Annotated in this window: 52 protein-coding genes and 3 pseudogenes (2 of these 55 running past the window's edge); 33 read left to right on the forward strand and 22 right to left on the reverse strand. The window is 60.2% G+C overall.

Features of this window, described 5'->3' with window-relative positions; genetic code table 11:
- From ACA054_RS31085 to ACA054_RS31095, 3 genes are all read right to left on the reverse strand, one after another.
- Positions 1–666: the 5' portion of a uroporphyrinogen-III synthase gene (locus ACA054_RS31085; RefSeq protein ID WP_497687532.1), read on the reverse strand. The gene continues 102 nt to the left of window position 1, outside the view; only the first 666 of its 768 coding nucleotides appear in the window; its start codon is at positions 664–666; the stop codon falls past the left edge of the window.
- Positions 663–1,604, reverse strand: a complete 942-nt coding sequence (gene hemC, locus ACA054_RS31090; RefSeq protein WP_497637116.1) for a hydroxymethylbilane synthase — start codon at positions 1,602–1,604, stop codon at positions 663–665. The genes ACA054_RS31085 and hemC overlap by 4 nt, the downstream gene beginning before the upstream one ends.
- 139 nt (positions 1,605–1,743) lie before the next feature.
- Entirely contained in the window at positions 1,744–2,490 is a 747-nt protein-coding gene (locus ACA054_RS31095) for a LytR/AlgR family response regulator transcription factor (protein ID WP_497637117.1), read from the reverse strand.
- 530 nt (positions 2,491–3,020) lie between these two features.
- Between ACA054_RS31095 and argH the strand changes: the two genes are divergently transcribed.
- Positions 3,021–4,415 (forward strand): argininosuccinate lyase, encoded by a 1,395-nt coding sequence (argH, locus tag ACA054_RS31100; protein WP_497687533.1) that lies wholly within the window; start codon positions 3,021–3,023, stop codon positions 4,413–4,415.
- A gap of 161 nt (positions 4,416–4,576) precedes the next feature.
- Here the strand turns inward: argH and ACA054_RS31105 are convergent, their stop codons facing one another.
- Positions 4,577–5,236 carry a glutathione S-transferase family protein gene (locus ACA054_RS31105; RefSeq protein WP_497687534.1) on the reverse strand — a complete coding sequence of 220 codons (660 nt, stop codon included), beginning with the start codon at positions 5,234–5,236 and terminating at the stop codon, positions 4,577–4,579.
- A 125-nt stretch (positions 5,237–5,361) separates the two neighbouring features.
- On the opposite strand from ACA054_RS31105, the gene ACA054_RS31110 reads away from it, so the two are divergent.
- The 3 genes from ACA054_RS31110 to ACA054_RS31120 all read left to right on the forward strand — a co-directional run bounded on the left by ACA054_RS31110 (position 5,362) and on the right by ACA054_RS31120 (position 9,018).
- Positions 5,362–5,646: a hypothetical protein gene (locus ACA054_RS31110; protein WP_497687535.1), complete on the forward strand. Its 285-nt coding sequence runs from the start codon at positions 5,362–5,364 to the stop codon at positions 5,644–5,646.
- Positions 5,647–5,731: 85 nt separating this feature from the next.
- Positions 5,732–5,977 carry a TIGR02647 family protein gene (locus ACA054_RS31115; RefSeq protein WP_046818484.1) on the forward strand — a complete coding sequence of 82 codons (246 nt, stop codon included), beginning with the start codon at positions 5,732–5,734 and terminating at the stop codon, positions 5,975–5,977.
- A 194-nt stretch (positions 5,978–6,171) separates the two neighbouring features.
- Positions 6,172–9,018 (forward strand): class I adenylate cyclase, encoded by a 2,847-nt coding sequence (locus ACA054_RS31120; RefSeq protein ID WP_497687536.1) that lies wholly within the window; start codon positions 6,172–6,174, stop codon positions 9,016–9,018.
- A gap of 7 nt (positions 9,019–9,025) precedes the next feature.
- Here the strand turns inward: ACA054_RS31120 and rnk are convergent, their stop codons facing one another.
- The 3 genes from rnk to cyaY form a co-directional block, all read right to left on the reverse strand.
- Complete coding sequence (gene rnk / locus ACA054_RS31125; RefSeq protein WP_497687537.1) at positions 9,026–9,436, reverse strand: nucleoside diphosphate kinase regulator; 411 nt, start codon at positions 9,434–9,436, stop codon at positions 9,026–9,028.
- Positions 9,437–9,589: 153 nt separating this feature from the next.
- Positions 9,590–9,817, reverse strand: a complete 228-nt coding sequence (locus ACA054_RS31130) for a DUF1289 domain-containing protein (RefSeq protein WP_497687538.1) — start codon at positions 9,815–9,817, stop codon at positions 9,590–9,592.
- Positions 9,818–9,821: 4 nt separating this feature from the next.
- Complete coding sequence (cyaY, locus tag ACA054_RS31135) at positions 9,822–10,154, reverse strand: iron donor protein CyaY (protein WP_008066387.1); 333 nt, start codon at positions 10,152–10,154, stop codon at positions 9,822–9,824.
- 296 nt (positions 10,155–10,450) lie between these two features.
- On the opposite strand from cyaY, the gene lptM reads away from it, so the two are divergent.
- From lptM to ACA054_RS31170, 7 genes and pseudogenes are all read left to right on the forward strand, one after another.
- Positions 10,451–10,624 (forward strand): LPS translocon maturation chaperone LptM, encoded by a 174-nt coding sequence (lptM, locus tag ACA054_RS31140; RefSeq protein ID WP_137807209.1) that lies wholly within the window; start codon positions 10,451–10,453, stop codon positions 10,622–10,624.
- A gap of 12 nt (positions 10,625–10,636) precedes the next feature.
- A complete protein-coding gene (lysA, locus tag ACA054_RS31145) occupies positions 10,637–11,884 on the forward strand; it encodes a diaminopimelate decarboxylase (RefSeq protein WP_497687539.1) in 1,248 nt (415 codons plus the stop codon).
- A 4-nt stretch (positions 11,885–11,888) separates the two neighbouring features.
- On the forward strand, positions 11,889–12,719 hold the full coding sequence (dapF, locus tag ACA054_RS31150; protein ID WP_020799342.1) for a diaminopimelate epimerase: 831 nt from the start codon (positions 11,889–11,891) through the stop codon (positions 12,717–12,719).
- A gap of 13 nt (positions 12,720–12,732) precedes the next feature.
- The gene (locus tag ACA054_RS31155; protein WP_497687540.1) at positions 12,733–13,458 is read left to right on the forward strand and encodes a DUF484 family protein; all 726 of its coding nucleotides are present in this window, start codon (positions 12,733–12,735) and stop codon (positions 13,456–13,458) included.
- A gap of 1 nt (position 13,459) precedes the next feature.
- Positions 13,460–14,359 (forward strand): tyrosine recombinase XerC, encoded by a 900-nt coding sequence (gene xerC / locus ACA054_RS31160; protein WP_497687541.1) that lies wholly within the window; start codon positions 13,460–13,462, stop codon positions 14,357–14,359.
- Positions 14,356–15,066, forward strand: a complete 711-nt coding sequence (locus ACA054_RS31165; RefSeq protein ID WP_497687542.1) for an HAD family hydrolase — start codon at positions 14,356–14,358, stop codon at positions 15,064–15,066. Before xerC ends, ACA054_RS31165 begins: the two co-directional genes overlap by 4 nt.
- A gap of 37 nt (positions 15,067–15,103) precedes the next feature.
- Positions 15,104–15,190, forward strand: a pseudogene (locus ACA054_RS31170) (outer membrane lipoprotein carrier protein LolA); the annotation flags it as partial.
- 77 nt (positions 15,191–15,267) lie between these two features.
- Here ACA054_RS31170 and sutA read toward each other — a convergent pair.
- The 4 genes from sutA to glnK all read right to left on the reverse strand — a co-directional run bounded on the left by sutA (position 15,268) and on the right by glnK (position 18,045).
- Complete coding sequence (gene sutA / locus ACA054_RS31175; RefSeq protein ID WP_497637131.1) at positions 15,268–15,591, reverse strand: dormancy-specific transcriptional regulator SutA; 324 nt, start codon at positions 15,589–15,591, stop codon at positions 15,268–15,270.
- 101 nt (positions 15,592–15,692) lie between these two features.
- Positions 15,693–16,118, reverse strand: coding sequence for a secondary thiamine-phosphate synthase enzyme YjbQ (locus ACA054_RS31180; protein ID WP_497687543.1), 426 nt, complete (start codon positions 16,116–16,118; stop codon positions 15,693–15,695).
- 215 nt (positions 16,119–16,333) lie between these two features.
- Positions 16,334–17,671, reverse strand: coding sequence for an ammonium transporter (locus ACA054_RS31185; RefSeq protein WP_497687544.1), 1,338 nt, complete (start codon positions 17,669–17,671; stop codon positions 16,334–16,336).
- Between the two features lie 35 nt (positions 17,672–17,706).
- Positions 17,707–18,045: a P-II family nitrogen regulator gene (gene glnK / locus ACA054_RS31190; RefSeq protein ID WP_002555808.1), complete on the reverse strand. Its 339-nt coding sequence runs from the start codon at positions 18,043–18,045 to the stop codon at positions 17,707–17,709.
- A gap of 422 nt (positions 18,046–18,467) precedes the next feature.
- Between glnK and ACA054_RS31195 the strand changes: the two genes are divergently transcribed.
- Both ACA054_RS31195 and ACA054_RS31200 read left to right on the forward strand, forming a co-directional pair.
- A complete protein-coding gene (locus tag ACA054_RS31195) occupies positions 18,468–18,728 on the forward strand; it encodes an accessory factor UbiK family protein (protein WP_122841011.1) in 261 nt (86 codons plus the stop codon).
- 382 nt (positions 18,729–19,110) lie between these two features.
- Positions 19,111–19,554 (forward strand): annotated as a pseudogene (locus tag ACA054_RS31200) (BRO-N domain-containing protein); the annotation flags it as partial.
- A gap of 11 nt (positions 19,555–19,565) precedes the next feature.
- Here the strand turns inward: ACA054_RS31200 and ACA054_RS31205 are convergent.
- A pseudogene (locus ACA054_RS31205) lies at positions 19,566–19,828 on the reverse strand (HigA family addiction module antitoxin).
- Between the two features lie 192 nt (positions 19,829–20,020).
- Between ACA054_RS31205 and ACA054_RS31210 the strand changes: the two are divergent.
- The 3 genes from ACA054_RS31210 (at position 20,021) to ACA054_RS31220 (ending at position 22,432) form a co-directional block, all read left to right on the forward strand.
- Entirely contained in the window at positions 20,021–20,554 is a 534-nt protein-coding gene (locus ACA054_RS31210; protein ID WP_497687545.1) for a GNAT family N-acetyltransferase, read from the forward strand.
- Positions 20,555–20,590: 36 nt separating this feature from the next.
- Positions 20,591–20,761, forward strand: coding sequence for a hypothetical protein (locus tag ACA054_RS31215; protein ID WP_497687546.1), 171 nt, complete (start codon positions 20,591–20,593; stop codon positions 20,759–20,761).
- A gap of 177 nt (positions 20,762–20,938) precedes the next feature.
- Complete coding sequence (locus ACA054_RS31220) at positions 20,939–22,432, forward strand: YifB family Mg chelatase-like AAA ATPase (RefSeq protein ID WP_497687547.1); 1,494 nt, start codon at positions 20,939–20,941, stop codon at positions 22,430–22,432.
- Positions 22,433–22,438: 6 nt separating this feature from the next.
- Here the strand turns inward: ACA054_RS31220 and ACA054_RS31225 are convergent, their stop codons facing one another.
- The gene (locus tag ACA054_RS31225; RefSeq protein WP_497687548.1) at positions 22,439–23,650 is read right to left on the reverse strand and encodes an aldose 1-epimerase family protein; all 1,212 of its coding nucleotides are present in this window, start codon (positions 23,648–23,650) and stop codon (positions 22,439–22,441) included.
- Positions 23,651–23,915: 265 nt separating this feature from the next.
- Here ACA054_RS31225 and ACA054_RS31230 point away from each other — a divergent pair, with 265 nt between their 5' ends.
- The 11 genes from ACA054_RS31230 to ACA054_RS31280 are packed head-to-tail and all read left to right on the forward strand — an operon-like array spanning position 23,916 to position 40,362.
- Positions 23,916–25,283 carry an SrfA family protein gene (locus ACA054_RS31230; RefSeq protein ID WP_497687549.1) on the forward strand — a complete coding sequence of 456 codons (1,368 nt, stop codon included), beginning with the start codon at positions 23,916–23,918 and terminating at the stop codon, positions 25,281–25,283.
- Between the two features lie 17 nt (positions 25,284–25,300).
- On the forward strand, positions 25,301–28,366 hold the full coding sequence (locus ACA054_RS31235; protein ID WP_497687550.1) for a virulence factor SrfB: 3,066 nt from the start codon (positions 25,301–25,303) through the stop codon (positions 28,364–28,366).
- On the forward strand, positions 28,363–31,074 hold the full coding sequence (locus tag ACA054_RS31240; RefSeq protein ID WP_497687551.1) for a putative virulence factor: 2,712 nt from the start codon (positions 28,363–28,365) through the stop codon (positions 31,072–31,074). The genes ACA054_RS31235 and ACA054_RS31240 overlap by 4 nt, the downstream gene beginning before the upstream one ends.
- 3 nt (positions 31,075–31,077) lie before the next feature.
- Positions 31,078–32,100, forward strand: a complete 1,023-nt coding sequence (locus tag ACA054_RS31245) for a hypothetical protein (RefSeq protein WP_497687552.1) — start codon at positions 31,078–31,080, stop codon at positions 32,098–32,100.
- An 11-nt stretch (positions 32,101–32,111) separates the two neighbouring features.
- Positions 32,112–34,091, forward strand: coding sequence for a vWA domain-containing protein (locus tag ACA054_RS31250; RefSeq protein WP_497687553.1), 1,980 nt, complete (start codon positions 32,112–32,114; stop codon positions 34,089–34,091).
- A gap of 10 nt (positions 34,092–34,101) precedes the next feature.
- Complete coding sequence (locus ACA054_RS31255) at positions 34,102–34,803, forward strand: ABC transporter ATP-binding protein (RefSeq protein WP_497687554.1); 702 nt, start codon at positions 34,102–34,104, stop codon at positions 34,801–34,803.
- Positions 34,787–36,010, forward strand: a complete 1,224-nt coding sequence (locus ACA054_RS31260) for an ABC transporter permease (RefSeq protein ID WP_497687555.1) — start codon at positions 34,787–34,789, stop codon at positions 36,008–36,010. Before ACA054_RS31255 ends, ACA054_RS31260 begins: the two co-directional genes overlap by 17 nt.
- Complete coding sequence (locus tag ACA054_RS31265; protein ID WP_497687556.1) at positions 36,000–37,544, forward strand: SUMF1/EgtB/PvdO family nonheme iron enzyme; 1,545 nt, start codon at positions 36,000–36,002, stop codon at positions 37,542–37,544. The genes ACA054_RS31260 and ACA054_RS31265 overlap by 11 nt, the downstream gene beginning before the upstream one ends.
- A gap of 34 nt (positions 37,545–37,578) precedes the next feature.
- A complete protein-coding gene (locus ACA054_RS31270; protein ID WP_497687557.1) occupies positions 37,579–38,310 on the forward strand; it encodes a hypothetical protein in 732 nt (243 codons plus the stop codon).
- 3 nt (positions 38,311–38,313) lie between these two features.
- Positions 38,314–38,820, forward strand: a complete 507-nt coding sequence (locus ACA054_RS31275; RefSeq protein ID WP_497687558.1) for a hypothetical protein — start codon at positions 38,314–38,316, stop codon at positions 38,818–38,820.
- Positions 38,821–38,877: 57 nt separating this feature from the next.
- Positions 38,878–40,362, forward strand: a complete 1,485-nt coding sequence (locus tag ACA054_RS31280) for a vWA domain-containing protein (protein ID WP_497687559.1) — start codon at positions 38,878–38,880, stop codon at positions 40,360–40,362.
- 37 nt (positions 40,363–40,399) lie between these two features.
- Here the strand turns inward: ACA054_RS31280 and ACA054_RS31285 are convergent, their stop codons facing one another.
- The gene (locus tag ACA054_RS31285; protein ID WP_497687560.1) at positions 40,400–41,320 is read right to left on the reverse strand and encodes a LysR substrate-binding domain-containing protein; all 921 of its coding nucleotides are present in this window, start codon (positions 41,318–41,320) and stop codon (positions 40,400–40,402) included.
- 157 nt (positions 41,321–41,477) lie between these two features.
- Between ACA054_RS31285 and ACA054_RS31290 the strand changes: the two genes are divergently transcribed.
- Positions 41,478–42,872 carry a NorM family multidrug efflux MATE transporter gene (locus ACA054_RS31290; RefSeq protein WP_497687561.1) on the forward strand — a complete coding sequence of 465 codons (1,395 nt, stop codon included), beginning with the start codon at positions 41,478–41,480 and terminating at the stop codon, positions 42,870–42,872.
- Positions 42,873–42,983: 111 nt separating this feature from the next.
- Here ACA054_RS31290 and ACA054_RS31295 read toward each other — a convergent pair whose 3' ends face one another.
- Positions 42,984–44,657, reverse strand: coding sequence for a putative bifunctional diguanylate cyclase/phosphodiesterase (locus tag ACA054_RS31295; RefSeq protein WP_497687562.1), 1,674 nt, complete (start codon positions 44,655–44,657; stop codon positions 42,984–42,986).
- A gap of 264 nt (positions 44,658–44,921) precedes the next feature.
- Between ACA054_RS31295 and rep the strand changes: the two genes are divergently transcribed.
- Positions 44,922–46,931, forward strand: coding sequence for a DNA helicase Rep (rep, locus tag ACA054_RS31300; protein WP_497637163.1), 2,010 nt, complete (start codon positions 44,922–44,924; stop codon positions 46,929–46,931).
- 57 nt (positions 46,932–46,988) lie between these two features.
- A complete protein-coding gene (locus ACA054_RS31305; protein ID WP_007934646.1) occupies positions 46,989–47,561 on the forward strand; it encodes a xanthine phosphoribosyltransferase in 573 nt (190 codons plus the stop codon).
- A 121-nt stretch (positions 47,562–47,682) separates the two neighbouring features.
- On the opposite strand, the gene ACA054_RS31310 is transcribed toward ACA054_RS31305, so the two are convergent.
- The 5 genes from ACA054_RS31310 to dadA form a co-directional block, all read right to left on the reverse strand.
- Positions 47,683–49,608: an acetyl-CoA hydrolase/transferase C-terminal domain-containing protein gene (locus tag ACA054_RS31310; RefSeq protein WP_497687563.1), complete on the reverse strand. Its 1,926-nt coding sequence runs from the start codon at positions 49,606–49,608 to the stop codon at positions 47,683–47,685.
- Between the two features lie 295 nt (positions 49,609–49,903).
- Entirely contained in the window at positions 49,904–50,317 is a 414-nt protein-coding gene (locus ACA054_RS31315; RefSeq protein ID WP_497690399.1) for a c-type cytochrome, read from the reverse strand.
- Between the two features lie 182 nt (positions 50,318–50,499).
- On the reverse strand, positions 50,500–51,048 hold the full coding sequence (locus ACA054_RS31320; RefSeq protein ID WP_007947433.1) for a cupin domain-containing protein: 549 nt from the start codon (positions 51,046–51,048) through the stop codon (positions 50,500–50,502).
- A 128-nt stretch (positions 51,049–51,176) separates the two neighbouring features.
- A complete protein-coding gene (gene alr, locus ACA054_RS31325; protein ID WP_497687564.1) occupies positions 51,177–52,250 on the reverse strand; it encodes an alanine racemase in 1,074 nt (357 codons plus the stop codon).
- Positions 52,251–52,369: 119 nt separating this feature from the next.
- Positions 52,370–53,674 carry a D-amino acid dehydrogenase gene (gene dadA / locus ACA054_RS31330; RefSeq protein ID WP_497687565.1) on the reverse strand — a complete coding sequence of 435 codons (1,305 nt, stop codon included), beginning with the start codon at positions 53,672–53,674 and terminating at the stop codon, positions 52,370–52,372.
- A gap of 157 nt (positions 53,675–53,831) precedes the next feature.
- Here dadA and ACA054_RS31335 point away from each other — a divergent pair, with 157 nt between their 5' ends.
- Positions 53,832–54,320 (forward strand): Lrp/AsnC ligand binding domain-containing protein, encoded by a 489-nt coding sequence (locus tag ACA054_RS31335; protein ID WP_003177284.1) that lies wholly within the window; start codon positions 53,832–53,834, stop codon positions 54,318–54,320.
- A 115-nt stretch (positions 54,321–54,435) separates the two neighbouring features.
- Here ACA054_RS31335 and ACA054_RS31340 read toward each other — a convergent pair whose 3' ends face one another.
- The gene (locus ACA054_RS31340) at positions 54,436–54,789 is read right to left on the reverse strand and encodes a YkgJ family cysteine cluster protein (RefSeq protein WP_497687566.1); all 354 of its coding nucleotides are present in this window, start codon (positions 54,787–54,789) and stop codon (positions 54,436–54,438) included.
- A 148-nt stretch (positions 54,790–54,937) separates the two neighbouring features.
- Between ACA054_RS31340 and ACA054_RS31345 the strand changes: the two genes are divergently transcribed.
- On the forward strand, positions 54,938–56,251 hold the full coding sequence (locus ACA054_RS31345; RefSeq protein WP_497687567.1) for an NAD(P)/FAD-dependent oxidoreductase: 1,314 nt from the start codon (positions 54,938–54,940) through the stop codon (positions 56,249–56,251).
- A 154-nt stretch (positions 56,252–56,405) separates the two neighbouring features.
- Here the strand turns inward: ACA054_RS31345 and ACA054_RS31350 are convergent, their stop codons facing one another.
- The gene (locus ACA054_RS31350) at positions 56,406–56,651 is read right to left on the reverse strand and encodes a DUF1127 domain-containing protein (protein WP_497687568.1); all 246 of its coding nucleotides are present in this window, start codon (positions 56,649–56,651) and stop codon (positions 56,406–56,408) included.
- 178 nt (positions 56,652–56,829) lie between these two features.
- Here ACA054_RS31350 and ACA054_RS31355 point away from each other — a divergent pair, with 178 nt between their 5' ends.
- Positions 56,830–57,671, forward strand: partial view of an aminotransferase-like domain-containing protein gene (locus ACA054_RS31355; RefSeq protein WP_497687569.1) — the 5' portion only. Its footprint extends 592 nt past the window's final position; only the first 842 of its 1,434 coding nucleotides appear in the window; the start codon lies at positions 56,830–56,832; its stop codon lies off the right edge, out of view.

Consider the following 57,671-nt stretch of genomic DNA (forward strand, 5'->3'; position numbering starts at 1 on the left):
CTCGGCGACCCTGGGACTTGGTACAAACAACGGCAACCGCGCCAACTGCGGCCAGGCATCGCCAGCCAATTGATGCAGGTGCTCAAAACCCTGTCCACTGCTGACCACCAGCGCGTTCAGGCGTTCCGCCTCGATCCGCTGCCCCAGGGCTGCCGACGGGTATTGCGGCAGCTCGCGGCGGTACAACTCCAGATACTCGACACTAGCACCTCGCTCGCGCAAGCGCTCAGCCAGCAGTTCACGCCCCCCCTCCCCGCGCAGGATCAGCACCCGCGGATCAGGCCGGGCGACAGCCTCGCTCAACGCTGCAAGTTCAAGCAAGGCCTCGCTGTCATCGCCTTGCGCAGGGAAGCTGACGTCCAACCCGCGTCCCTCAAGGATCTGCGCCGTCGCCGCGCCGACACTGAACCACTTCATACGCGGTGCTTGCGGGCCAAACCGGTCGAGCAGTTCGACAGTGATCCGCGCCGCCGGCTTGCTGACCACGATCACTGCGCAGAAGCGATCCAGATCATGGAACGTTTCACGCATTGTCTCAGAGACCGGGTTCGGCACTATGTCCAAAAGCGGCAAGCTGCTGCTGAAAATCCCCTGCTCGGCCAATAGACTTCCCAGCGCCGCCGACTCATCCGCCGGACGCGTCAGCAGCAGGCGCCAGCCTGTCACTCGTGACCTGCCTCGCCATACACCGCTTTGAGGATATCCGCGGCGCCCTGGCTCAAGAGGTCTTCGGCCACCCGCACACCCAGGGCTTCGGCATCGCCACGCGGCGCACGCGCCTGGGCACTGAGCAGCAGGCCACCACTCGGATCACCCACCAGACCACGCAACCAGACCTGCTCGCCCTCAAGCACGGCGTAACAGGCGATCGGCACCTGGCAGCCGCCATTGAGGTGTTTATTGAGGGCGCGTTCGGCGCTCACGCGGGTCGCGGTGTCCTGGTGATGCAGCGGCGCGAGCAGTGCGTGAATTTCGCTGTCCGCGGTGCGGCATTCGATTCCCACCGCGCCCTGGCCGCCGGCCGGCAGACTGTCGTCGACGCTGATGGCCGAGGTGATGCGATCTTCAAAGCCGAGCCGGATCAAGCCTGCGGACGCAAGGATGATGGCGTCGTATTCGCCGGCGTCGAGCTTGGCCAGACGGGTGTTGACGTTGCCGCGCAGGAAGCGGATTTCCAGGTCCGGACGACGGCTCAGCAACTGGGCCTGGCGGCGCAGGCTCGACGTGCCGACGATGCTGCCCGCAGGCAATGCATCGAGACTGGCGTAGGCGTTGGACACGAATGCATCGCGGGGGTCTTCGCGCTCGCAGATACAGAACAGACCGAGGCCTTCAGGGAAGTCCATCGGCACGTCTTTCATCGAGTGCACGGCGATGTCGGCTTCGTTTTCCAGCAGCGCGGTTTCCAGCTCCTTGACGAACAGGCCCTTGCCGCCGATTTTCGACAGCGGCGAGTCGAGCAGCTTGTCGCCGCGACTGACCATGGGTACCAAGGTCACGAGCAGACCCGGATGGGCCTGTTCCAGACGGGCTTTGACGTATTCGGCCTGCCACAGGGCAAGAGCGCTTTTGCGGGTGGCGATGCGGATCTGGCGAGAGGACATGGATCAATCCGTACTGAATAGATACGGCGGATAATAACAGCTCAGCCAAATCCACTTTGACTTGTATCAGAAACTACTCGGCCTCCCTGGCCCCGGATATCCGGCAATCGGGTGTGAAGTCCGCCTTGCAACCCGCGAATCAAAGCTGTTGCATCATTTTCCGCACGCCGGCCACGTGGCGCCGACTGACGATCAATGCATCGCCGTTCAGACCCTTGAGGAACAGCTGAAAATGACCCAGCGGTGTTCGTTGCAAGCGTTCGATGCGCTCGCGAGCGACCAGTGCGTTGCGGTGGATTCGCACGAAACGGTCACCGAATTCATCTTCAAGGGCTTTGAGCGGCTCATCCAGCAGCACCTCCCCGCTTTCGTGACGCAAGGTCACGTACTTGTGGTCGGCGATAAAATAGACCACCTGATCCAGGGGGATCAGCTCGATCCCCTTGCGGGTACGGGCACTGATATGGCTGCGCGGGCCACTGCCACTTTCGGCGGCAGGGCGAGTCAGGGCGGCGAGCTGGCCACGATTGGGCCGTTCGGCTTTTTTCAACGAGTCATGTAATTGTTCAGTTCGCACAGGTTTCACCAGATAGCCTACGGCGCTGGCCTGTAAGGCTTCCACGGCAAATTCATCGGGCCCTGTGCAGAACACTACGGCAGGCGGGGTTTCACGTTCGCACAATCGCGCGGCCACTTGCAGGCCATCGAGGCCTGGCATGCGGATATCAAGCAGCACGATATCCGGTTTGTGGCTGTCGATCAGTGCCAACGCTTCATCGCCGTTCGTGGCGCTAGGCTCCAGGACACTGTATCCCTCGAGCTCGCCAACCATTCGGCTCAGGCGCTCGCGGGCTAAGGGGTCGTCATCAACGATCAGGACATTCATATTGCGCTGGATTCCTGCGTGAGTCTCGCACAAGGATAGCGTAGACAGGTGAAGTGACGTCCGTCACCGCGATCCACGCTAAGACTAGCGCGAGCGTCAAAAAGTGCCGCTGGTCGGGCAGCTAAATTTTCATCTGCCGGGCGATTAGCGGCCCAGGCCCGCTTTGGCGACACATCGCCACAGGGTTTGCTGATACGCAATATGAACCCCCCTCTTCTTATAGTCCTCTTGCGCACCGAGAAGTGCGCTGATCCTACTGTCCAACTGTAGACGGTTGCCGGAACGATATTGCTCAATTGAAAAATATCGTTGTACTAATAGGGAAAACTGTAGGAGCGAGCCTGCTCGCGATGAACCTGAGAGCGACGGGTTTATTCAGAAAGCACGCTTTATCGTTAACATCCATCGCGAGCAGGCTCGCTCCCACACAAGAAAACCAGTCGACCAGTGCCAGCGACAGGATTGGCAACCCTGTTATTATCCGCGGCAGCTTTCAACGCCATCTTTCTTCAGCCGATACGAGCGAATTCATGAGCACTGACAAGACCAATCAGTCCTGGGGCGGCCGCTTCAGTGAACCCGTCGACGCCTTCGTCGCCCGCTTCACCGCCTCCGTCACCTTCGACCAGCGCCTGTATCGCCACGACATCATGGGCTCGATCGCCCACGCCACCATGCTGGCCAAGGTCGGCGTGCTGACCGATGCCGAGCGCGACAGCATCACTGATGGCCTGAAGACCATCCAGGGTGAAATCGAGGCCGGCCAGTTCGACTGGCGCATCGATCTCGAAGACGTGCACATGAACATCGAGGCACGCCTGACCGACCGCATTGGCGTGACCGGTAAAAAGCTGCACACCGGCCGTAGCCGTAACGACCAGGTCGCCACCGACATCCGCCTGTGGCTGCGTGACGAAATCGACCTGATCCTGGGCGAAATCACCCGCCTGCAAAAAGGCTTGCTGGAGCAGGCCGAGCGCGAAGCGGGCGCTATCATGCCCGGCTTCACTCACCTGCAGACCGCACAGCCGGTGACCTTCGGGCACCACATGCTAGCCTGGTTCGAAATGCTCAGCCGCGACTACGAGCGCCTGGTCGACTGCCGCAAGCGCACCAACCGCATGCCATTGGGCAGCGCCGCACTGGCGGGCACCACCTACCCGATCGACCGCGAATACACCGCCCAGTTGCTGGGCTTCGATGCCGTGGGCGGTAACTCGCTGGACAACGTGTCCGATCGCGACTTCGCCATCGAGTTCTGCTCGGCCGCCAGCATCGCGATGATGCACTTGTCGCGCTTCTCCGAAGAGCTGGTGCTGTGGACCAGCGCGCAGTTCCAGTTCATCGATCTGCCGGACCGTTTCTGCACCGGTAGCTCGATCATGCCGCAAAAGAAAAACCCGGACGTGCCGGAGCTGGTGCGCGGCAAGACCGGACGTGTGTTCGGCGCGCTGATGGGTCTGCTGACCTTGATGAAAGGCCAGCCCCTGGCCTACAACAAGGACAACCAGGAAGACAAGGAACCGCTGTTCGACGCCGCCGACACCCTGCGCGACTCGCTGCGCGCCTTTGCCGACATGATCCCGGCGATCAAGCCCAAGCACGCGATGATGCGCGAAGCAGCCCTGCGCGGCTTCTCCACCGCCACCGACCTGGCCGACTACCTGGTGCGCCGCGGCCTGCCCTTCCGCGACTGCCATGAAATCGTCGGCCATGCCGTGAAATATGGTGTGGAAAGCGGCAAGGACCTGGCGGAAATGAGCCTGGAAGAACTGCGCAAGTTCAGCGACCAGATCGATCAGGACGTGTTTGCCGTGCTGACCCTGGAAGGTTCGGTCAATGCCCGTAACCACATCGGCGGTACCGCGCCAGCGCAGGTGAAAGCGGCCGTGGTTCGCGGTCAGGCATTGCTCGCCAGCCGCTAAAAGCTAAAAGCTAAAAGCTAAAAGCTAAAAGCTAAAAGCTAAAAGCTAAAAGCTAAAAGCTAAAAGCTAAAAGCTTCGCGAGCAGGCTCGCTCCCACAGGTTGCATGATTCCTGTGGGAGCGAGCCTGCTCGCGAAGACTTACTTCAAAACGCTACAAAACTCATTTCTTGGACGCGACCATCGCCATGAACGCTGGCATCGCCGCTTCCTTGTCCGCCGCAATCCGCTGCACGTTCGGATTGTCTCCCAGACGTTCCAGCAGCGCCTTGGCAGCTGGCAGCTCGGCCAACAGATCAACGTCAAACAGCTTTTTCGCCACTGCGCAGGCCAGCGGCACGCTGTACAGGAAATACAGATCCGCCACGCTCAGGTTTTCGCCCGCCACGTAGGGGCTGAATTTTCCGTGACGACCTAGCGCCGCAATACCCTGCAGTAGTTCGGTTTTGGTTTTTTCCTTGATCGCGTCCGGCACGGTCATGCCGAAAAATGCTTCGGCGTAGCAGGCCCGTCCCGGCAGTTCGATGTACAACTCGATCTCTTTGGCCAGCGCCAGCACCTGCGCCCGCTCGAACGGATCGCTCGACAGCAGCGACGTGCCTTTCTGGCTGTGTTCGATGTACTCGAGAATCACACTGGTTTCATTGATGAAACCCTGCTCTGTCTGCAGCACCGGGACTTTTCCGCGCGGGCTGATGGCCAGCGCTTCAGGGCTGGTGCCCGCGTAAAACGGCACTTCTTCGAACGGCAGTCCTTTCTCCAGCAGCGCCAGCTTGACCATGTTGTAGTAGTTGCTGACGGAAAAACCATAAAGCTTGAGCATCACATAGCCTCCAGGCCGTGCGGGGGTGGGCAGTGCCTGTTTATAGAACGCTCCAGGCTTTCTTGCCAGCAGCATCACGCTGCTGAATGCGGGTAAACTGGCGACCTTTCCTTGAGGAGCCTGCCATGAGCGAGCCAACCGATATCGATAACGACGAAGAAGAATTCACCGAAACCACGCTGATCGAAGCCATCGAGAACCAGATCGAAAGCGACAATCCGCCTGCCGCCAAGGCAACGTTCAACAAGCTGACCCTGGTGGGTTACGAACGTGACGAAATCCTCAACCTGATGGCCCACGTGCTGGCGGTGGAAATCGACGCGATCCTCGAAGAAGACCGCGCGTTCAATACCGAATGGTACGAAGCCGCCCTGCGGGCTCTGCCCGAGTTGCCGCCGGAAAAGAAATAACCCTGCCACGAACACTGGACATGCCGCGCGAGTGGGATCACCTTAGGGGCGCTGTCGCCCAATTCCTAGAAAGTCTGGAGTCCTTATGTCGCTTACCCCTGAGTTGGTTGCCGAACTGGAAGTCCTCGCACTCTTCAACCTGGACAGTTCCCAGGAAGGTTTGAAAATTCATCAGACCGCTGCCCCGAAACACATTGCCGCCGCCAAACGCCTGTTTGAGAAAGAACTGATCGACCAGCCTGACGGCGGTTATCTGACCAGCCTGGGTCGTGACGCCGCGCAAAATGTGCAAACCGTTCTGACTATTCTGAGCGTTCAGGAAACAGCCTGAATTCCATCGCATTGCCCACGGAAGCCCCGCCACGGGATTTCCGCGGGCACATCCAACTGCCTGACGTCGCCCTGCGATAGTAATCTGACGCCAGAAATACAAAATCAGCTTAAAAGTCCCGGGGCCGAGGCGCTAAACTGCCCCTCATCCCGAGAGCCTCCACGTCCGAGCCCTGCGAGCCGGTTTGAGCTGACATGACCCGCACCCATGAAATCCGCCCTGATCTGGACGAGGGAATTGACCGCAAGGTGCTCAGCCAACTGCGCGCACGCTTCCTCAAGCTTAACGAGGGGCGCATGGCGCGTGCCTTGGATGGGTTGTCGACGCGCCAGCAAGGGGTATTGAACCTCCTGCCGCTGTTCTTCCACGTCAATCATCCGCTGCTGCCGGGTTACGTTTCGGGCAAAACGCCGGCCGGGCTGTCGAATTTCGAACCGGATGCCAGCGTCCTCGCTGAAGCCCAGCGCCTGACCCGGTCCTTTTCCTATAAACCGCGCCACGGCAGCAATCCACCACGGCCGATTCACGGCCTGTTCCTGATGGGCAGCCTCGGCACCCTGGCCCAGGCTGACCAGAGCGATATGGACGTGTGGGTCTGTCACAGCCCGGATCTGAGCGAAACCGAACTCACCGAGTTGCGCAGGAAATGCCAATTGCTGGAAGCCTGGGCTGCCACCCAGGGCGCCGAGGCGCACTTCTTCCTGATCGATCCGGTCCGCTTCGTACGGGGCGAGCGCGACAGCCAGCTGAGTTCGGAAGACTGTGGCACCACCCAGCATTATCTGCTTCTGGACGAGTTTTATCGCACCGCGATCTGGCTGGCGGGGCGCACGCCGATCTGGTGGCTGGTACCGGTGTATGAGGAAGCCAACTATGACCAGTACACCCATACGTTGACATCCAAGCGCTTCATCCGCGCCGATGAAACCCTGGACCTGGGCCATCTGGCCCGTATTCCGCCCGGAGAATTCATCGGTGCCGGGCTCTGGCAGCTGTTCAAGGGCATAGAGTCGCCATACAAATCGGTGCTCAAACTCCTGCTGACCGAGGTGTACGCCAGCGAACACCCCAGAGTCCAATGCCTGAGCCTGCGCTTTAAACAGGCAGTGTTCGCCAACCGGCTCGACCTCGATGAGCTGGACCCGTATGTCGTGGTCTATCGGCGCATCGCCGAGTACCTCATCGCCCGCAACGAACCGGAGCGGCTGGAGCTGGTGCGCCGAGCGCTGTACCTGAAGGTCAATCGCAAACTCACCGGCAGCGGCGGGCGCACTCAGGGTTGGCAACGCTCGCTGCTTGAGCGCCTGGCCCACGAATGGAAATGGGACCATCGACAATTGGCCCTGCTCGACAGCCGCAGCCAGTGGAAAGTCCGCCAGGTCAGCTCGGAACGCCGGGCCCTGGTCAACGAACTGAATTTCAGCTATCGCTTCCTCACCCAGTTCGCCCGCCATGAACAAACCATCAGCCTGATCAACAAGCGCGACCTCAGCGTGCTGGGCCGACGCCTGTATGCGGCCTTCGAGCGCAAGGCGGACAAGGTCGAGTTCATCAACCCCGGCATCGCCCCGGACCTGGCCGAAGACACCCTGACGCTGGTGTACGCGCCGAACAGGAAAGAACCGGACCAAAGCCAGTGGGGCTTGTACAACGGCAGCCTGACAGTCCTCGAGTGGGAACATTTCGCCCCGATCAAACGCAGTCGCCATTTACTCGAACTGCTCGCCTGGTGCCACCGCAACAGCGTGATCGACAGCAGCACCCGCCTGGCTTTGCACCCGGGCAGCAGCGACCTGAGCGAATTCGAGCTGTTCAATCTGCTTGGCAGCCTGCAACAGAGCATTCCCCTGCCTCTGCCAACCGTCGCCGAAGAACCCCTGCTGCGCGCCAGTGTGCCCAGTGAGGTGCTGATCCTGGTAAACGTTGGCATCGATCCGCTCAAGCACCACCGCGAACTGAACATCCTGATGACCACCGAGCGCACCGACTCCTTGAGCTACGCAGGCGTGAGGGAAAACCTGGTGCTGACCCTGGATCAGGTCACGCGTAACAGCTGGAACGAAGTGCTGGTCAACCGCTACGACGGCCCCCACGCCCTGCTCGATTGCCTGCGCGACTATCTCAACGCCCTGCCCGACGGGCCGCAGCAGCCCAGATTGAGAGTGCGTTGCTTCTGTCACAACCGCGCGCAATTCATCGCGCAGCGCGTCGAAGACATCCTCGACACCGCGCAGAACCTGTTGCTGAGCAGACTCAATCATCGCTACCTGATCCAGGTCCAGCAGCATTACCACGTGCTGGAGCTGATACCCGGCCAGGTCAATCACATCGCGCTGGCCACCCTGCCGGCACTGCTCGACTACCTCGGTGAAGAACTGGCGAGCTACAGCCCGCTGCACCTGGACCCGATGGCATTGCAAGATCACGACCTGGCGCTGCTGCTGCCCATGGGTCGACCGGACTGCATCCAGGTGTTCTACCGAGTCAACGAAGCGCAGGCCGATCTGTACGTGCTCGATGAATTCAATGCCCTGTGGCAGCAGCGCCTGCCGTGGCATGACGAGCAAAGCCTGCTGGTGCCGCTGCAGCGTTTCCTGCAATCGATCCAGTACCGGCGCGACGCCGCGCTGCCGATGGACACGGCTCAGCCTGCGAACCTGGATACCCTGTACTACCAACTGCTGCCTTCAGGCACAGGCCGGGCGCGACGGATGGATGCCCGATCGGCACCGCAAACCAGGGCCAACAAATCCTTCTATGACGTACAGGCGATCGTCGGCAAAGCCGCACCGGGCAAGGTACAGGTCACGTTGTATTGCAATCAGCGGGAGTTTTCCGAGCTGGAACATGGCGCCCATCTGTTCAGCATGGTCGCTCGGGAAATCGTCGAACAACGCCGCGAGACTGAACGCTACCGCTGCTACATCACCGATCTGGACCTTTCAGGCCTGCTCGGTGATGGTCAGGGGTCAAGCAATCTGTATCTGCGCTACAAGGCCGACCTGGAGCGCGCATTGAACGAGGCGCTCGATCAGGTCTGAGAGGGCGTCACTCGGGGAAGTCGCCGCCATGGGCTGGCTGCGATTCGACTTCCAGCAGGGCCAGTTTCAGCGTCTTGCCACCCGGAGCCGGCCAGTCGATGTGCTGGCCGACTTTCAGGCCCAGCAACGCGCTGCCGACTGGCGCCAGAATCGAAATCTTGCCTTCATCGGCGTTGGCATCCTTCGGATACACCAGCGTCAAGTGATAGTCCTTGCCACTGCTCTCTTCACGGCAGTGCACACGGGAATTCATGGTCACGACATCGGCGGGCACTTCATCGTGGCCGACCACTGTATCGGCGCGATCCAGTTCGGTTTGCAGCGCGATAACGCCCGGCAGCGTGTCGTCCAGGCTGTCGATCAGACGCTCCAGACGCTGTACGTCCAGACGGGTAAGGGTGATGGAAGGTGCGGTCATGATCAGGGCAGACTCCTTTCTTCTGCACGAAAAAAGCAAAACCCCGCCAGAAAAAGGCGGGGTTTTCACAAGCCTCGATGGGTTGAGGCGTACCCGGACACTATCACAGCTCAAAAAATATACAAGCCGCCACCGGCGTACGGCTGCGTGCCACTACCGGTGATTGGCGGAGGTTTTGCGATGCGAGGCTTGGGTACAGATAATCCGGCGGCGTTCGTCATCCGCCGAGCGCCATTCGCGGATGTCTTCGACGTGGCGGAAACACCCGAGACAGACCTTCTGCTCATCCAGCCGACACACGCCGCTGCACGGTGAAGGGACTGCCGGGCTGACGTTACTGTAAAGCGGCTTTGGAGGGCGGGCGCTCGCTGGCTGGGTCACGACGTTACAGGCCTTCGAAATCGAGTTCGATGCCGGCCTGTTGCTTGACGATGCGCTCGAGCATTTCGCCCAGCTGCTCTTCGCTCTTGTCGCACATCCAGCGCTCGCTTTCTTCGTCGTAGTCGAAGTGAAAGCCGCCGGATACTGCCGCCAACCACAGCTGGCGCAAAGGTTCCTGGCGACTGAAGATCAACTGGCTGCCGCTTTCAAATTTGACGGTTAGCACACCGGCCGAGCTCTCCAGATCGATATCCAGGTCACTCTCGTCAAAAATATCCTCCAGCGTTTGCTGGGTGGCATCGACCAGATCGTGGAAACGGGCTTCGGACAAACTCATTACGGCAACCTCAAAAAGTGTCTGATCAGGCTCAAGCGCCGCAAGATACGGACGCTGCTTGCCGAATGCAAAGGATTACGAATTGTGGGAACGAGCCTGCTCGCGAAGAGGCCCGCACATACAACATCATAGCTGGCTGACCCACCGCTTTCGCGAGCAGGCTCGCTCCCACAGGAATTGCATGATACCGACCAACATCCTGCGAAGGCCCGCCGGACGGGAGCCCCGTCGCATAGGCAAGCTGCCGGGTGGCCGGTATACTCCGGCGCAATTACTGCATTTTCAAGGATTTCGCCATGAAGCGCCTGATCTCTTCCCTTGCTGCGCTCCTCGCGGTTGCCTGCCTTGTGTCGGCCTGCGGTCAAAAAGGCCCGCTGTACCTGCCCGATGAGGACCAGGACCCGGCAGAGCAGGCTCAGTCCTCGCAAAAGCAGCCGTCCAAATCGCACAAGCACGACGTCTACCAATAATAAGGGAACATCATGGACGCTTTTAACTACCGTGACGGTGAACTGTTCGCGGAAGGTGTTGCCCTGTCTGCTATCGCCGATCGCTTTGGTACACCGACCTACGTTTACTCGCGCGCGCACATCGAAGCCCAATACCTGGCTTATGCCGATGCCCTGGCCGGCATGCCGCACCTGGTTTGCTTTGCGGTCAAGGCCAACTCCAACCTGGGCGTACTGAATGTCCTGGCGCGTCTGGGCGCCGGTTTCGACATCGTTTCCCGTGGAGAACTGGAACGTGTACTGGCCGCTGGCGGCAGCGCCGACAAGATCGTTTTCTCCGGCGTCGGCAAGACCCGCGACGACATGCGTCGTGCGCTGGAAGTCGGCGTGCACTGCTTCAACGTCGAATCCACCGACGAGCTTGAACGCCTGCAAGTGGTGGCAGCCGAGCTCGGTGTTCGGGCGCCGATCTCGTTGCGCGTCAACCCGGACGTCGATGCCGGTACTCACCCGTACATCTCCACCGGTCTCAAAGAGAACAAGTTCGGCATCGCCATCGCCGACGCCGAAGACGTGTACGTGCGGGCCGCGCAATTGCCTAACCTGGAAGTGGTCGGCGTCGATTGCCATATTGGCTCGCAACTGACCACCCTGCCGCCGTTCATCGATGCCCTCGATCGCCTTCTGGGCCTGGTCGACCGCCTCGGCGATTGCGGCATCTACCTGCGCCACATCGACCTCGGTGGTGGCTTGGGTGTGCGTTATCGCGATGAAGAGCCGCCATTGGCCGCCGACTACATCAAGGCCGTGCGTGAGCGCCTCGACGGTCGTGACCTGGCACTGGTGTTCGAACCGGGCCGCTTCATCGTGGCCAACGCCGGCGTGCTGCTGACCCAGGTCGAGTACCTCAAGCACACCGAACACAAAGACTTCGCCATCGTCGACGCGGCCATGAACGACCTGATCCGCCCAGCGCTGTACCAGGCCTGGATGGATGTCACTGCTGTGCGCCCGCGCAATACCGCTGCTCGCCCCTACGACATCGTCGGCCCGATCTGCGAGACCGGCGACTTCCTGGCCAAGGAGCGTGAGCTTGCGCTGGAGGAGGGTGACCTGCTGGCCGTGCATTCGGCCGGTGCCTATGGGTTTGTCATGAGCTCCAACTACAACACCCGCGGCCGCGCCGCTGAAGTGTTGGTGGACGGTGATCAGGCATTTGAAGTGCGTCGCCGTGAGACGGTAGCCGAGTTGTTTGCTGGCGAAAGCCTGCTGCCGGAGTAAAACCATGCTGCTGCGTTTTACCAAGATGCACGGCCTGGGCAATGACTTCATGGTCCTCGACCTGGTCAGCCAACACGCGCATATTCTGCCCAAGCATGCCAAGCAATGGGGCGATCGACACACCGGCATCGGTTTCGACCAGTTGCTGATCGTCGAAGCGCCGAGCAACCCGGACGTGGACTTCCGCTATCGGATCTTCAACTCCGACGGCTCCGAAGTGGAACAGTGCGGCAACGGTGCACGCTGTTTCGCTCGCTTTGTGCTCGACAAGCGCCTGACCGCGAAACGGCAGATCCGTGTCGAAACCAAAAGCGGCATCATCGAACTCGATGTTCGCAGCGACGGCCAGATCAGTGTCAACATGGGTGCTCCGCGCCTGGTGCCGGCCGACATTCCGTTCCAGGCGCAAGAGCAGGCCTTGAACTATCAGGTCGACGTCGATGGCACGCCCGTCGAACTCGCCGCCGTGTCCATGGGCAACCCCCATGCCGTGGTGCGGGTCAGCGATATCAACAACGCACCGGTGCATGAACTGGGGCCGAAAATCGAGCATCACCCGCGCTTCCCGGCACGGGTCAATGTCGGTTTTCTCCAGGTCATCGACCGGAGCCGCGCGCAGTTGCGCGTCTGGGAACGCGGCGCCGGGGAAACCCAGGCCTGCGGTACCGGCGCCTGTGCCGCCGCAGTCGCCGCGATCAGCCAGGGGTGGATGGATTCGCCACTACTGATCGACCTGCCTGGCGGGCGTCTGTCCATTGAATGGGCAGGCCCTGGCCAACCGGTCATGATGACCGGCCCGGCAGTACGCGTTTATGAAGGACAAGTGCGTCTTTGAGTGAGCCACAGCCATGACCGATAAGCCTCAGGTGCCAGCCCTACAGCCCGACGAATCACCGTCCGAAAGCCTGGAGGCGGCGGCAATTGCCGCGTACCTGGAGGCTCATCCGGACTTCTTCGTCGAGCACGAAGACCTGCTTGCGTCCTTGCGCATCCCCCACCGGCGCGGTGATACCGTGTCGCTGGTGGAGCGGCAGATGACCATCCTGCGCGACCGCAACATAGAACTGCGTCATCGCCTCTCGCACCTGATGGATGTGGCCCGCGACAATGACCGCCTGTTCGACAAGACCCGCCGACTGATTCTCGCCCTGCTCGACGCTACCAGCCTCGAAGACGTGGTGATCTGCGTCGAAGACAGCCTGCGCCAGGACTTCCAGGTACCCTTCGTCAGCCTCATCCTGCTGGGCGACAACGCCATGCCGGTGGGCCGCTGGGTGACTCACGCCGAGGCACAAGTGGCCATTGGCGGCTTGCTGCTGGAAGACAAAAGCGTCAGCGGCAGCCTGCGCGAGCACGAACTGGATTTTCTGTTCGGTGAAGAACAGCGCAAGCAGATCGGTTCCACCGCCGTCGTTGCCATCAGCCATCAAGGCATCCACGGCATACTGGCCATCGCCAGCCGCGACCCGCAGCAGTACAAGAGCTCGGTGGGCACGCTGTTCCTGAGCTACATCGCCGAAGTCATGGGCCGCGTGCTGCCACGGTTCAACAGCTCCCTGCGCTCGGTACGCTGAAATGGAACGGCAACTGGACGCTTACTGCGAACACCTGCGCAGTGAGCGGCAGGTGTCGCCGCACACGCTATCGGCCTATCGCCGCGACCTCGACAAAGTGCTGGGCTGGTGCGTCAAACAGAACATCGGCAGCTGGGCCGCGCTGGACATCCAGCGCCTGCGCAGCCTGGTCGCCCGCCTGCATTCACAAGGCCAATCGTCCCGCAGCCTGGCACGGCTGCTGTCGGCAGTACGCGGCCTTTATCAGTACCTGAACCGCGAAGGCCTCTGCGACCACGACCCTGCTAATGGCCTGGCACCGCCCAAGGGCGAACGCCGTTTGCCGAAAACCCTCGACACCGACCGTGCGCTGCAACTGCTGGAAGGTGGCGTGGAAGACGACTTTCTAGCGCGCCGGGATCAGGCGATCCTCGAGCTGTTCTACTCCTCCGGGCTGCGCCTGTCGGAACTGACCGGGCTCAATCTCGATCAGCTGGATTTGGCGGACGGCATGGTCCAGGTGCACGGCAAGGGCAGCAAAACCCGCCTGTTGCCAGTCGGCAAAAAAGCTCGCGAGGCGCTGGAACAGTGGCTGCCACTGCGGGCCATGGCCAATCCGGCGGACGATGCGGTGTTTGTCAGCCAGCAAGGCCGGCGCCTGGGCCCGCGGGCGATCCAGTTGCGGGTCAAGGCTGCGGGCGAACGCGAGCTGGGGCAAAACCTGCACCCGCACATGTTGCGACATTCCTTCGCCAGCCACCTGCTGGAGTCCTCCCAGGACCTGCGGGCGGTGCAGGAACTGCTCGGCCACTCGGACATCAAGACCACCCAGATCTACACCCACCTGGATTTCCAGCACCTGGCAACCGTCTACGACAGCGCCCACCCACGGGCCAAACGCATTAAAGGCGACGATTCATGACTCTCCAACTGATCACTTTCGACCTCGATGACACCCTGTGGGACACCGCCCCGGTGATCGTCAGCGCCGAAGCCGTATTGCGTGAATGGCTGACTGAACATGCACCTGATTTGGGCGCGGTGCCGGTGGAGCATTTGTGGGCCATTCGCGAACGCATCCTGAGCATCGAGCCAAACCTCAAGCACCGCATCAGCGCCTTGCGTCGCCGCGTGTTGTTTCAGGCGCTGGAAGAAGCCGGGTACGCCCACGCCGAAGCGTCGGACCTGGCCGATCAGAGTTTCGAAGTGTTTCTGCATGCCCGGCATCAGCTGGAAATCTTCCCGGAGGTGCAACCGACCCTCCAGGCACTGGCCAACCATTACACCCTCGGCGTGGTCACCAACGGCAACGCCGATGTGCGCCGGTTGGGGCTGGCGGACTACTTCAAGTTTGCGTTGTGCGCCGAAGACATCGGCATCGCCAAACCCGATGCGCGCCTGTTTCATGAAGCGCTGCAGCGTGGTGGTGCAACCCCGGAGACGGCGGTGCATATCGGCGATCATCCGGGTGATGACATTGCCGGCGCACAACAGGCAGGACTGCGAGCGATCTGGTTCAACCCGGCGGGCAAAGCGTGGGAAGCCGAAAAGGCCCCGGATGCCGAAATCCGCAGTCTTACCGAGTTGCCGGCGTTGTTGGCGCGGTGGAATGACCTTCAACCATCTTGATCACACACAACCCCTGTAGGAGCCGAGCTTGCTCGCGATGGTCGTCAACGATAACGCTGGAAACCTGACGCCCCGCGGCGCTCTCAAGTTTTTCGCGAGCAGGCTCGCTCCTACAGTGAATTGTGCCAAGCCTGAATTTTTATTTCAGGCATGAAAAAGCCCGCAGCGACGGCGGGCTCTTTCAACAAGCGCGTAGCAGGCTCAGATAGGCCGGCTACCGTACTTGTTGTCAGGCTTCTTGGGAGGATCGGCGACCACATTGGCCTCCACTTCCTGCACCCTGCCACCACGAGCCAGGAACTCTTCCATGGCCTTGGCCAGGGCGTCACGCTCCTTGTTCTTGGCTTCGACACTCGGCAGTTCATCTACCGATACCGCTGCCTTGGCCTTGCCTTTGGCGGTCGGAACGGGGGCATCACCGCCGTCGTCTTCAGCGACGTCTTCCGCCGCTGCTTCCAGACCTTCTTCGGTTTCGTCGTCGTCGCCTACTTCGAGGTCGTCGTTTTCCAGATCATCGTCGCTCATGTTCTACCTCATGACTTGCGAAAAGCAGATTAGTTATAGCCCAGCTTTGCCTTCTGTCGAAGGCTGCCGGAAAAAAATCAACAGCCGCTGCTGACCAGCGGTTATGCCCCTTCACCGTGCACGGTGGCGAGGACTTTACGGGCACCGCCATGATCACGGTGCTCGCCCAGATAAACGCCTTGCCAGGTCCCTAACGCCAGTCGGCCCGCCGAAATCGGCAAACTGAGCTGACAGCCAAGCACGCTGGCCTTGAAGTGCGCCGGGAGGTCGTCCAGACCTTCGTCGTTATGCTCAAAGCCGTCTGTTCCTTGTGGGATCAGACGATTGAAAAATCGTTCGAAGTCGCGACGTACCGCCGGATCGGCGTTCTCGTTGATGGTCAACGACGCCGAGGTATGCTGTATCCACAAATGCAACAGACCGACCCGACACGCCTTGAGTTCAGGCAGGCCGGCGAGTAACTCGTCCGTTACCAGATGAAAGCCCCGGGGCCTCGCCCGAAGGGTTATCAGAGTCTGTTGCCACATACAGTTCTCCGCACGTCCGGGGCGCATTCTAGCGCGCTCTGGGAAAAAACAAAGGCCCTGATCATCCTTCATTCCTGTAAGCCTTCGACCGTACAAATACACTCGACGCAAACATCGTAAAACCTGTAGGAAAAAACCTTTCAGCTCGACCTTCAATGTCAAATTTCGGACAAAAAAATGCCCGGCAAGCCGGGCAAGTTTTTTCATGCGCGTGCTTACAAGTTGTAGCCGCGTTCGTTGTGAAGCGCCAGATCGATACCGACCGCTTCTTCTTCTTCGGTGATACGCAGGCCCATGACGGCGTCCAGGACCTTGAGGATGATGTAGGTGACGATCGCGGTGTAGATCACCGTGAAACCCACGCCCTTGAGCTGAATCCAGACCTGTGCACCGATATCGGTGACAGTGCCGAAACCACCCAGGGCCGGTGCAGCGAACACACCGGTAAGGATCGCGCCGAGAATACCGCCGATACCGTGCACGCCGAAGGCGTCCAGGGAGTCGTCATAGCCGAGTTTGCGTTTCAGGGTGGTAGCGCAGAAGAAGCACACCACGCCCGCTGCCAGACCGATCACCAGGGCACCCATCGGGCCCACGGTGCCAGCGGCAGGAGTGATCGCAACCAGACCAGCCACGACACCCGAAGCAATACCCAGTGCGCTTGGCTTGCCGTGGGTGACCCACTCGGCAAACATCCAGCCCAGGGCAGCGGCAGCGGTAGCGATTTGCGTAACCAGCATCGCCATACCGGCAGTGCCATTGGCCGCCGCAGCGGAACCGGCGTTGAAACCGAACCAGCCGACCCACAGCATGGCCGCGCCCATCAGCGTGTAACCGAGGTTGTGCGGCGCCATCGGGGTGGTCGGGAAGCCTTTACGCTTGCCCAACACCAGGCAGGCAATCAGACCGGCCACACCGGCATTGATGTGCACCACGGTGCCACCGGCGAAGTCCAGAACACCCCAGTCCCACATCAGGCCGCCGTTGCCGGACCAGACCATATGCGCAATCGGTGCATACACCAGGGTGAACCAGATGCCCATGAAGATCAGCATCGCGGAGAACTTCATGCGCTCGGCGAAGGCACCGACGATCAGCGCCGGGGTGATGATCGCGAACGTCATCTGGAAGGTGATGAACACCGCCTCAGGGAACAGAGCTGCCGGGCCGGTCAGGCTGGATGGCGTGACACCGGCGAGGAAGGCCTTGCCCATGCCACCGAAGAACGAGTTGAAGTTGACGACGCCCTGCTCCATGCCCGTGGTGTCGAACGCGATGCTGTAGCCATAAATGACCCACAGGACGCTGATCAGACCGGTAATGGCGAAGCACTGCATCATCACGGAAAGAATGTTTTTGGAGCGAACCATGCCGCCGTAGAACAGCGCGAGGCCGGGAATGGTCATGAACAGCACGAGGGCTGTCGAGGTCAACATCCAGGCGGTGTCGCCGGAGTTGAGGACTGGGGCCGCCACTTCGTCTGCCGCCATGGCCAGGCAGGGCATTACGAAGGACAACAGGGCTCCTAGCCCTGCGAATTTACGCAGAGTCATTTTGTTTTCTCCTGGGGCGTTGGGTTTGTGGCGGCTTAGATTGCGTCGGTATCGGTTTCGCCGGTACGGATGCGAATCGCCTGTTCCAGATTGACCACGAAGATCTTGCCGTCCCCGATCTTGCCGGTGTTGGCCGCCTTGGTTATCGCCTCGATAACCCGGTCGAGATCCTTGTCGTCAATGGCGACATCAATCTTCACCTTTGGCAGGAAATCGACCACGTACTCCGCGCCGCGATACAGCTCGGTGTGACCCTTCTGCCGACCGAAGCCTTTGACTTCAGTAACGGTAATGCCCTGCACGCCGATCTCGGACAACGACTCGCGCACGTCGTCCAACTTGAACGGCTTGATGATGGCAGTGACTAGCTTCATGAAAACTCTCTCCCGAATTTGGTGGACTTGCCCCAGGAAAACAAACCCGTCTCAAGTCTAAGCGCAGTGCCTGGCTTTGTAACGCATCGTCGGCCTTACCTGCCCATCCGACGCCAGCTAACCGCTCCTTGCGAAACACTCCCCCGCGTTTCGCCTGGCGCACTGCATTCGTCACAGCGACTGCATCAGTGCATGGGTCATCAGCATCTAAGCAGAAAGCTTGCCATCTCCACAAAACACTTTGATTTCAAGCCTTTGCCAACAGATCGCGACCACTTCACAACAACACCCAACGCGTTACGCACAATAACGGTGCGATGCCGTCCGTCCGCATGCGCGAAAAGCGTGCATCCCTTGCCCGCGGAATTGACTATAGACACTGCGTGATACACTGCCTGCCATTGCTACCAGGACATTCCCCCATGCTCGCGCCCAAAGACTTCCTAGACGCCCTGACAGGCACCGCCTCCCGCCTCTTCAGCGGCGACACTCCGCTGCCGAAAAGCGAAATCGAAAGCCAGTTCAAGGCGCTGTTGCAAAGCGGGTTCAGCAAGCTGGATCTGGTTAGCCGGGAAGAGTTCGATAGCCAGATGGTTGTGTTGGCGCGTACCCGCGCCCGCCTCGAAAGCCTCGAAGCGAAAGTGGCGGAGATGGAAGCGAAGCTGAACCCACCAACCGAATAACACCGCGGTCCCTGTGGGAGGGGGCTTGCCCGCGATTGAAGGTCGGCACGACCTTCAGCTTCACCTGTAGGAGCTGCCGCAGGTTGCGATCTTTTGATCTTCAGCCCCGCAAAAATCCCGGCAACGTCCTACAAAGTTCTCATCCGCCGTCTGATTGCGCCGCGATGCTCCGGTTCCTAAGCTCACCCCCAGCTGAATGTTCAGCACTGGGTTTGGCGACCTGGATAGCATCCGACGCACCGCGACCACATTCGAACCGGAGGAGCTCTCTCCATCTCGAATTATGGCGGCTCTGTGTGGGAGACCTTCGGGTCTGCCGGTTTTTTCCGGATGCACCGGTTCGCCAACCCGCGCATAGCTGCCACCCTTTTTCGTTTGGTGACGTCCTTGGTTCAGCGCCCGCGACCTGGGCCGATTACTACGCATCTACCTCAATGACCGCCAACTCCGAAAACTCGATCCCGACCAACACCAAGCCGTAAAAATGCTTGTCTACGGCAACATCGAAAACACCCTGCTGGTCAGCGAATCCGGTGTCTACGCCCTCCTTGTCTACCACTACTGCCACGAATACCGAGCGTTACGTGAATGGCTCACCCACGAAGTCGTCCCCGCCCTGCGAGATGCCCAACACCCCGCCACAACCGTACGCCCGCAACTGAGCCTGCTCAACTGGCCAGAAATTTCATTGAGCTTGCTGCATTGGAACAACCAGCCGTGGATTCGGTTGCAGGATGTGCCGTAGATGGTGACGGAGCGGGAGCGGACAAGACGTCCGGCGACCCCGTGGTGGAAGCGGGCTTCACGAGTCTTGCAGTTGCTTTGAATACTTAACGTTCAACCACGCTCGATCTGGGCTAAACGCAAATCATAGGTCGATTGCAGATTCAGCCAGAGCTCGGGTGTGGTGTCAGGTGGATGGATAGCTTCTTCGCCAGACCAGCACCAACACCGCTCTGCTGACTAACAACCTCGCTTACTTCAGCCTCAGGCTCGTTCAGCCAGCTGGCCAACGCTGAGGTTGAAATGCCCAGCGGCTTCAAAAACTCCTCGCTAAGAATTTCACCAGGATGAATCGGGCGCATTCCATTCCTGTTCATTCACGTTACCTACGTCTGAATTCAACGAGATCATAACCAGCAACCTTCAGCCAGCAAGACCTGCCACACTCTTTCACCGACGTCCTTCAACTATCTCGGCACGGTCCTACAAAACGCAGCTCTCCCGCCTGATTTATCAGTCCCCACCCTTTTCTTTACGCTTTTCGCCTTGTTATTCGATAGACGCTAGCAATGAGAAGAAAAGGAAAAGGCACCGAACTTCGAAACCAGACTTACAAATCAAATGCACGAATGCTCGCATGTAAAATTTTCATCGAAGACTGTAAATCTCGGACTAGGAAACTCAACACCGAGGCCGTTAGGTTCGACCCAATAACTCCCGCTGCGATAGCTGCCTGTCACCCGTGGATAGAAGCCGCACTCTACCCGTGGGAAAACGTGCCGGATTGGAAGTGCAAAGATGCCAAGGGACTGGATTTGGCCATCTGGTACGAAGAGAAACTATGCGGCCTGTGTTATGCCACTCCGCGTAAAAGCACTATTTGCATAAAGATCGTTCTTTTGCAGGGCCACCCAGACAGGTCTCATCCTCTTCGTGGCTTGATCGCCCCGATGGCGCTGCTGGCTACAGATACCTATGCACGAATGCTGGGGTGCAATGAAATAGAGATTCAGGATCCTGACCCAAATGTCGTCCCCTATTACCAGAAACTCGGATTCAGCTTCGACCCGACCAATCGACTTGTCATTTACCTGGACGATTAATAGTATCGATCTCACTCCCAGGCACAGGAGGTGTCCATGATTCACAAAAAGCGAAAAGCCAAGCTGTTACTCATCGTTCAATATCATGCTGAAGCGCTTCGGCTGGCTGGCAATATCTCAGCCAATCAACAACGATTCCTCGATGTCGCTGCCATTCACGGCAAAGACCTTGAACCTCCGGGCCTGCTTGCCGGCAAAAGAGCCTGAACCTGCCTACCAAAGAACCGCCTCTGAAAGGCGGTCTTTTTGTCTGCCAGCACGCTCCATGATGACTCGCAACATCCTGCGAAAATTCGTCCTATCTGTCACCACGCGAAATCCTCATCTCCTGACTACCCTTGAAAAACCCGCAGGAAGCGGCCTCCGTCACCTCAAGGAACGACCATGTCCCTCTCCATCGTCCACAGCCGCGCCCAGGTTGGCGTGGATGCCCCCGCCGTCACTGTTGAAGTCCATCTGGCCAATGGTTTGCCATCGCTGACCATGGTCGGCCTGCCCGAGGCGGCGGTGAAGGAAAGCAAGGACCGGGTGCGTAGCGCGATCATCAATTCGGGGCTGCAGTTTCCGCCACGGCGCATCACGCTGAACCTGGCGCCGGCGGATTTGCCCAAGGATGGCGGGCGCTTCGATCTGGCGATTGCGCTGGGGATTCTCTCGGCCAGCGTGCAGGTGCCGACGTTGACGCTCGATGATGTGGAGTGCCTGGGGGAGTTGGCGCTGTCAGGCGCGGTCCGGGCCGTACGCGGCGTACTGCCGGCGGCATTGGCGGCGCGCAAGGCCGGGCGCTCGTTGGTGGTGCCGCGCGCCAATGCCGAGGAAGCGTGCCTGGCGTCTGGCTTGAAAGTGATTGCGGTGGATCATTTGCTGGAGGCTGTCGCGCATTTCAATGGGCATACGCCTATTGAACCTTATGTTTCCAATGGTTTGCTCTACGCCAGCAAACCCTATCCCGATTTGAATGAAGTGCAGGGACAGCTTGCGGCGAAACGAGCACTGTTGATTGCCGCGGCGGGCGCGCACAACTTGCTGTTCAGCGGGCCGCCAGGGACCGGAAAAACCTTGTTGGCGAGCCGCCTGCCGGGGCTGCTGCCGCCGCTGTCCGAAAGTGAAGCACTGGAGGTGGCGGCGATTCAATCGGTCACCAGTTGCGTACCGCTGAGCCATTGGCCGCATCGGCCATTTCGCCAGCCCCACCACTCTGCCTCAGGCCCTGCACTGGTGGGCGGCGGTTCGAAACCACAGCCGGGCGAAATCACCCTCGCCCATCATGGCGTCTTGTTTCTGGACGAGCTTCCGGAGTTTGAACGCAGGGTGCTTGAGGTGTTAAGAGAGCCGCTGGAATCCGGACATATCGTGATCTCCCGGGCGAAGGATCGCGTGCGGTTTCCAGCGCGTTTCCAGTTGGTGGCGGCGATGAATCCGTGCCCCTGTGGATATCTTGGCGAACCCACTGGGCGCTGCTCCTGCACGCCTGACATGGTGCAGCGCTATCGCAACAAGCTGTCGGGCCCGCTGCTGGATCGGATCGACTTGCACCTGACCGTGGCACGGGAGGCCACGGCGCTGAATCCACCGGTGAAACCGGGAGAGGACAGTGCCAGCGCTGCGTTGATAGTGGCCGAGGCACGCGAACGCCAACAGAAGCGTCAGGCCTGTGCCAACGCCTTTCTCGATTTACCGGGGCTGCGTAAGCACTGCAAGTTATCCACAGTCGATGAACACTGGCTGGAAACCGCTTGTGAACGGCTCAATCTCTCCCTGCGTTCAGCCCATCGACTGCTCAAGGTCGCGCGCACGCTGGCGGACCTTGAACAAGCCGACGGAATCAGACGCGAACATTTGGCCGAGGCGCTGCAATATCGGCCGACAACGCTCTAGCCGGCGTCACCCCTTGGTCAGATCAACCAACGGCGCCTGCCGCACCTCAGTCTCCCGCCCACCCTGAATCTCGCTCACCTGCTTCAAGGCCTTATCCACAGCCACCTTATCCGCCAATAAGCTGTAGCTGATGTGGAACTGCTTGTGTTCCTTCGGCTCAATGGTCGGTACCAGGTTCAGTGGCCGCTGATAACGGCGGTTGTAGGAAAAACTTGTGCCCGGCTCCAGCCCCGTGACATAGCCCTGGCCTTGGGTATCGGTGTTTTTCCACAGGGAAAACACGGGCAGTGTCTGAGTGTTGAAGCCGACCGAAACCCCCAGGCTGCCGGCCTTGTTATGCAACACGGTCAACGTTTCACCCTTGGCATCGGCATACGGCACCACGTTGTAAACCGTTTCGTCGTAGTCCTTGGTCGGTGCGCGGTAGGTTTGCCAGTCCGACAGATCGCCTTTGGCTTTGTCGTTGAACGGTGAGACCTGTTTCACCGGCGCGGCGAAGCGGGCACCCTGTTCCAGGAAGGGCGTGCTGAAGTTGCTGTGATACAGCGCCTGGTATTCCTTCGGATAGTCACCGTTGTTGGTCAGGGTGTCGTTGAGAGCGAACGTTACGCTGCCGGGTTCGGTGACCAGTTCGGTCGCCACGGAGAAGTCGACTTTCTTGAACGCCTGCTCTTTCAGTTCGCCGCGCAAGGTGATGGCGTACGGTGGTTTTTCATCGATGTGCAGGGTGACTTTGTTCGCAGGAATGTTGGCTGCCCGACCGTGCAGGGTCAGCAGTTCGCCGTTGTCGACGCCGGGGTGGCCGACCCATTCGTAGCCGCAGCGGGTGACCAGCTCATTGAAACCTTCCAGCCAGCCCAGACCACCGCGGCCATTGAGTTCGATGAAGGACGGATTGACCACGTCCTTGACTGGCGAATCCCAGCCCATGCGCACATTACCGACCGACGCCTGCAGCACGTTCATCCCGCGAGTCGGCACCACCGAGAGTTTCATCGTGCCGTTATCGATGTCGACGATGCTGACGCCCTCTTGCCGACCGCCGTGCAAGGTACGAAGTGTCACGGAGAAGGGTTGGTCGGTTTTCACACCGAGTTGCTGGCTGGTGATCTGCCAGTTTTGCGCGGCTTTGTCGCTGTCGAGCAGGACGTAATCCCAGGCCATGGCGTGGGAGGCGGACAGCGCGCCAAGGGCAACGAGGAGTTTGAGCGGGGACATGGGAAAGCCTTTCTTGGAGTTGTGCACTTTTTATAGCGCTGATGAAACGATTCAGCAAGCATAAAAAGCCCACGCCCGAGCCTTCCAAAGCCAATTAAAATTGACCTTATGCAACCTCCGCACGCTTACGTTAGTCTCATGAGGTTTGAACCTCCGGCAGATTGACGGCGACATCATTATGGCATCATTGTCATCCGCCAAATGCAGGAGCAAGTGCAGACACATTTGTCTGTTATTTTTGCGCAACGGATCGTATGGAGTTTGAATGCGCGGGGCACTATTACGCAGCGGTAAGAGCGGGTCATTCACTGCCCTCGGCGAAACAGGTCAACCGGTCTACCGGGCAGCCCTGCAATTGCGCGAAGCCATTCGCCGCAAGAACCCCGATTTGGTCGATCATCTGGCCATCCCTCAAAGCGATGAGCTCGGCAACCAGATCGATTGGTACAGCGCCCTCGACGGCGATGTGATTCCGTGGAGCAGCGCGACCGAAGAAGAACGCGCCCCTGCCCGCCGCCAGCTTGAAGCCCTGAAGACCGCGCTCGAAGAATTGAGCCAGCGTTTCCTGGGTACTGACTCCGCCGACCAGCAGCAAGGCGACAAAGCCGTGTTCGGCAAGCTACTCAAGCGCGTGATTCATTTCCCGGACGAAAACTTCGTCTACCTGGTGCAAGGCAAACCGGTGCTGACCTTCTGGGGTTTCGAGCATGCCGGTACCGGCAATGGCGATCCCTTGCACTGCCTCTATCAGGTCCCGCCCGCATTCACTCTGCCACCCGTGGTCGAAGCGCCTGCTGTTGCGCCCGTTATGCCGGTGGTAGCGCGTCCATGGTGGCGTCGCTGGTGGTGGCTGTTGCTGCTGCCGCTCCTGCTGCTGCTTTTGTGGCTATTGCTCGGCCTGCGCGGTTGCGTCCCGATTCCGTTGGTGGCGGTAGATTTGCTGCCTGAGGGCATCGTGCCGGTGGAAAAACAGCTGGAAGAGCCGCCACTGACCGGCAATGTCACGACACTCAACAGCGTTCCGGTGACAGGCACCGTTATAGGCTCCACCACTGGAACCGGCACCGCCGTGACCGGAACACAGGGTGTGGAAGCGCCGGCCGTCGAGGGTAATGAGGCTGACACAGCACCCGCCGACTTGACCAAGGACCCAGCCAAAGACCCGGCAGCCGAATCCCCAACCGCGCCACCCGAAAACAAAACCGCGCCGCCGGATATCACTTCGCCCGAGGCAGAAAAATCCGCCGCCGCAAAACCCGGCCCTCCCCTGAGCATTCCGCCAGACGCCGCCGACGGTGCCGCCAAGTTCCTCGACGGTCAGTACAACGCAGGCGCCGGGATACAGGACCGCCGGACCGGCAAGCCGCTGCGTCTGGAATACCAGCTCAAGGACGGTAAAGGCCAAGTCACCGTGCACCAGGCCGACGGCTCCAAATGCAGCGGGCCGGTGAGCGCTACTATGAAGGGTGGCAGCCTGGCCATCGACAGCCAGGGCCAGGCCGTTTGCGGCGATGGCAGCACTTACGACATGCCCAAGGTCAGCTGCCGCAAAGGGGCGACCACGGTCGCGGACTGCACCGGCGGTTACGGAAAAGATCAATTCCCCATGTCCATGCGGCAAGTGGCCGAATAAAAACGGAATAACCCGACATGTTGCCTGAAGTCACTCAATTCGAAGACACCGTCACGCTGGTCAGCGACACCGGCATCCAGTTCATGGATTTCGCCCTGCGCCTGGATCCCCGCAAGGAACCGGCGGGCGAGTTCGCACCGATGATCAGCGGGCTGATATGCCGCTTGGCGTACAACGAAGAGAAAGACTTCTTTTTCTACGAGCCCGAACCGGAAAAGGTCGAAAAAGCCAAACCTGCGTTCAGCGTCGACATGAAAAGCAGCCTCGATTTGCTCGACGGTATCTGGCTGCCGACCCCGTTTTTCCGCTTCATGCCGCCGCATCGCTTCGACGAAGGTCCAACCAACTGGTCGCGCATGCGCCTGGTGAAACTGGCGACTCCCGACATCGACGGTAATACCCACCGCCTGACGATGGCGTTCGACAGCCGTGTGATGCCCAAGCGTGACGGCACTGCATATCTGGCGCCGAACGAAGAAGACATCAGCTCCGGCGTGTCTTTCAAACTGGCGACCAAGGCTAGCGAAACCCGCTGGTTTCTGGCGCAGCCGTGGGTCAACGAGTGGTTGCTGGAAGTGTTCAACGAAGGCAATGCCCACCGTTCGCGCGCAGAACTGGATATCGATATCCGCGCCAACCATCACCTGGCGCACTACCTCAACTTGCTCAGCCTGTTGAGCAAACCGTCAGCCGCCCAGCAGTCGAAGGCCCGGGCAAAAGTTGAAATCCCCGAGCTGAAAGTGGTCGCCAACGACAGCAATGGCCTGGTCAAACCGATTCCCGTGGACCTGGTGCTGGACGTCGGCAACTCGCGCACCTGCGGCATCCTGATCGAAAACCACGGTCAGGCCGGCTCCGGGCTGAAGCAGAACTACGTGCTGGAACTGCGCGACCTGATCACCCCCGAACACACCTACAATCTGCCATTCGAAAGCCGCGTGGAATTCGCTCAAGCGTACTTCGGCAAGGACCACTGTTCGGTCAAGAGCGGGCGCCACGACGCGTTCCAATGGGCGACGATTGCCCGCGTCGGCAATGAGGCCAGTCGTCTGGCCAGTCGTCGTCGCGGCACCGAAGGCTCCACTGGCCTGTCCAGCCCGAAACGCTATCTGTGGGACGAAAACGCCTATGGCCACGGCTGGCGTTTCAATTGCTCGTACATAAAGACCGATAACGAGCCGTACGCCACCGCCGCGCCGTTCTCGCACCTGATCAACGAAACCGGCGAGGCGCTATACAGCCTCGAAGAAGACGATCGTCTGCCCGTGTTCATGCCGCGTTATTCACGCAGCTCGCTAATGACCTTCATGCTCGCCGAAGTGCTGGCCCAGGCGCTGTCGCAAATCAACAGCCCGGCCCAGCGCTCGCGTCAGGGGCACACCCGCGTACCGCGCCAGCTCAACAGCATCACCCTAACCGTGCCGCCGGGCATGCCGCAGGCCGAGCGCAGCATCCTCAACGAACGCATGCTGCAAGCCATCGGCCTGGTGTGGAAAAGCCTCGGCTGGCATGCCGGCGAAGAAGATCCACATCAGGATCAGGCCGTCAGCCCGCGCACGCCGATCCCGAGCATCCGTGTGGAATGGGATGAAGCCTCCTGCGGCCAGTTGGTGTACCTGTACACCGAGGTCAACGAGAACTTCGCCGGTCATCCGGAAGAGTTTTTTGACACCATCGCCCGGCCAGACAAAACCGACCGTGAACGCATCACTCTGGCAACCATCGACATCGGCGGTGGCACCACCGACCTGGTGATCACTGACTATCGCCTCGACCGCGCGGGCAATACCGGCAGCGGCAGCAACGTGCACATCGTGCCCGAGCAGCGCTTTCGCGATGGCTTCAAAGTGGCCGGCGACGACATCCTGCTGGATGTGATTCAGGACTTCATCCTGCCGAGTTTCGAAAAAGCCTTGCAGAACGCCGGCGTGAAAGCTCCGGATTCGCTGATGTCACGGCTGTGTGGCGATGAATCGGTCAGTGCCCAGGACATGATCCTGCGTCAGCAATTGAACCTTCAGGTGTTCGCCCCGCTGGGCCTGGCGCTGCTCAAGGCGTACGAACATTACGATCCGCAGGTCCCGGAAGAAGTCATCCCGCAAAGCTACCGCCATTTGCTCGGTGACAACGCAATCAGCCAGACCGTACTCGACTACGTCAATGCCGCCGTGCGCCGCGATGTCGGCGCTCAGAGCGGTTTCGACCTGTATGCCGCGCCGATCAGCTTCGGCCTGCAAAAGCTCCACGCCGCGTTCCTCAACGACCAGATCAACATCACCAAGATCCTCGGTGCGCTGTGTGAAGTGGTCGCGCATTACCCGTGTGATGTCTTGCTGCTGACCGGCCGCCCTTCGCGCCTGCCCGGCATCCAGGCGTTCATTCGCAAGGTGCTGCCGCTGCCACCGGGGCGCATTCTGGCGCTGCAAAATTACCGCACCGGCGGCTGGTATCCGTTTCACAAGAACGGCCGGATCGACGACCCGAAAAGCACCGCCTCGGTCGGCGCCATGCTCTGCCTGTTGTGCGCCAACCACAGCGTACCGAACTTCTACTTCCGTGCTTCGGCACTCAAGCCGTATTCGACGGTCAAGCACATCGGTGTCATCGACCTGAACAACGTGATCAAGGATGCCGACGTGCTGTACCGCGACATCCAGTCCGAAGACTACAAAATCAAGCTGCCGGAAATCGGCACAGGCGACGCCGCCGACACGCCACAGCTGGAAATGCGCGGCGATCTGCGCCTCGGTTTCCGTCAGTTGGCCACTGAACGCTGGGCCGCTTCGCCGTTGTATACCTTGCGGTTCACCAAGGCGGGTCGGGAGAAGTTTTCCCGCGCAATCGGTGAAAACGGCAGCGCGCCGCTGCTCAAGGTGCGGTTCGAGGTCAAACCGGCGGACAAATACACACGCAAGCAGGATCTGGTCAGCGACCGCCTCTCGGTTCGCGACATCGAATCCAACAGTAACAACGTCAACTTCAACCCGCGCAGCGACCTCGAGCTGGAACTCAACACCATGCTCGACGCCGGCCTGAGCGAGACCAAGTACTGGCTCGACAGTGGAAGTGTGAAACGCAAATGAATGACCTGACCCCCGATCAAACTCAGCTCTCTGCCAGTTGGGCCGCTGTTTATGAAGGCGCCGGTCAGGCGCTGGACTGGATAGACCAGACACGCGGCAATGCACCGCGCCTGGACAGCGAAGCCGACAACTTGAACATCCGCCTGCACCGCGCCCGCAATCTGGCTCAAAGCCTGGGTCGCGTGGCCTGCACGCCGATGACCATTGGCTTTTTCGGATTGTCCCAGGCCGGCAAGTCCTACCTGATTTCGGCCCTCGCCGCCGGTCAGAACGGCAAGCTGGAAACCGAATTCGGCGACCAGCGCCTGGACTTCATCAAGCACATCAACCCAGTGGGTGGCGGTAAGGAAGCCACCGGTCTGGTGACGCGTTTCAGCCGTCGGGCGACGGAAAGTCAGGACAATGACTTCCCGGTAGAACTCACGCTGTTCAAGGAAATCGAGCTGGCGAAGATTCTTGCCAACGCCTGGTTCAAGGATTTCGACCTTGAGCGGATTTCCTACGAGATCGATGAAGAACGCATCCAGCGCGTGCTCAAACCGTTCGAAGGCCGCGAAACCGGGCCGCTGCAAACGGGCGTCAACGCCGACGATCTGGTGTCGCTGTGGGATTACCTGCGCGATAACTTCCGCAACTCGGTGAAGAAGCTTGAGCACCTGTACTGGCCCAAAGCGTTGGAATTGGCGCCACGCCTGAATTTCCAGGAACGGGCGGAGCTGTTTTCGATCCTCTGGGGTGAACAACGCGAGTTGACGCGCGTGTACCAGCAACTGGCCGGCGCGCTGCACAAGCTGGGGCTGCCCGAGACCGTGTTCGCACCGTTGAAGGCCTTGGTGAGTTTCGAAAACGACACCTATAGCCAGCGCGACAGCATCATGAACGTCGACATCCTCGAACGCTTCGGCAGCCCGCTGGACTTGCCGATCGATGTTCGACCGCTGGCAGGCGATCGCCTGCAAAACAGTCAGGCGATTCCTGTCGCGCAATTGGCAGCACTGACCGCTGAAATGACCTTCCGCCTGATCGAAGCGCCGGTGGATGACATCGTCAATCAGGTCGACCTGCTGGACTTTCCCGGTTATCGCGGACGCCAGAAACTGCACGAGATCGCCGATTCCAACGACCCGCAATCCACCGCCAAGGACAACTCCGTTTCCCAGCTGATCCTGCGCGGCAAGGTCGCCTACTTGTTTGAACGCTACACCGACAACCAGGAAATGAACGCACTGGTGGTCTGCACCAGTTCGACCAAGCAGAGCGACGTCAACGACGTGGGCCCGGTGCTGACCCGATGGATCGAAAAAACCCAGGGCGCCGACTCGGCCGCTCGCAGCAAGCGCGATACCGGTCTGATCTGGGCGCTGACCATGCTCGACCTGCGCATTACCAACTCCCTGAGCCTGACACCGGATCAGTACGACGAGAGCTGGAACGGCATGGTCAAGCTGACCATGCTGGAACGTTTCGGCAGCCTGAGCTGGATGAGCGACTGGGCCGGCACACCGTTCCAGAACACCTATTTGGTGCGCAAACCGCGTATGGACGCGGCGTTCATCGGGCAAGATCCGACCGGTGCAGAAACTGGTCTCAATGCCATCTATCAGGAGCGTGTCAGCGCGCTGGGCACTAGCTTCGCCAGCAACGCCCTGGTGTGCAAACACATCAAGAACCCGGCCAACGCCTGGGCAGAAATGCTGCGCAACGATGACGGTGGCATCAGCCACTTCAGCGGCAGTTTCAAAGGCGTGGCCAATATCGAATTCAAATTGCAGCGTATCCGCGAGCAATTGAGCGAATGCCTCGAAGGCCTGACCACTCACGGCCTGAGCCCCTGGTACCACGCCGACGGCGACGGTGCCGCCGCCGCCAAGAAAGCCAAGTCACAAATGATTTTGACGGGACTGGGCCGTCGTCCGGCAGTGCTCGGTGAGTTGATCGATCAACTCAACATACCGAGCGAAGAGGTGCGCGACCTGTATCTCAGCGGTGTGTACGAAACTGATGACGAGCCCGCCGTGAACGACGAACCGGCTGCCCCGACACCGAGCCAGAGCCTGTACGGCAACGACGCCGGTTTCGATTTCGATTTCGCTGACGACCTGAGCCACGACGCGCCGGTCAGCAGCAAAACCGGCACCCCGGCGCCCGAGTTGCAAAGCAACGAGCACCGATTTGCCAAAGCGGCGTTCAAGGCCTGGATCGCGCACCTGCGTGAACTGACCACGCGGCAAAGCCTGCTTAATTTGCTGGGGCTGGAAAAGGCCTTGCTGGAAGCGGTGGTCGATGAACTGATCACCGCTGGCTATCGCCAGGACTTGCCGGGGCAACTGAGCCGCGCCGTCCTCAAGCGCGCACAAAGTGGCGCGCGGCGCGATCAACTGGTCGAGCGCCAAGTACTGGAAGTGCAGCGCGTGCTGCGCGATTTCGTGTCCTGGTTCGGCTACCTCCAAAAACCGGTGAACGAGCGTCCGAACAGCCGCGCCGGTGCCAAGGAGCCTTTGTTTTCGTTCTACACCGACATTGGCCCGGGACAAGTGCCCGTACTGCCGGCGCAACCGGCGAATCAGGCGCAACGGTACCTGGGCGACTGGCTCTCGGGCCTGGCCTACATCACGCAGGACAATGCCGGCCATGGTGCCGGACGTGAAATCACCCCTGAACAGAACGAACGGCTGGGCCAAGTGCTCACAGCCTTCGCAGCGAGATAAGCAATGCCCATTCGTGTCGACCTGCTCGCGTTAGAGCCCAATGTGCCTGGCCAGGCCCGCCTCACTGTGAAGAAATGGCAGGGTGGTGAGGAACAGCTGGAGTTTTCCATTCAGCGTAACCAGGACGGTTTTTACCTCCAGGACCACAAGGCCTGGAGCAACAATCCATTCTGGTTCAAGGTCTCGTGTTTCAACGTCACGGCCAGCGGCGAAGGCCTGGAAGCTCAGGTCGGCCCGGACGTGGTCGACCCGCTATTGGAAGGCGGCACCAACTCGCAGTTCCAGATCGAACTGCGCGAACAGAGCCAAGGCCACGCCGATAAAGGCGTGGTTCGCCCAGGCGTTGGCGTGCTGCCGTCCACGGCCGGTGGCCAGACCCGTTCGACTTACGGCAGTGCCGAACTGACGGCGCCGAGCGCACCGGTACCGGAGATCCCGGAGATCCCGGATCTACCTGAATTGACCCTGTCCACCGTCGAGCCAGAAGTGGAGTTGGAGTCGGTGCTCACCGAGCCTGCCTATTCGCCGCCTCCCGCACCGGTGAAGAAAAGCAACAAAGGCCTGATCGGTCTGTTGATTGTGGTGTTGTTGCTGGCAGCGGGCGCCGGACTCTGGTTCTACAAACGCACCCCGGCCCCTGCGGTTGCAGCCACCGCCGCCGCACCCGTCGGCGCCGACGCTCAAGCCTGCACCCTCGACAGCATGAACAGCCTGCCCGAATTGACCTTCGTCCAGACCTGCATCAAGGCCGCACCCGACAGTGCCAAATTGCTGGAGATCATCAACCAGGCCAAGGCCAGCAAGCACTGCGGCGTCGCCCAGCGACTGTACGCCAACCGTGCCCAGGCCGGTGACGCGCTGATCGCCAATGCCTATGCCCGCGAATACGACCCTAAATACCTGAAGGCTAGCGAGTGCTTCCCGGCCGCAGACAACGCCACCGCCGCCTACTGGTATGAAACCATCCTCACCCAGGATCCGAACAACGCCGAAGCCAAGCAGCGTTTCGAGGAGTTGCAGAAGTGATGCGTTCGCCCATGAGTCGATTCCTGCTGAGCGGTGCCGCCTTGCTCGCGCTGTGCATCAGCCCGCTGTCCCAGGCCGATGACAAACCGCTGATCCAGGCCGGTAAAAAGACCCTGTTCCAACGCGTGCTGACCACGCCGGGCTGCAAAGTCAGCTCGACGGCGGGCGGTGCGGCAGGCGACGCACAACCAGTCTTCAGCCGCTTTTATGTGTACGAGCGCGCCCAGGCGAACAACGCTGAGTGGCTAAAAGTCGGCCCCGACAGCTACGGCAAAACCATTGGCTGGCTGCCTGCCAGCTGCACCACCGATTGGAAGATGCAACTGACGCTGGCCTTCACCAACCCGGCCAACCGCGACCGGCTGCTGTTCTTCAAGGACCGCGCCACCGTCGAAGGCATTCTTGATGCACCGGACCCGGTTAGCAAAGTTGCGCCGCTGCGAGCCACGCTGAAAAAGGGCCAGCAAGCACCGGGCGTACTGGCTGAAGAACCTGAATACTTCGTCGACCTGCAAAAGCAGTTCTACCTGCTGCCGGTGCTCAGTGGCGAAGAAGTCATGACCGAAAGCGGTTTCCGCACGCGCCTGCTCAACGTCGCCTCCGTCAGCAAGCCGGATGACAAGAACGCCAAGGGCGGTGCTGCAAGCAGCGCTGCCGGTGGCAAGGAAGCTGAAGACAAAAAGGCCAACCAGCTGAAGGAATTCAGTGCGGCCGTGGTGTTTGTCATCGACTCGACGATCTCGATGGACCCTTACATCGACCGCACCCGCGAGGCGATCCGCAAGGTTTACCAGAAGATCGAAGCGCAGAATCTCGGCAAACAGGTCAAGTTCGGCCTGGTGGCTTTCCGCTCCAACACCCAGGCGGTGCCAGGGCTGGAATACACCACCAAGATGTACGCCGACCCTACCAAGGTGAAAGACAGCGCCGACTTTTTCGCCAAAATCGCCGACCTCAAACAGGCCACCGTGTCGAGCAGCAGCTTCGATGAAGACTCGTTTGCAGGCGTCATGGAGAGCATCGACAAGGTCGACTGGAGCCAGTTCGGCGCGCGCTACGTGGTGCTGATCACCGACGCGGGCGCCATCGAAGGCGACGACAAGCTGTCGAAGACCGGTTTGAGCGCTGCACAGGTGCGAATCGAAGCCGCCAACCCGGGCGTGGCGATTTACACCCTGCATCTGAAAACCCCGGCCGGAGCCAAGGACCACGCCAAGGCTGAAGCGCAATACAAGAACCTGTCGACTTACCCGGGCACCAACACCTCGCTGTACTACCCAGTGAATGCTGGCGATGTGCAGGAATTCGGGCGCAAGGTTGACGCCCTGGCCGGGGCGATCACCACACAAGTGAAAGCCGCCTACATGGGCGAAGACGCCATCGGCAGCGCGGCGAACGCCAAGCAGGATCCGGCCGAGAAGAAAATGCTCGAAGACGCGGCACTGATCGGCCACGCCATGCAACTCGCCTATCTCGGCGAGAAGACCAACAGCAAGGCCCCGCCAGTGTTCAAGGCGTGGATCACCGACCGTGACCTGATCAAGCAGAACATCCCGACCACCGACGTGCGGGTGCTGCTGACCAAGTCACAGCTCAGCGACTTGAGCGACGTGATGAAGCAGATTCTCGATGCCGCCAACGAAGGCCTGATTTCGCCGACGGAAATGTTCGATCGCCTGCGCTCGGTGGCGGCGACCATGGGCGCCGATCCCAATCAGCTCAAACAGAACAGCAACGCCAAACTGGCGGACATGGGCGTCCTTGGTGAATACCTCGAAGACCTGCCCTATCAGAGTGAAGTGCTGAACCTGGATGAAGAGACCTGGAAGAGCTGGGATGGTCTGGCGCAAGAAAAATTCATCCGCACGCTGAACACCAAACTGCGGCATTACCAGCGTTACAACGCCGATGTCGACCGTTGGGTAGCTTTAGCCAAAGACAGTGATGCTCGGGACAACGTCTACCCCGTGCCACTGGAAATGATGCCTTAACGAGACGCCGATGCTCGATATCAAGAACCTGCTGGTGCGCCGTGGTGAAGGCGCACAAGCCCATCACGTGCGACTGCCGCACTTGCAGGTCGGCGTCGGAGAAATCCTCGCCATCACCGGTGAGAGCGGCAGCGGCAAAAGCACGTTGCTCGAAGCCATCGGCCTGTTGCTCGCGCCGGTGGAACTCGAGCGCTTTCGGCTGGGCCCGACGCACGCTCAGGATATTGCCCAACTGCTGGCCACTGACGACCAGCCGGCGCTCGCAGCGGTGCGTTCACGGCACTTGGGATTCATTTTGCAAAGTGGTGGCTTGCTGCCGTTTCTGAGCGTGCGTGACAACATCAGCCTGCCGCGCCGTTTGCTCGGGATGCCGGTGAAGAGCGATCACATCGACCACGCCGTTGACGTGTTGCGCCTGCAAGGGTTGCTGGATAAACAACCTCAGGCCTTGTCGATTGGCGAACGCCAGCGCGTGGCCTGCGTTCGGGCAATTGCCCATGAACCGCTGCTGCTGTTGGCCGACGAGCCGACCGCCGCGCTCGACCCTCACAGTGCCCGGCGTTTGTTCGAGTTGCTGCTGAGCCTTGTGTCGAGCATGGGCCTGAGTGCGCTCGTTGTGTCCCATGACTGGGCCTTGCTGAAGGATTTCGGCTTGCCTCGACTCGGTGCTGTCAGCCATCAGGGAGAGACTCTGTTTGAACCGATGGATTGATCGCTTGCGCCTGCTGGGCTCACTGGCGCTGCAAGACCTCTGGCACGACCGCAAGGTCTCGCTGTGCATCGCCGCCTCCCTGGTGGCGGTGATCGCGCCGTTGTTGCTGTTGTTCGGGCTCAAACACGGAGTGGTCAGCCAGTTGCAGGACGAACTGCTGCGCGACCCGCGCAACCTTGAAGTAAAGATGCTCAGCAACGGCAACTACGACACGGCCTGGATCGAGCGTTTGCGCCTGCGCCCCGAGACCGGCTTTGCGCTCGGCCAGACCCGTTCGCTCAATACCCAGGCTGACCTGCTGATCGGCATGCAACGGTTTGTCGAAGGTGCGGAAATCATCGCCACCGAGCCGGGCGACCCACAACTGAACCTGGCGTCACTCAACCCCGTCGGCAATCAAGTGATCCTTAGCGCCAGTGCAGCGCAACGCTTGCAGGCCAAGGCCGGCGACAGCGTGCAGATGCGCGCCTTGCGCCGCCTGGAAGGTGTCAATGAACGCGGCGAGATGACGCTGACGGTGCTGGCCGTGCTCGACGGTGCCCGCTTCGGTCGCGCGGCCGCGTTTGTCGCCCCGCCGTTGCTGCTGGATCTGGAGCGCTTTCGCGACGGTTATCAGGTCAGTGCGTTCGGTATCGCCACCGGCAAGCCTCAGGACAATCTGCAACCGCTGTATGCCCGCGCCCGCGTGTATGCGCGCGACATCGATCAGGTCGCGCCACTGGAGCACTGGCTCAACGAACAACACATCGAAACCTCGAGCCGGCTGGCCGACATCGACAACGTCAAAGCCATCAACCATGTGCTGGGGCTGATCTTCAGTGTGATCGCCGTGGCGGCGCTGATCGGCTGCGTGGCGTCGATGGTCGGCGCATTCCTGGCCAACATTGACCGCAAACGCAAAAGCCTCGCGGTCCTGCGTCTGCTGGGTTTCAAGCGCAGGGCCGTCGGCGGTTTCGTGGTCCTGCAAGCACTCTTGCTAAGCCTGGCCGGCTACGTGGGCGGGCTGGGATTTTATGCAGCGGGCAGTCATTTGTTCGACTATCTGCTCGGCAGCAGCCAGGCCACCGGCACCTTCGTTTGCCACATCACTGTTTGGCATGGCCTGGCCGCCCTGCTCCTGACCTTTTTGGTCGCTGCATTGGTAGCCATGATCGGTGCCCTGCGCGCCATCAACATCCAACCTGCGGAGAGTCTGCGTGAGCTATAAACGTTTTGGCTTGCTGTTGCCCCTGAGCCTCGGCTACATGCTCGACGCCTCGGCGGCGGGCTGGGAAGAGAAGTATTACAACCCGATGCCAGACGCCGCCGACGTGGTACTGCCGATGCCCTGCGAAGGCTCGATGGTGTTTCGCAAGGTGTTCATCCCGGTCGCCGGTCCGCTCGACGACTACCCGATCAACATCGGTCAGGACGGTGCGGAATACGGCTACGTCGAACAGACCCGTCCGACCTTTATCGCCGGCAGTTTTACCGGGGCCAAGAACGACAAATCCCGCTACTACCTGATGGCCAAGTACGAGATGAGTCAGTTGCAATACGCCGCGCTGACCGAAGCAACCTGCCCCACCGCCGCCACCAAAATGCGCTTGCCGCAAACGGCGGTGAGCTGGGTGCAAGCCATCGAGGCCGCCGACAAGTACAACCTGTGGCTTCGCAAAAACGCCGCCGGCAAGCTGCCCAAGGAAGACGGCGCCCAGGGTTTCCTGCGCCTGCCGACCGAAGTCGAATGGGAGTTCGCCGCGCGCGGCGGGCTGGAAGTCGGTGCTGCTGAATTCCGCGACACGCACTACCCGATGCCGGAAGGCATCAACGCCTACGAGTGGTTCGCCGGGGCGCAATCGTCCAACGGCAAAGTGCAATTGACCGGTCTGCAAAAGCCCAACCCGCTGGGCCTGCATGACATGCTCGGTAACGTCGACGAAATGATGTTCGAGCCGTTTCGCCTGAACAAACTCGACCGCCAGCACGGTCAGGCCGGTGGCTACGTCGTCCGTGGCGCAAACTTCCTGACCGCGCAGGCCGACCTGCATACTGCATTACGTAAGGAAGAACCGTATTACAATGCCGAAGGCCAGGTGAAAAACAAGACCACCGGCCTGCGACTGGTGCTGGTTTCCCCGACCCTCACCTCTCGCGAACGGGTCGCCAGCATCGAAAGCAGCTGGAAGAAACTCGGCACCGGCAGCAAGGAAACCGAATCCGCCGACAAAGGCACCGTGCAATCGCTGAACAGCCTCGCCTCGGGCGTCGAAGACAAAGCGCTCAAGGAAAAGCTCCAGGCCCTGGAGAACCAGCTGCGCGCCAGCAACCAGCAGCAGGAAGAAACCCGCGACCAGGCGATTCGCGCCAGCCTCAACCTGGGTGCGTTCCTGTGCACCAAGATGCTCGACGACGGCCAGTACGTGGACTTCCTGCAAAAGAACTACAAGCTCAATTGCGAAGGCACGGATAAAGACGCCAGTTGCGACATGCGTAAAGGCAAGCTCGAGGAGCAAAAGGATCGCCTGCACAAACTCAGCCGTTACTACGCCAGCAGCCTGGTGGAATCGGCTACCTTGTACGGCCAGCCATTGCTTGAAACGCAAGTCCCGGTGATGGAAGAAATCATCACCCGCAATAAACAGCTGCAAGACCTGAAACCTTACTTGCGCACCCACTGGGCCAATCAGAAGGCGTTCCTGCAAAAGCAGAAAATCGACACTGTAGCCTGGCTGACAAGCTGCAAAACCGTCACTCAATAACAACGCGTCAACACCGTTACGTAGGAGTTTCACCATGTCGCGCAGCCTTTGGACTCGCTTCAAGCTACAGATCGCTTTCGTAGTCGCCGGCAGCCTGCTAATGACCGGTTGCGCCAACACCGGCAGCTCCATGCTCGGCGAAGGCGACGGTGCCGACCCGCGCCTGACCCAGGGCAATGACGCAGAGTTCTTCAGCAAGTCCGGATACCAGGCCTGCGCCGTCGGCGCTGGTGTCGGCATCCTCGCTTGCGCGCTGTCCAACAGCAGCAACAAAACCGTGTGCGTCATCGCCGCCGGTATTACCGCGTGTGGCGTGGCCATGGGCGCGAACTATTACCTGGATCAACGTCGCGCCGAATACGCCGACACCACCACCCGTTTGGCGAAGATGAACAGCGACGTCGAACAAGACACGCAGAACGTGATCGCCCGGACTGCGACCGCTCAGCAAGTGATCAATGATGATCGTGCGCAAATTGCCCAGATCAAAAAGGACATCGCCAACAAGAAAGTCGACAAGAGCAGGGCCCAGGCGCAAATCGCCGGGATCGATTCGGACATCGCGCGCCTGCGTAAAGACTTGGCCAACATGCGTACCAAAGTCACCGAGTACCGCAAAGTGGCAGACGCCGAGCGCTCACAAGGCACCAGCGCCGAGATCAGGCAGGTGGACATGAACATTCAGAGAATGAACCAGAAAGTCGTCAGCCTGCAGAAGGAAGTCGACGCTCTGTACAGCCAACGCTCCGCAATCACACTGGGCTAACACATGACGCTACGACAACTGATGGTCATCACTGCCGTCCTGGCCCTGAGCGGTTGCACGACCACGCCGGGCGAATGCGATGCGACCAATCGCGACAGCAGCATGCTGACCAAGATGAACTGCGACTACTCCGGTGGTTACAGCGATCAGGTCAAGCAGAAGGAACTGGCCCTGAGCGAGTCCCGACAGCAAAACGCAATGTTCCGTCAGGTGTACGAGAACATTCAGGCCCAGCAACTCAGCACCAAGACCGATCTGGCCAGCCAGCAGAAATCCCAGGCGGCGCTGAATCAGTCGCTGGCGCAACTGCTGACCTCGCTCAAGGCTCGGCGTGGCAATGAAGCCCATGTGCAGAAGCAGATTGCGGACCTCGAGAAGCAGCTCAAGGCTTCGCAAGCGGCGCCAGCGACCAAATCAACGCCAGCGTCGCTGGCGGCCAAGCAGCAAGAGCTGAAGACGTTGCAAAAGAAGGTCAATCAGCTGCAATTCAGCCTCGGCTACGAAGAGTAACTTTTCACCCCGCAGGGCATCCCGACGGATGCCTGCACTTTTTCAGGAATCGTCGTCATGCAGCGGGTCATCAGGGATGCGCAAGCCACATCGGAGGGGATGAGTGCGCTGCAAGCCAAAGTCGCCCTCATCCAGAAGTATTTTCCGCCGACCGTTGCCAGTCTGTTTGCCATCCCGCGGATGGGCAGCGGCGACGTGCTGGAATGGTGGACGGAACTGGGTGGCCAACCCACGCCTTATGCCGATCTCAACGAGGACGCGCAACGACGTTTGCTGGAAACCTATGAGGTGCGTCAGACGTCCCTCGGACAGCTGGCGGATGAACTGCAAAAGCGCGGTCAACCGACGGAAGCGGATGACCTGCGCAGCCTGCTCGGCACGCCTGAGCTGGACAAACTCTACAGCCTCAACGGTGAGCCTTTGGTGGTGCGCTGGAACCAGCGTCCGCCCAAACCGATCGTGCCGCCGGTGGTGCCGGTCGTACCGGTCGTGCCGCCATCGCGTCGTGGCTGGTGGCTCGCGGCGGCCTTGCTCGCGCTGCTATTGCTGCTTCTGGCGCTCTGGCTCTGGTGGTTCCTGCACCGTGAGCCGGTTGTCGTGGTTCCGCCTGTAGCGCCGGTGCCGCCGGTGGTGGCGCCGGTTGAGAAACCGGTTGAGCCTGTCCCCGAGCCTGTCGTGGAGCCGGAACCGAAACCTGCTCCGGTACCTGAGCCCGCACCAGAACCGGTACCGGAGCCCAAGCCGGTCCCGCCACCAAAACCGGCACCGGAACCCAAGCCGGTCCCGCCACCAAAACCGGTACCCGAGCCCAAACCGGTTCCGCCACCCAAACCGGTTGTGGCTGCCCCGCCACCGGCCCCAACGCTGGACAACTTCGCATGCCGTAAAAATGCGCCGGCCGCGGAGATCCCGCAATTCGTGGTGGTGCTCGACACCTCGGGTTCGATGAACTTGAACATCAAGTCAGTGAAAGCCGACGAGGACTGGTTCTTCGGTAGTGACCTCAACAAGCTCCTGGACCCGAACCGCACCATGCGGCTCACCGCCAAACCCAGCCGCATGGACGTCGCCAAGGACTCACTGGCCGGCATGATCAAAGGGCTGGACCCGAAGATCGACACACGCCTGATCACCTTCGCCGGCTGCGAAAGAACACCGGACCGGGGTGTGTTCAAGTTCGGCGACCGCCCGCGGCTGATCAACGGGATTCGAGGTCTGGTTCCCGACGACGGCACACCGCTGGCCGACAGCCTGGCCCACGCGGCGAGTACCGTCGACGGGCGCAATAACGATGCAGTTATCGTGATGTTTGTCGACGGAGAAGACGGTTGCGGGCAGGACGTTTGCGCGGTATCCCGACGAATCGCCAGGGAACAACCGCGCCTTCGGGTCAACGTGGTGAAAATCGGTGCCGGCGGCCCGTCACGCTGTATCGCTGAAAACACCGGAGGTCGGGTTTACAACAGCACCAATGCGGCTGAGTTGGGTAGCCTGTTGAAACAGGCGAGCAAGGAAGTATCCAGCAATGCCAAGTGCGATTAGCTTGGGGACTGATCCAAAATTGAGGTGAGCCGATGATTCAGCGCAGGTGCTCGACCGCCGGTAACTCCATGGCCCGAACCTCACCCAAGAGAAAAACGCTGAGGCGGCGCAAACGCTCACCTCCTGGGCGGGTTTTCGGCCAGACCAGGTAATAATTCTCACCGCTGGCGACCGCCGTCGGCCACGGCAAACTCAGACGTCCCTGCGCAACATCCTCAGCCACCATCAACAAATCGCCCATGGACACGCCATAGCCTCGGGCAGCGGCGATCATCCCCAGCTCCAGCGTGTCGAACACCTGGCCACCCTTGAGTGAAACCTGATCGGTCAGGCCCATGCGCTCCAGCCAACTGCGCCAGTCGCGACGGTCGGGCGTTGGGTGTAGCAGTTCGGTGCTGGCCAGGCGTGCGACGTCCCAAGGCTGATCGTTCAGAAGATCAGGCGCGCCCACCGGAATCAGTTCCTCTGGAAATAACAAAGTAGCCTCCCAGTCCGGCGGGAAATTCCCGTTGCTGAGGATCACGGCGCAATCGAACGGTTCCTGATTGAAGTCCACCGAGTCGATGTCCATCCAGGCGCTGGTCAGCTGTACTTCATTGCCCGGTTGAAGGTGCCGAAAACGACTGAGCCGCGCCAGCAACCAGCGCATGGTCAAGGTCGACGGGGCTTTCATGCGCAGGATGTCATCTTCGGCGCGCAAGGTGTTGCAAGCCCGTTCCAGTGCAGTGAAGCCTTCGCGAATGCCCGGTAGCAGCAAGCGGGCCGATTCGGTCAGCTGCAGGTTGCGGCCATTGCGGTGAAACAGGCGACAGGCAAAATGCTCTTCGAGCGTACGAATATGTCGGCTGACTGCACTTTGGGTAATCGACAGCTCTTCCGCGGCCCGGGTAAACGACGTGTGCCGCGCCGCCGCTTCGAATGCGCGCAGGGCATATAAAGGAGGAAGACGACGCGACATCAGGAAAGCTCCTACAGCGGTTTTGGCTACCCTAGCAGAAACTGTCCAGCATGAGTTTGAATCATGCTACCCATCCTTTTTATCCCTTTGTGCAAACGCCGCAGAGCGCCGAGAATCGACGCTTTCCTGTTCTCTTTGATAAACGAGCGTGATGACCATGCAGCATCCAGCACGTACTGAACTCTGGGCCATCCTGCGGCTTTCGGGGCCGTTGATTGCCTCGCAGTTGGCGCACATGCTGATGGTTCTCACCGACACCTTGATGATGGCGCGACTGAGTCCCGAGGCACTGGCCGGTGGTGGACTTGGCGCGGCGACCTATTCGTTCGTGTCGATTTTCTGCATCGGCGTAATCGCGGCGGTCGGCACGCTGGTGGCAATTCGTCAGGGTGCTGGCGATATCATCGGCGCAACCCGATTGACCCAGGCCGGGCTGTGGCTGGCATGGCTGATGGCGCTGGTCGCCGGTTTGCTGTTGTGGAACCTCAAACCGGTTTTGCTGCTTTTCGGCCAGACCGACAGCAACGTCCAGTCGGCCGGTCAGTTTCTGATCTTCCTGCCGTTCGCCCTGCCCGGCTACCTGAGCTTCATGGCCCTGCGTGGCTTCACCAGCGCCATCGGTCGGGCAACGCCGGTAATGGTCATCAGCCTGGGCGGTACAGTCGCCAACTTCCTGCTGAATTACGCGTTGATCACCGGGATGTTTGGCTTGCCGAAATTGGGGTTGATGGGCATTGGCCTGGTCACCGCGATTGTCGCCAACCTGATGGCCCTGGCGCTGGCGTGGCACATACGCCGGCACCCGGCTTACGATGCCTACCCGCTGCGCCAGGGCTTGTCGCGGCTCAACCGCAAGTACCTGAAAGAACTGTGGCGCCTGGGTCTGCCGATTGGCGGCACCTACGCCGTAGAGGTCGGGCTGTTTGCCTTCGCCGCGTTGTGCATGGGCACCATGGGCAGCACGCAACTGGGGGCGCACCAGATTGCCCTGCAAATCGTCTCGGTGGCATTCATGGTGCCCGCGGGGATTTCCTACGCGATCACCATGCGCATCGGCCAGCATTACGGTGCCGGGCAATTACTGGACGCGCGGCTGGCCGGAAGGGTTGGTCTCGCTTTCGGCGCGGCGGCGATGCTGTGTTTTGCGATGGTCTTCTGGCTGTTGCCGAATCAATTGGTCGGACTGTTTCTCGATCACAACGACCCGGCGTTTCGCGACGTCATCAACCTGGCCGTGAGCCTGCTGGCAGTGGCGGCGTGGTTCGAGCTGTTCGACGGCACGCAAACCATCGCCATGGGCTGCATTCGCGGGCTCAAGGATGCCAAGACCACGTTTCTGGTGGGTCTGGGCTGTTATTGGCTGATTGGCGCCCCGGCAGCCTGGTGGATGGCGTTCCACCTGCACTGGGGGCCGACGGGCGTCTGGTGGGGGTTGGCGCTGGGCTTGGCCTGCGCGGCGGTGAGCCTGACATGGGCGTTTGAATGGAAGATGAAGCGGATGATTCGGCGGGAGCCGGTGCCAGATCGTTTCGACGCCATCCAGGCCGAATGACATCCCTGTAGGAGCGAGGCTTGCCCGCGAATGGCATCACTCGGTGTTACTGATACACCGTGTAACGGCCTTCGCGGGCAAGCCTCGCTCCTACAGGTTTAGGTTTTGCGTTTAAACCACGATTTCCAGCGGCGCCTGCTGGCTGCTGTCAAACGTCAGGTATTCCACCAGATCCGTTAATGGCAACGGCTTGCTGATCAGATACCCCTGCACCTGATCGCAATCGAACCCGCGCAACAGATCCAGTTGCTCCGGCGTTTCCACGCCCTCGGCGACGACTTCCAGATTGAGGTTGTGCGCCAGGTTGATCATTGCGTGCACCAGCTGGCGGTTTTCTTCGCGCTGCTCCATGCCGCCGACAAAGCTCTTGTCGATCTTCAGCAACGTGATCGGCAGGCTGTTGAGGTGCACGAACGATGAAAACCCGGTACCAAAGTCATCGAGGGAGAAGCGCACGCCCAGGCGCCCAAGGGCGTCCATGGTCTGCTTGACCAGGTCACTGCGGCGCATGACCGCGGTTTCGGTCAGCTCGAACTCCAGCCATTGCGCCTCGACACCGCGCTCGCTGATCAACCGGCTCAAGGTCGAGAGCAACTGGCTGTCCTGAAACTGCCGGAACGACAGGTTGATCGCCATGTGCAACGGCGGCAAACCGAGCTCAAGCAACGCCTGCATATCGCGTAATGCCCGGGAAATGACCCAGTAACCCAGCGGCACGATCAAACCGCTCTGCTCGGCCAGCGGCACGAACTCGCTCGGTGGCAGCAAGCCGCGCTCGGCATGACGCCAGCGCACCAAGGCTTCGAGGCCGACGATTTGCCCGTCTTCAAGGTTCATTCGCGGCTGGTAATGCAGTTCCAGCTCATCGCGGCGCAAGGCCCGGCGTAGCTCGGTTTCGAGGTCGGCGATGCTGCGGGCATTGCGGTTGATGCGCTCGTTGAAAATATGAAAAGTACAGCCTTGGGTGCTCTTGGCCTGTTGCATGGCGATATGCGCGTGCCACATCAACGGGTCGGCTCCCGCCTGTGCCCGTGCATGGGCAATGCCCAGGCTGGAGCCGATCAGCAGGCTTTCGCCGTCGACCCAATAAGGCTCGGCCAACGCTTCGGTGATGCGCTCGGCCATCCATTCGGCGCGCTGAGGGGCGCGGCGGGTGTCGATCAGCAAGGCGAACTCATCGCTGCCCAGTCGCGCCAGTTGATCGCCAGCTTCAAGCTGGCCTTTGAGCCGCGCGACCACCTGCAGGATCAGGCGGTCACCGGCCTGGTGGCCGAGGGCATCGTTGGCGTAACGGAAGTTGTCGAGGTCAAGATGACCGAGGGCCAGGCCACGACCATCGTTTTCCGCCAGCCGTGCCGTCAGCAAGGTCTGGAAACCCTGGCGGTTGGCGATGCCGGTCAGCGGATCTTGCTCGGCCAGGCGTTGCAGGGTGTTTTCCAGTACGCCGCGCTCACGCACATGGCGCAGGCAACGGCGCAGCATGCCCGGGTCGAGATGATCGCGTACCAGCCAGTCGCTGACGCCGTCGGGCGGGGTCAGGGGCTCATGCTCGAGCAGCAACACCGTCGGCAGACAGCAACGGCCCGGCGCCGGCTGGAGAGCCGGGATCGTCAACAACACCGCACTGCGGTTGTCATCGAACAGACTGCTGACCGACTCCCAGCTCGGCGCGCTGATAAGCACGGCCGAGCTCCCCATCGGAGCCAGACACTCGCGCAACAACGCTGCCCACGCTGGCTCTTCGGCCAGTAGCAGCAAACGCAAGGGTTCGACAGGCGTAGACAAGCTAGCTCCCTAGACTCTGCAAAGATGTAGGCGACCGCATTATGCCGCGCCGATCCCCAATGACCAATGGACATCCGCCATCAAACGAGGCCTTTGTATCCGGAATTACGAACATTAGACGCGAATTCGTTGCGCATCCTGCGTGAAAGTAACAAAACCGGCAATTAGAGATCGCGTTGTACGTCACAAGTCGGAGAGAGCAGCACAATTCGCTGAGCCTGTTAAAATGCCGGCCCATTTCGTGACTGACTCCTGAATTTACCTATGTCCCGACTCAATCCCCGGCAGCAAGAAGCCGTGAGCTATGTCGGCGGCCCTCTTTTGGTGCTCGCCGGTGCAGGCTCCGGCAAGACCAGCGTGATCACGCGCAAAATCGCACACCTGATCCAGAACTGCGGGATTCGCGCCCAGTACATCGTCGCCATGACCTTCACCAACAAGGCCGCGCGCGAGATGAAGGAGCGGGTCGGCACCCTCCTGCGCGCCGGTGAAGGCCGCGGCCTGACGGTCTGCACCTTCCACAACCTGGGCCTGAACATCATCCGCAAGGAACACGTGCGGCTGGGCTACAAACCCGGTTTCTCGATTTTCGACGAGACCGACGTCAAGGCCCTGATGACCGACATCATGCAAAAGGAATACTCGGGCGACGACGGCGTCGACGAGATCAAGAACATGATCGGCGCCTGGAAAAACGAACTGATCCTGCCGGCCCAGGCCCTGGAAAACGCGCGCAATCCCAAGGAACAGACCGCCGCCATCGTCTACACCCACTATCAGCGCACGCTCAAGGCGTTCAACGCGGTGGACTTCGACGACCTGATCCTGCTGCCGGTGAAGCTGTTCGAAGAACACGCCGACATTCTGGAAAAGTGGCAAAACAAGGTGCGTTACCTGCTGGTGGACGAATACCAGGACACCAACGCCAGCCAATACCTGCTGGTGAAGATGCTGATCGGCAAGCGTAACCAGTTCACCGTGGTGGGCGACGACGACCAGTCGATCTACGCCTGGCGCGGCGCTCGCCCGGAAAACCTGATGCTACTCAAGGAAGACTACCCTTCCCTGAAAGTGGTGATGCTGGAGCAGAACTACCGCTCCACCAGCCGCATCCTGCGCTGCGCCAACGTGCTGATCTCGAACAACCCCCACGAATTCGAGAAACAGCTGTGGAGTGAAATGGGCCACGGCGACGAGATCCGGGTGATCCGCTGCCGCAACGAAGACGCCGAAGCCGAGCGCGTGGCCGTGGAAATCCTCAGCCTGCACTTGCGTACTGATCGGCCTTACAGCGATTTCGCGATCCTGTACCGGGGTAACTATCAGGCCAAGTTGATCGAACTGAAGTTGCAGCATCACCAAGTGCCGTATCGCTTGTCCGGCGGTAACAGCTTCTTCGGCCGCCAGGAAGTGAAAGACCTGATGGCCTACTTCCGCCTGATCGTGAACCCGGACGACGACAACGCCTTCCTGCGTGTGATCAACGTCCCACGCCGGGAGATCGGTTCGACTACTTTGGAGAAGCTGGGCAACTACGCCACCGAGCGAAAAATCTCGATGTACGCCGCCACCGACGAGATCGGCTTGGGCGAGCATCTGGACAGCCGCTTCACCGATCGCCTGTCGCGCTTCAAGCGCTTCATGGACAAGGTCCGCGAGCAATGCGCCGGCGAAGACCCGATCTCGGCCCTGCGCAGCATGGTCATGGACATCGATTACGAGAACTGGCTGCGCACCAACAGCTCCAGCGACAAGGCCGCCGATTACCGCATGGGCAACGTGTGGTTCCTGATCGAGGCACTTAAAAACACGCTCGAGAAAGACGAAGAAGGCGAGATGACCGTCGAAGACGCCATCGGCAAACTCGTCCTGCGCGATATGCTCGAGCGTCAGCAGGAAGAGGAAGACGGCGCCGAAGGCGTACAGATGATGACCTTGCACGCGTCCAAGGGTCTGGAATTCCCCTACGTGTTCATCATGGGCATGGAAGAAGAAATCCTTCCGCACCGCTCCAGTATCGAAGCCGACACCATCGAAGAGGAACGGCGCCTGGCCTACGTGGGCATTACCCGCGCGCGCCAGACCCTGGCCTTCACCTTCGCCGCCAAGCGCAAGCAATACGGCGAGATCATCGATTGCGCACCGAGCCGCTTCCTCGATGAACTGCCGCCGGACGACCTTGCCTGGGAAGGCAACGACGACACACCGACCGAAGTCAAAGCCGTGCGTGGCAATAGCGCATTGGCGGATATACGCGCGATGTTAAAGCGCTAGAATTGACCACTTTTATTTAGACCTTCGGCGCAAAAGACGCCAAACGAGGACAGCTTCATGGAAGCACTGCACAAGAAAATTCGCGAAGAAGGCATCGTGCTTTCCGATCAGGTCCTGAAAGTCGACGCCTTTCTGAACCACCAGATCGACCCGGCCCTGATGAAGCTGATCGGCGATGAATTCGCCACGCTGTTCAAGGATTCGGGCATCACCAAGATCGTCACCATTGAAGCTTCGGGCATTGCGCCTGCGATCATGACCGGCCTGAACCTTGGTGTGCCGGTGATTTTCGCTCGCAAGCATCAGTCCCTGACCCTGACTGAAAACCTGCTGTCGGCGACCGTTTACTCGTTCACCAAGCAGACCGAAAGCACCGTGGCGATTTCTCCGCGCCACCTGACCAGCAGCGACCGCGTGCTGATCATCGATGACTTCCTGGCTAACGGTAAGGCGTCGCAAGCGCTGATCTCGATCATCAAGCAGGCCGGTGCCACCGTGGCAGGGTTGGGGATCGTGATCGAGAAGTCGTTCCAGGGCGGTCGTGCGGAGCTGGATGCCCAGGGTTATCGCGTTGAGTCGCTGGCGCGCGTGCAGTCGCTGAAGGATGGCGTTGTAACCTTCATCGAGTAATCCCCCGCCATTAATCGTTCCCACGCTCTGCGTGGGAATGCAGCCCGGGACGCTCTGCGTCCCATCAAGAGCCGAACGCAGAGCGTCCGAAGAGGCATTCCCACGCAGAGCGTGGGAACGATCAGAGCGGTGTGGTGGCCTTGAGGCCCGTGAGCAACAAGCGCTGAAACAAATCCTCCTTCAGCCCTTCCGGGTTGGTCAGTTGCATACGCTCCAGGTGTTCGGGAAAGGATGCAGGCTGCGGTGCATCCAGCGCAGCCTTGCCCAGCTCCAGCACTTCACTCAGCTTGAACTTGCTCTTGAGCCAGTTCAGCGCCCGCAACAGATCCTGTTCGATATCGGTGAAATCACAGCCCAACGGATATTCCGCAAACAGCTGCGGGTGCCGCGCCTGAATCGCCTGCAACCGCTCAGGGCGGTTATCACTGAAACGTGGATCGAGCTGGAAATCCCCGGGCAATTTGCCGACCTTCTGTGCCTGCTCGATAAGCCCTGGCTGGAAGCGTGAATCACTGATGTTCAGCAAGGCTTCGATCACCGCTGCATCGGTTTTCCCGCGCAGATCGGCGATGCCGTACTCGGTGACTACGACGTCGCGCAGATGTCGCGGGATGGTGCAATGGCCGTACGACCAGACAATGTTCGAACTGACGTCACCGCCCGATTCGCGCCAGCTGCGCAGCAGCAACACCGACCGCGCACCTTCCAGTGCATGTCCCTGGACAACAAAGTTGTACTGTCCGCCCACGCCGCTGACCACGCGCCCATCTTCGAGCTGATCTGCCACTCCGGCGCCTAGCAGGGTCACGGTAAACGCTGTGTTGATAAATCGCGCATCAAGCCGCTGCAAGCGTTTGAGTTCTTCCTGCCCGTAAAGCTCATTGATGTAGCTGATACGAGTCATGTTGAATTCGAGCCGTTTACTCTGCGGCAATTCGCGCAAGCGTTGATAGAAACTACGCGGACCGAGGAAAAACCCGCCATGCACCGAGATGCCGTCGGTTTGCGCGGCTTCGTCGAGGGTGCCAGCATTGGCCTGCTGCTGCGTCGGCACATCCGGGTAAACCTTGCGCCGCACGATCCCGGCGTCGGCCAGCACCAGCAGGCCGTTGACGAACATTTCGCTACAACCGTACAAGCCTTTGGCGAACGGTTCGATGCCGCCTTCGCGCTCGATCAGTTGTGCCCACTGGCTAAGATTCATGTCGCTCAACAAAGCCTTGTAAGCGTCGTTGTCGGCCTGACGCGCCAACAACGCAGCGGTCAGCGCATCGCCCATGGAACCGATGCCGATCTGCAAGGTGCCGCCATCACGCACCAGTGCGCTGGCGTGCAGGCCAATAAAATGATCCTGGAAACCCACCGGCATGTTCGGCGTGGAAAACAGTGTGGTGCTGTCTTTCTCGTCGATCAGCAAGTCGAAGGTATCGATACCGACTTCGGCATCGCCGGGCATATAAGGCAAACCGTCGTGCGCCTGGCCGACCATCAGGATCGTCTCCCCGGCAGCCCGGCGCCTGGCGATCATCGGCAACAGGTCTAGGGTGATGTCCGGATTGCAACTCAGGCTCAAGCGATCGGGGTGCTCGCCATGGCTGGCCACCAGTTGCGCGACCAGGTTCAACCCGGCGGCGTTGATGTCCCGGGCGGCGTGGCTGTAGTTGCTGCTGACGTAATCCTGCTGGGCCGACGCGCTGTTGAGCAGGCTGCCCGGCTGAATGAAAAACTGCTGGATGTGGATATTGGCTGGCAGGCTGTCGCGTTGCAGGCCGGCGAGGAAATCCAGTTCGGGATAATCGCCAAAGACCCGTTCGATAAAGGGTTCGAGAAAGCGCTTTTGCAATCCGTCGCCCAACGCGGGCCGGCCCAGGCACAGGGCGGTGTAGATCGTCAGTTGCCGCTGCGGCAATTGCGCGACACGTTGGTACAGCGCGTTGACGAAATGATTGGGTTTGCCCAGGCCCAAGGGCAGGCCCATATGAATATGCGCCGGCAACCGTGCCAACACCTCATCGACCGCTTGCTCGATAGAACACAGCTGTACCATCCGATCCTCCCGTACATTCCATGAAGTGGGGTTGGACCGAGCTTGCCGGGTCTTTGCTGCAATGAACAGCCTGTTAAGCCTAATCGGCCGGCTCAGAAAAACTTGTAGGAGCGAGCATGCTCCGGGCGGCGTTCCGACGATGGTCGTCAACGATTACGCTGGCAGCCTGATGCCCCGCGGCGTTTTCAGGTTTTTCGCGAGCATGCTCGCTCCTACAGAAATCAGCGCGTTTAACGAAATTGCAGGCACAAAAAAGCCGCTCGCAAGCGGCTTTTTTGCGAAAGAGGCGGACTGGTTACAGGCCGGACATCTCTTTGATGGCGCCCTTCAGCTCGTCATCGGAGCAGTCGGCGCAAGTGCCTTTTGGCGGCATCGCGTTGATACCGGTAATGGCTTTGGCCAGGATGCCGTCGAGGCCGCCCTGGTGATCGGCACGCTCTTTCCAGGCTGCCTTGTCGCCGATTTTCGGCGCGCCCAGCAGGCCGGTGCCGTGGCAAGCATTGCAATGCTTGGCAATAACGTCTTTAGGTGCCTTGGCGCCACCTCCGCCGCCAGCCGTAGCGGCGACTTCCATGCCCTTGCACTCTTTGCCCTGGACACAGACCTGGCCGACTGGCTCAAGGCGTTTGGCAATTTCGTCGTTCGTCGCAGCTTGAGCGCTGACAGCCCAGAGGGCCAATACGGTTGCTGGTGCGGCCAGCATTTTCATAATTAGATTCACGCGTTCACCCTCAATGGTGGCTAGTCACGCCTACGGCCACGGTTCGCAGGCGGGCGCAAGTATAGCGGTAAGCCCGCGACACTGAAACAACCCCAAAGTCGAAGGGGTCTTGTTGCGCAATGGTCAAACGGCTCGGGTGCCTCGGCCATGCCGGCAGGGCGCCTCTTTCCTTAGAAATTCGCGGGTGTTGCTGCGCTGATTAGTCGCGCCGGCGCATCGAACGGATTACGGAAACGATGCGGCTTGGTACTTTCAAAGTAGTAGCTATCGCCAGCTTCGAGCACAAATGTTTCAAGCCCCACCACCAGTTCCAGCCGCCCTTCCACCAAAATCCCGGTTTCCTCGCCTTCATGGGTGAGCATCTCGTCACCGGTGTCGGCGCCTGGCGGGTAGATTTCATTGAGGAATGCGATAGCGCGGCTCGGGTGAGCCCGGCCGACCAGTTTCATGGTCACTGCACCATCGGAAATATCGATCAGCTCGTTGGCTTTGTAGACGATCTGAGTCGGTTTTTCCTGCAGGATTTCTTCGGAAAAGAACTCGACCATGGACATGGGAATCCCGCCCAACACTTTCCTCAGCGAACTGATCGAGGGGCTGACGCTGTTCTTCTCGATCATCGAAATCGTGCTGTTGGTGACGCCCGCGCGTTTGGCGAGTTCACGCTGGGAAAGACCTTTGAGCTTGCGGATTGATTGCAGTCGTTCACCGACGTCCAATGCTGGAGCCTCCAGGAATTCAGGTTGTTGGAATATTGAGCGTTATCATGGCGACAGCGTTCAGTATTTACAACACTTTGACCTGAATCCTGTTCGGCGAGGCGACTTCCGGTCCGGGCGGTTTGGTCCTAGCTCCCGGAATAGAGCATTGGCACCCGGCGCAGGTTGCAGAAGATCTGATAAGGAATCGTGCCGGCCGCGATGGCCACGTCGCTGGCAAGGATATTTTTGCCCCATAACTCGACGGTCGAACCGAGGCCGGCTTGCGGCACATCAGTCAGGTCGATGCACAGCATGTCCATCGACACCCGGCCGATCAGCTGGCTGCGTTGCCCGGCGACGAGCACCGGCGTGCCGGTTGGCGCCAACCGCGGGTAGCCATCTGCGTAACCCATGGCCACCACGCCAACGCGCATCGGCTTCTGGGTGATGAATTTCGCGCCGTAGCCAATTGGCTCACCGGCCGGCAATTCACGCACGCTGATCACTTTCGATTCGAGGGTCATCACCGGTTGCAGGCGCGAAGCCACGGCGTTGGCTTCTTCGAAAGGCGTGGCGCCGTAGAGCATGATGCCCGGACGTACCCAATCGCTCGGCACCTGTGGCCAACCGAGCACCGCCGGCGAGTTGCGCAGGCTGATCTCGGCCGACAAGCCTTGGCGCGCCGCTTCGAATACCGCGACCTGCTCGGCACTGGCTTGACTGTTCAACTCATCGGCGCGAGCAAAGTGGCTCATCAACACGATCTTCGCGACCTTGCCGCTGGCCAGCAGCCGTTGATAGCCCGCTTGATAATCCTTCGGGTGCAGGCCGACCCGGTGCATGCCCGAGTCGAGCTTGAGCCAGACGGTGATCGGCTTGCTCAATGCGGCCTTCTCGATCGCTTCGAGTTGCCACAGCGAATGCACCACGCACCAGAAATCATGCTCGACGATCAGCGACAGCTCATCGGCTTCGAAAAAACCTTCCAGCAGCAACACCGGCGCGCGAATGCCCGCCGCTCGCAGCTCCAGGGCTTCTTCGATGCAGGCCACGGCAAACCCGTCCGCCTCGGCTTCCAGCGCCTGGGCGCAACGCACTGCACCATGACCATAGGCATCAGCCTTGATTACCGCGAGGGCCTTGGCCCCCGTGACTTCACGGGCGATTTGGTAATTGTGACGAAGGGCTTGGAGGTCGATCAGGGCACGGGCAGGACGCATGGCGGCAGACTTCTGGTCGGTCGTTTAAAAAAAACCGGCGCTGCTGTCGGCGATAACCGCCAGTAGCACCGGAAGAGGGATCTTACGTTGTTGCTTATCGCAGGGCGGCTACTGTGAACTCACTGGTGAGCAGGCGCTGGACTGGCATGTTTTGCTGGTTCCTGACGATTGCTGCCATAACGGGAAATATCGAGGCCTTCGGCGCTGATCTGCGGCTTTCTCTTGGCCATCAGGTCAGCCAGCAAGCGACCGGAGCCGCAGGCCATGGTCCAGCCGAGGGTGCCGTGACCGGTGTTCAGGAACAGGTTCTTGAACGGGGTAGCGCCGACAATCGGCGTGCCGTCGGGGGTGGTCGGACGCAGGCCGGTCCAGAAGCTGGCCTCGGCCAGATTGCCGCCCTGAGGATAAAGGTCGTTGACGATCATCTCCAGGGTTTCGCGCCGGCGCGGGTTCAGCGACAGGTCAAAACCGGCGATCTCCGCCATCCCGCCAACGCGGATGCGGTTGTCGAAACGGGTGATCGCGACCTTGTAGGTCTCGTCGAGAATGGTCGAGGTCGGGGCCATCGCCGGGTTGGTGATCGGCACGGTCAGGGAGTAACCCTTGAGCGGATACACCGGCGCCTTGATGCCCAACGGCTTGAGCAGTTGCGGCGAGTAGCTGCCGAGGGCCAGCACGTAGCGGTCAGCGGTTTCCAGCTTGCCGTCGATCCACACGCCGTTGATGCGATCACCGGCGAAGTCGAGGCGCTGGATGTCCTGGCCGAAGCGGAATTGCACACCGAGCTTGGCGGCCATTTCGGCCAAGCGAACGGTGAACATCTGGCAGTCGCCAGTCTGGTCGTTCGGCAGGCGCAGGGCACCGGCGAGGATGTCGGTCACGCTGGCCAGGGCCGGCTCGACGCGGGCAATGCCTTCACGGTCGAGCAGTTCGAACGGCACGCCGGACTCTTTCAGCACGGCGATGTCTTTCGCGGCGCCATCAAGCTGGGCCTGGGTGCGGAACAATTGAGTAGTACCGAGACTGCGGCCTTCGTAGGTGATACCGGTTTCGGCGCGCAATTCGTCGAGGCAATCACGGCTGTACTCGGACAGGCGGACCATGCGCTCCTTGTTCACCGCGTAACGACTGGCGGTGCAGTTGCGCAGCATCTGTGCCATCCACAGGTACTGATCGATGTCGGCAGTCGCCTTGATCGCCAAGGGCGCATGGCGCTGCAGCAGCCATTTGATGGCTTTGAGCGGCACACCCGGCGCGGCCCACGGCGAGGCATAACCCGGCGAGACCTGCCCGGCATTGGCGAAACTGGTCTCCATGGCAGCAGCCGGCTGCCGGTCCACCACCACCACTTCAAACCCGGCACGCGCCAGATAATAAGCACTGGTGGTACCGATGACGCCGCTACCCAAGACCATAACGCGCATTTTCATTTCCCTCATCGCGGCTAACCGCTGACGTTTGTTGTTCAGAGCTTCAGATGTGCGCAGTGTAAAAAAGATTTGCCAGTGCTTTTCACTATATAAGCGCCTATATTTGGCGACAATTCTCGGCAAAAACCCTTTTCACGGAGGCGCATCCCCTATGCGTACCAACACCCAGACCAAACGTGAGCTGGACAAGATCGACCGCAACATCTTGCGGATCCTGCAAGCGGACGGGCGCATATCCTTTACCGAGCTTGGGGAGAAGGTCGGGCTCTCGACCACGCCCTGTACCGAGCGGGTGCGACGCCTGGAGCGCGAAGGGATCATCATGGGCTACAACGCCCGGCTCAATCCGCAGCACCTCAAGGGAAGTCTCCTGGTGTTCGTCGAGATCAGCCTCGATTACAAGTCCGGCGATACCTTCGAAGAGTTCCGACGCGCGGTGCTGAAACTGCCCCACGTCCTGGAGTGCCACTTGGTGTCAGGAGATTTCGACTACCTGGTGAAAGCGCGGATATCCGAGATGGCCTCGTACCGCAAACTGCTGGGCGACATCCTGCTCAAGCTGCCGCATGTGCGCGAATCCAAGAGCTATATCGTGATGGAAGAGGTGAAGGAGAGTCTGAGCCTGCCGATTCCGGATTGAACTTAAACAGATCGTTCCCATGCTCTGCGTGGGAATGCCTCAACGGACGCTCCGCGTTCGGCTCTTGGGACGCAGAGCGTCCCGGGCTGCATTCCCACGCAGAGCGTGGGAACGATCAAACCAACACCTGCCGATTCGAGGCCATGTACTCAAAGACTTGCTTCTCGGCATTTGGATGAATCAACTCCACCGGCCCGCGCCCATTGGGGCATGGCAACGTCTTGGTGGTGCCAAACAACCGGCAGATCAGCGGCCGCTCGTCATACACCGTGCAGCCGTTCGGCCCCAGATGAACGCAATTGAGTTCATCCATCGCCGCATCCTGCTCGGCGCGGGTCTTGCGCGGCAGACGGGACATTTCCTCCGGCGAGGTCGTTACCGGGCCGCAGCAGTCATGGCAACCGGGCACGCACTCGAACGAGGGAATCTGCTGGCGCAGCGTGCGAATTTTCTGACTGTTGCAGTTCATCTAAACCACTACCGATCTCGGAACAGAGCCGGATTCTGACGTAAAAGCCCCGATCCAGACAGCACCGGCCGACCAGTGTGTTGCCCGTCTTCAAGGTCCGGCTTATGCTCCGTCAAATTTTCTAGACACACGAATCAGGATCACGCACATGAATGGCCGTGCTCATCAGCCTGTCCCGAATCACCAGCACACCGCCTCATATTACGCCGCCAGCAGCCTGCCTCAGCCGGACCATCCGGTGCTGACCGGCGAACAGGTGGCTGACGTTTGCGTGGTTGGTGGCGGATTCTCCGGGTTGAACACGGCGCTTGAATTGGCTGAACGCGGTCTGGATGTGGTGCTGCTTGAAGCCCATAAAATCGGCTGGGGCGCCAGCGGCCGCAATGGCGGGCAATTGATTCGGGGGGTTGGCCATGGCCTTGATCAATTCGCCAACGTGATCGGTACGGAAGGCGTGCGCCAGATGAAACTCATGGGCCTGGAAGCGGTGGAAATCGTCCGACAACGAGTCGAGCGTTTTCAGATCCCCTGCGACCTGACCTGGGGTTACTGCGACCTTGCCAACAAGCCCCGTGATCTCGATGGCTTCGCCGAAGACGCCGAAGAACTGCGCAGCCTCGGCTACCGCTACGAAACCCGTCTGCTGCAACCCCATGAAATGCACACCGTGGTCGGCTCAGACCGCTACGTTGGCGGCTTGATCGACATGGGCTCCGGGCATCTGCACCCGCTGAATCTGGCGCTGGGCGAAGCCGCCGCCGCGCAGCAACTGGGCGTGAAGCTGTTCGAACAGTCGGCCGTCACGCGCATCGATTACGGTCCCGAGGTCAAGGTGCATACGGCCCAAGGCTCGGTCCGGGCAAAGACGCTGGTACTGGGCTGCAACGCCTACCTCAATGAACTCAATCCCGAACTCAGTGGCAAAGTGCTGCCCGCCGGCAGCTATATCATCGGCACGGAGCCTTTGAGCGAAGAACTGGCCCACGCACTGCTGCCGCAGAACATGGCGGTCTGCGATCAGCGGGTGGCGCTGGATTACTACAGACTCTCGGCGGATCGGCGCCTGCTGTTCGGCGGCGCCTGCCATTACTCGGGGCGAGATCCGAAAGACATCGCGGCCTATATGCGACCGAAGATGCTGGACGTCTTCCCGCAATTGGCCGGAGTGGGGATCGATTATCAGTGGGGCGGGATGATCGGCATCGGCGCCAACCGTCTACCGCAGATCGGCCGGCTCAAGGCGCAACCGAACGTGTATTACGCCCAGGCTTATTCCGGTCATGGCGTGAACGCCACGCACCTGGCGGGCAAGCTGCTGGCCGAGGCTATCAGCGGACAGCACAGTGGTGGCTTCGATCTGTTCGCCAAGGTGCCGCACATCACCTTCCCCGGCGGCAAGCATTTGCGCTCGCCGTTGTTGGCGTTGGGGATGCTGTGGCATCGGCTTAAAGAGTTGGCCTGAAGGTTTGTCAGTGTTTGTGCCGACGCTATCGTCGGAACGCCGCCCGGAGCAAGCTCGCTCCCACAGGGTTCGCGTCATACACAAGATTTCTGATCGACGCGGTACTGTGGGAGCGAGCTTGCTCGCGATGAGGCCCTGAAGAACGCCACCAAAATCAAATCCGCCAAAAGGGCTTCAACCCCTCCTCCCGCGCCTGCTCACGCGTCAGCCCGATATCCTTGAGCTGAGCGGGTGTCAGCTCTAGCAACGCCTTGCGCGTGTGCAGACGACGCCAGAACTGATTCCAGCGCTTAAGGCCGGACGGCGCATTGCGCAGGTCCGCCTCGCGTGCGCTGTTATCTTGCCCTGCCGCCAGCTCCTGACTGTGTAATGTCAGCCGCACATCGCTCAAGCCGTTCATTTTGATTGCTCCTGTTTACTTGGGTAGCCAGAGCTTTCATGATGCGTGGACGGCGAAAACCATTACAGATTCAACCAAACAGTATTATTTCCATACAGATAGACCATCGAAACGTCTGAATCCTGAATTTTCACCCCATCTGTACTGGTCAACCGAATCACCCTATCGAGACTGCACCATGACTCTTTACGTAAACCTCGCCGAGCTACTCGGCACACGTATCGAACAAGGCTTCTATCGCCCGGGTGATCGGCTGCCATCGGTACGAGCACTCAGCATCGAACACGGGGTCAGCCTGAGCACTGTGCAGCAGGCCTATCGCGTACTCGAAGACAACGGGCTGGCCACGCCAAGACCCAAGTCCGGCTATTTCGTGCCGGTCACTCGTGAGCTGCCCGAGTTGCCGGCCATCAGCCGCCCGGCCCAGCGACCGGTGGAAATTTCACAATGGGAGCAGGTGCTGGAGTTGATTCGCGCCGTGCCGCGTAAAGATGTGGTGCAACTGGGCCGCGGCATGCCGGACATCACCACTCCGACCCTCAAACCGCTGCTGCGTGGCCTGGCACAACTCAGCCGTCGGCAAGACATGCCCGGCCTGTATTACGACAACATCCACGGCAACCTCGAACTGCGCGAACAGATCGCCCGCTTGATGCTCGATTCCGGCTGCCAACTGAGCCCCGGTGATCTGGTGGTAACGACCGGCTGCCACGAAGCGCTGTCCACCAGCATCCGCTCGATCTGCGAGCCGGGGGACATCGTCGCGGTGGATTCGCCAAGCTTCCACGGCGCCATGCAGACACTCAAGGGCCTGGGCATGAAAGCCCTGGAGATTCCCACCGACCCGCTCACCGGGATTAGCCTGGATGCGCTGGAACTGGCCCTGGAACAGTGGCCGATCAAGGCCATACAGTTGACGCCGAGCTGCAACAATCCGCTGGGCTACATTATGCCGGAGTCGCGCAAACGCGCGTTGTTGACGCTCGCACAGCGCTTCGACGTAGCGATCATCGAGGACGA

It is taken from the genome of Pseudomonas sp. LBUM1653, assembly GCF_059716115.1.

Coding starts and splice junctions, on each gene's coding strand:
- hemC (WP_497637116.1), bottom strand. CDS start 1,604: ATGTCCTCTCGCCAGATCCGCATCGCCACCCGCAAAAGCGCTCTTGCC.
- ACA054_RS31095 (WP_497637117.1), bottom strand. CDS start 2,490: ATGAATGTCCTGATCGTTGATGACGACCCCTTAGCCCGCGAGCGCCTG.
- argH (WP_497687533.1), top strand. CDS start 3,021: ATGAGCACTGACAAGACCAATCAGTCCTGGGGCGGCCGCTTCAGTGAA.
- ACA054_RS31105 (WP_497687534.1), bottom strand. CDS start 5,236: ATGCTCAAGCTTTATGGTTTTTCCGTCAGCAACTACTACAACATGGTC.
- ACA054_RS31110 (WP_497687535.1), top strand. CDS start 5,362: ATGAGCGAGCCAACCGATATCGATAACGACGAAGAAGAATTCACCGAA.
- ACA054_RS31115 (WP_046818484.1), top strand. CDS start 5,732: ATGTCGCTTACCCCTGAGTTGGTTGCCGAACTGGAAGTCCTCGCACTC.
- ACA054_RS31120 (WP_497687536.1), top strand. CDS start 6,172: ATGACCCGCACCCATGAAATCCGCCCTGATCTGGACGAGGGAATTGAC.
- rnk (WP_497687537.1), bottom strand. CDS start 9,436: ATGACCGCACCTTCCATCACCCTTACCCGTCTGGACGTACAGCGTCTG.
- cyaY (WP_008066387.1), bottom strand. CDS start 10,154: ATGAGTTTGTCCGAAGCCCGTTTCCACGATCTGGTCGATGCCACCCAG.
- lptM (WP_137807209.1), top strand. CDS start 10,451: ATGAAGCGCCTGATCTCTTCCCTTGCTGCGCTCCTCGCGGTTGCCTGC.
- lysA (WP_497687539.1), top strand. CDS start 10,637: ATGGACGCTTTTAACTACCGTGACGGTGAACTGTTCGCGGAAGGTGTT.
- dapF (WP_020799342.1), top strand. CDS start 11,889: ATGCTGCTGCGTTTTACCAAGATGCACGGCCTGGGCAATGACTTCATG.
- ACA054_RS31155 (WP_497687540.1), top strand. CDS start 12,733: ATGACCGATAAGCCTCAGGTGCCAGCCCTACAGCCCGACGAATCACCG.
- xerC (WP_497687541.1), top strand. CDS start 13,460: ATGGAACGGCAACTGGACGCTTACTGCGAACACCTGCGCAGTGAGCGG.
- ACA054_RS31165 (WP_497687542.1), top strand. CDS start 14,356: ATGACTCTCCAACTGATCACTTTCGACCTCGATGACACCCTGTGGGAC.
- sutA (WP_497637131.1), bottom strand. CDS start 15,591: ATGAGCGACGATGATCTGGAAAACGACGACCTCGAAGTAGGCGACGAC.
- ACA054_RS31180 (WP_497687543.1), bottom strand. CDS start 16,118: ATGTGGCAACAGACTCTGATAACCCTTCGGGCGAGGCCCCGGGGCTTT.
- ACA054_RS31185 (WP_497687544.1), bottom strand. CDS start 17,671: ATGACTCTGCGTAAATTCGCAGGGCTAGGAGCCCTGTTGTCCTTCGTA.
- glnK (WP_002555808.1), bottom strand. CDS start 18,045: ATGAAGCTAGTCACTGCCATCATCAAGCCGTTCAAGTTGGACGACGTG.
- ACA054_RS31195 (WP_122841011.1), top strand. CDS start 18,468: ATGCTCGCGCCCAAAGACTTCCTAGACGCCCTGACAGGCACCGCCTCC.
- ACA054_RS31210 (WP_497687545.1), top strand. CDS start 20,021: ATGAGAAGAAAAGGAAAAGGCACCGAACTTCGAAACCAGACTTACAAA.
- ACA054_RS31215 (WP_497687546.1), top strand. CDS start 20,591: ATGATTCACAAAAAGCGAAAAGCCAAGCTGTTACTCATCGTTCAATAT.
- ACA054_RS31220 (WP_497687547.1), top strand. CDS start 20,939: ATGTCCCTCTCCATCGTCCACAGCCGCGCCCAGGTTGGCGTGGATGCC.
- ACA054_RS31225 (WP_497687548.1), bottom strand. CDS start 23,650: ATGTCCCCGCTCAAACTCCTCGTTGCCCTTGGCGCGCTGTCCGCCTCC.
- ACA054_RS31230 (WP_497687549.1), top strand. CDS start 23,916: ATGCGCGGGGCACTATTACGCAGCGGTAAGAGCGGGTCATTCACTGCC.
- ACA054_RS31235 (WP_497687550.1), top strand. CDS start 25,301: ATGTTGCCTGAAGTCACTCAATTCGAAGACACCGTCACGCTGGTCAGC.
- ACA054_RS31240 (WP_497687551.1), top strand. CDS start 28,363: ATGAATGACCTGACCCCCGATCAAACTCAGCTCTCTGCCAGTTGGGCC.
- ACA054_RS31245 (WP_497687552.1), top strand. CDS start 31,078: ATGCCCATTCGTGTCGACCTGCTCGCGTTAGAGCCCAATGTGCCTGGC.
- ACA054_RS31250 (WP_497687553.1), top strand. CDS start 32,112: ATGAGTCGATTCCTGCTGAGCGGTGCCGCCTTGCTCGCGCTGTGCATC.
- ACA054_RS31255 (WP_497687554.1), top strand. CDS start 34,102: ATGCTCGATATCAAGAACCTGCTGGTGCGCCGTGGTGAAGGCGCACAA.
- ACA054_RS31270 (WP_497687557.1), top strand. CDS start 37,579: ATGTCGCGCAGCCTTTGGACTCGCTTCAAGCTACAGATCGCTTTCGTA.
- ACA054_RS31275 (WP_497687558.1), top strand. CDS start 38,314: ATGACGCTACGACAACTGATGGTCATCACTGCCGTCCTGGCCCTGAGC.
- ACA054_RS31280 (WP_497687559.1), top strand. CDS start 38,878: ATGCAGCGGGTCATCAGGGATGCGCAAGCCACATCGGAGGGGATGAGT.
- ACA054_RS31285 (WP_497687560.1), bottom strand. CDS start 41,320: ATGTCGCGTCGTCTTCCTCCTTTATATGCCCTGCGCGCATTCGAAGCG.
- ACA054_RS31290 (WP_497687561.1), top strand. CDS start 41,478: ATGCAGCATCCAGCACGTACTGAACTCTGGGCCATCCTGCGGCTTTCG.
- rep (WP_497637163.1), top strand. CDS start 44,922: ATGTCCCGACTCAATCCCCGGCAGCAAGAAGCCGTGAGCTATGTCGGC.
- ACA054_RS31305 (WP_007934646.1), top strand. CDS start 46,989: ATGGAAGCACTGCACAAGAAAATTCGCGAAGAAGGCATCGTGCTTTCC.
- ACA054_RS31310 (WP_497687563.1), bottom strand. CDS start 49,608: ATGGTACAGCTGTGTTCTATCGAGCAAGCGGTCGATGAGGTGTTGGCA.
- ACA054_RS31315 (WP_497690399.1), bottom strand. CDS start 50,317: ATGAAAATGCTGGCCGCACCAGCAACCGTATTGGCCCTCTGGGCTGTC.
- alr (WP_497687564.1), bottom strand. CDS start 52,250: ATGCGTCCTGCCCGTGCCCTGATCGACCTCCAAGCCCTTCGTCACAAT.
- dadA (WP_497687565.1), bottom strand. CDS start 53,674: ATGCGCGTTATGGTCTTGGGTAGCGGCGTCATCGGTACCACCAGTGCT.
- ACA054_RS31335 (WP_003177284.1), top strand. CDS start 53,832: ATGCGTACCAACACCCAGACCAAACGTGAGCTGGACAAGATCGACCGC.
- ACA054_RS31340 (WP_497687566.1), bottom strand. CDS start 54,789: ATGAACTGCAACAGTCAGAAAATTCGCACGCTGCGCCAGCAGATTCCC.
- ACA054_RS31345 (WP_497687567.1), top strand. CDS start 54,938: ATGAATGGCCGTGCTCATCAGCCTGTCCCGAATCACCAGCACACCGCC.
- ACA054_RS31350 (WP_497687568.1), bottom strand. CDS start 56,651: ATGAACGGCTTGAGCGATGTGCGGCTGACATTACACAGTCAGGAGCTG.